This is a genomic window from Paraburkholderia flava (assembly GCF_004359985.1).
GTDB classification, from domain to species: domain Bacteria; phylum Pseudomonadota; class Gammaproteobacteria; order Burkholderiales; family Burkholderiaceae; genus Paraburkholderia; species Paraburkholderia flava.
Map to the genome: position 1 here is coordinate 54,329 of NZ_SMRO01000005.1, position 55,124 is coordinate 109,452.

At 64.2% G+C, this 55,124-nt stretch carries 61 protein-coding genes, 1 tRNA gene and 1 riboswitch (2 of these 63 running past the window's edge); of the genes, 49 read left to right on the forward strand and 13 right to left on the reverse strand.

The features are described 5' to 3' along the window. The 3 genes from E1748_RS31610 to E1748_RS30650 form a co-directional block, all read left to right on the forward strand. A protein-coding gene (locus tag E1748_RS31610; RefSeq protein ID WP_166653663.1) for a DUF6726 family protein crosses the window boundary here: on the forward strand, positions 1 to 91 show its 3' portion. 80 nt of this gene lie to the left of the window's left edge; the window shows 91 of its 171 coding nt (coding positions 81-171); its start codon lies off the left edge, out of view; its stop codon occupies positions 89 to 91. A gap of 4 nt (positions 92 to 95) precedes the next feature. Continuing rightward, positions 96 to 821: a hypothetical protein gene (locus E1748_RS30645; protein WP_133651061.1), complete on the forward strand. Its 726-nt coding sequence runs from the start codon at positions 96 to 98 to the stop codon at positions 819 to 821. Between the two features lie 110 nt (positions 822 to 931). Next, positions 932 to 1,567 (forward strand): flagellar basal body L-ring protein FlgH, encoded by a 636-nt coding sequence (locus E1748_RS30650; RefSeq protein ID WP_240766875.1) that lies wholly within the window; start codon positions 932 to 934, stop codon positions 1,565 to 1,567. Between the two features lie 61 nt (positions 1,568 to 1,628). Here E1748_RS30650 and E1748_RS30655 read toward each other — a convergent pair whose 3' ends face one another. The 4 genes from E1748_RS30655 to E1748_RS30670 form a co-directional block, all read right to left on the reverse strand. After that, positions 1,629 to 2,393, reverse strand: a complete 765-nt coding sequence (locus E1748_RS30655; protein ID WP_133651063.1) for a response regulator — start codon at positions 2,391 to 2,393, stop codon at positions 1,629 to 1,631. Positions 2,394 to 2,545: 152 nt separating this feature from the next. After that, positions 2,546 to 3,106, reverse strand: a complete 561-nt coding sequence (locus E1748_RS30660) for a hypothetical protein (protein WP_133651064.1) — start codon at positions 3,104 to 3,106, stop codon at positions 2,546 to 2,548. A 387-nt stretch (positions 3,107 to 3,493) separates the two neighbouring features. Further along, positions 3,494 to 4,276: an SDR family NAD(P)-dependent oxidoreductase gene (locus tag E1748_RS30665; RefSeq protein WP_133651065.1), complete on the reverse strand. Its 783-nt coding sequence runs from the start codon at positions 4,274 to 4,276 to the stop codon at positions 3,494 to 3,496. After that, the gene (locus tag E1748_RS30670) at positions 4,273 to 6,024 is read right to left on the reverse strand and encodes an ABC transporter ATP-binding protein/permease (protein WP_133651066.1); all 1,752 of its coding nucleotides are present in this window, start codon (positions 6,022 to 6,024) and stop codon (positions 4,273 to 4,275) included. Before E1748_RS30670 ends, E1748_RS30665 begins: the two co-directional genes overlap by 4 nt. 294 nt (positions 6,025 to 6,318) lie before the next feature. Next, positions 6,319 to 6,430, forward strand: a riboswitch (TPP riboswitch). A gap of 184 nt (positions 6,431 to 6,614) precedes the next feature. Here E1748_RS30670 and E1748_RS30675 point away from each other — a divergent pair. From E1748_RS30675 to tatC, 29 genes are all read left to right on the forward strand, one after another. Continuing rightward, complete coding sequence (locus E1748_RS30675; RefSeq protein WP_205965329.1) at positions 6,615 to 7,790, forward strand: FAD-dependent oxidoreductase; 1,176 nt, start codon at positions 6,615 to 6,617, stop codon at positions 7,788 to 7,790. A gap of 61 nt (positions 7,791 to 7,851) precedes the next feature. After that, on the forward strand, positions 7,852 to 8,049 hold the full coding sequence (gene thiS / locus E1748_RS30680; RefSeq protein ID WP_133651067.1) for a sulfur carrier protein ThiS: 198 nt from the start codon (positions 7,852 to 7,854) through the stop codon (positions 8,047 to 8,049). 35 nt (positions 8,050 to 8,084) lie between these two features. Continuing rightward, on the forward strand, positions 8,085 to 8,921 hold the full coding sequence (locus tag E1748_RS30685) for a thiazole synthase (protein ID WP_133651068.1): 837 nt from the start codon (positions 8,085 to 8,087) through the stop codon (positions 8,919 to 8,921). Further along, on the forward strand, positions 8,918 to 10,030 hold the full coding sequence (gene thiE, locus E1748_RS30690; RefSeq protein ID WP_133651069.1) for a thiamine phosphate synthase: 1,113 nt from the start codon (positions 8,918 to 8,920) through the stop codon (positions 10,028 to 10,030). Before E1748_RS30685 ends, thiE begins: the two co-directional genes overlap by 4 nt. Before the next feature lie 94 nt (positions 10,031 to 10,124). Further along, positions 10,125 to 10,946 carry an ABC transporter ATP-binding protein gene (locus E1748_RS30695; protein ID WP_133651070.1) on the forward strand — a complete coding sequence of 274 codons (822 nt, stop codon included), beginning with the start codon at positions 10,125 to 10,127 and terminating at the stop codon, positions 10,944 to 10,946. Continuing rightward, entirely contained in the window at positions 10,943 to 11,710 is a 768-nt protein-coding gene (gene mlaE, locus E1748_RS30700) for a lipid asymmetry maintenance ABC transporter permease subunit MlaE (RefSeq protein ID WP_133651071.1), read from the forward strand. Before E1748_RS30695 ends, mlaE begins: the two co-directional genes overlap by 4 nt. Before the next feature lie 87 nt (positions 11,711 to 11,797). Then, positions 11,798 to 12,334 (forward strand): outer membrane lipid asymmetry maintenance protein MlaD, encoded by a 537-nt coding sequence (mlaD, locus tag E1748_RS30705; RefSeq protein WP_133651072.1) that lies wholly within the window; start codon positions 11,798 to 11,800, stop codon positions 12,332 to 12,334. Positions 12,335 to 12,347: 13 nt separating this feature from the next. Then, positions 12,348 to 13,304, forward strand: a complete 957-nt coding sequence (locus tag E1748_RS30710; protein WP_133651073.1) for an MlaA family lipoprotein — start codon at positions 12,348 to 12,350, stop codon at positions 13,302 to 13,304. A 127-nt stretch (positions 13,305 to 13,431) separates the two neighbouring features. Beyond that, positions 13,432 to 14,061, forward strand: coding sequence for an MlaC/ttg2D family ABC transporter substrate-binding protein (locus tag E1748_RS30715; protein WP_133651074.1), 630 nt, complete (start codon positions 13,432 to 13,434; stop codon positions 14,059 to 14,061). A gap of 20 nt (positions 14,062 to 14,081) precedes the next feature. Beyond that, a complete protein-coding gene (locus E1748_RS30720; protein ID WP_420819364.1) occupies positions 14,082 to 14,351 on the forward strand; it encodes an STAS domain-containing protein in 270 nt (89 codons plus the stop codon). Between the two features lie 178 nt (positions 14,352 to 14,529). Further along, positions 14,530 to 15,456 (forward strand): ABC transporter ATP-binding protein, encoded by a 927-nt coding sequence (locus E1748_RS30725; protein WP_133651076.1) that lies wholly within the window; start codon positions 14,530 to 14,532, stop codon positions 15,454 to 15,456. After that, positions 15,453 to 16,217 (forward strand): ABC transporter permease, encoded by a 765-nt coding sequence (locus E1748_RS30730; protein WP_133651077.1) that lies wholly within the window; start codon positions 15,453 to 15,455, stop codon positions 16,215 to 16,217. The genes E1748_RS30725 and E1748_RS30730 overlap by 4 nt, the downstream gene beginning before the upstream one ends. Positions 16,218 to 16,231: 14 nt before the next feature. Further along, complete coding sequence (locus tag E1748_RS30735) at positions 16,232 to 16,471, forward strand: BolA family protein (protein ID WP_133651078.1); 240 nt, start codon at positions 16,232 to 16,234, stop codon at positions 16,469 to 16,471. Between the two features lie 12 nt (positions 16,472 to 16,483). Further along, on the forward strand, positions 16,484 to 17,860 hold the full coding sequence (gene murA, locus E1748_RS30740; RefSeq protein WP_420819365.1) for a UDP-N-acetylglucosamine 1-carboxyvinyltransferase: 1,377 nt from the start codon (positions 16,484 to 16,486) through the stop codon (positions 17,858 to 17,860). Further along, positions 17,857 to 18,564, forward strand: coding sequence for an ATP phosphoribosyltransferase (hisG, locus tag E1748_RS30745; protein WP_133651080.1), 708 nt, complete (start codon positions 17,857 to 17,859; stop codon positions 18,562 to 18,564). Before murA ends, hisG begins: the two co-directional genes overlap by 4 nt. Positions 18,565 to 18,590: 26 nt before the next feature. Continuing rightward, a complete protein-coding gene (gene hisD / locus E1748_RS30750) occupies positions 18,591 to 19,913 on the forward strand; it encodes a histidinol dehydrogenase (protein ID WP_133651081.1) in 1,323 nt (440 codons plus the stop codon). A gap of 151 nt (positions 19,914 to 20,064) precedes the next feature. Next, complete coding sequence (hisC, locus tag E1748_RS30755) at positions 20,065 to 21,135, forward strand: histidinol-phosphate transaminase (protein ID WP_133651082.1); 1,071 nt, start codon at positions 20,065 to 20,067, stop codon at positions 21,133 to 21,135. A 66-nt stretch (positions 21,136 to 21,201) separates the two neighbouring features. Further along, positions 21,202 to 21,789, forward strand: a complete 588-nt coding sequence (gene hisB, locus E1748_RS30760; RefSeq protein ID WP_133651083.1) for an imidazoleglycerol-phosphate dehydratase HisB — start codon at positions 21,202 to 21,204, stop codon at positions 21,787 to 21,789. A gap of 65 nt (positions 21,790 to 21,854) precedes the next feature. Then, the gene (locus E1748_RS30765) at positions 21,855 to 22,475 is read left to right on the forward strand and encodes a MarC family protein (RefSeq protein WP_133651084.1); all 621 of its coding nucleotides are present in this window, start codon (positions 21,855 to 21,857) and stop codon (positions 22,473 to 22,475) included. Further along, on the forward strand, positions 22,472 to 23,113 hold the full coding sequence (gene hisH, locus E1748_RS30770; protein WP_133651085.1) for an imidazole glycerol phosphate synthase subunit HisH: 642 nt from the start codon (positions 22,472 to 22,474) through the stop codon (positions 23,111 to 23,113). The genes E1748_RS30765 and hisH overlap by 4 nt, the downstream gene beginning before the upstream one ends. Before the next feature lie 155 nt (positions 23,114 to 23,268). Continuing rightward, on the forward strand, positions 23,269 to 24,021 hold the full coding sequence (gene hisA, locus E1748_RS30775; RefSeq protein ID WP_133651086.1) for a 1-(5-phosphoribosyl)-5-[(5-phosphoribosylamino)methylideneamino]imidazole-4-carboxamide isomerase: 753 nt from the start codon (positions 23,269 to 23,271) through the stop codon (positions 24,019 to 24,021). A gap of 175 nt (positions 24,022 to 24,196) precedes the next feature. After that, positions 24,197 to 24,970, forward strand: a complete 774-nt coding sequence (gene hisF, locus E1748_RS30780; RefSeq protein ID WP_133651087.1) for an imidazole glycerol phosphate synthase subunit HisF — start codon at positions 24,197 to 24,199, stop codon at positions 24,968 to 24,970. A 1-nt stretch (position 24,971) separates the two neighbouring features. After that, positions 24,972 to 25,379, forward strand: coding sequence for a phosphoribosyl-AMP cyclohydrolase (gene hisI, locus E1748_RS30785; RefSeq protein ID WP_133651088.1), 408 nt, complete (start codon positions 24,972 to 24,974; stop codon positions 25,377 to 25,379). Positions 25,380 to 25,384: 5 nt separating this feature from the next. Next, entirely contained in the window at positions 25,385 to 25,750 is a 366-nt protein-coding gene (locus E1748_RS30790) for a phosphoribosyl-ATP diphosphatase (RefSeq protein ID WP_133651176.1), read from the forward strand. 75 nt (positions 25,751 to 25,825) lie between these two features. Beyond that, positions 25,826 to 26,221, forward strand: coding sequence for a DUF4870 family protein (locus E1748_RS30795; protein ID WP_133651089.1), 396 nt, complete (start codon positions 25,826 to 25,828; stop codon positions 26,219 to 26,221). Positions 26,222 to 26,248: 27 nt separating this feature from the next. Next, complete coding sequence (locus tag E1748_RS30800) at positions 26,249 to 26,614, forward strand: histidine triad nucleotide-binding protein (protein WP_133651090.1); 366 nt, start codon at positions 26,249 to 26,251, stop codon at positions 26,612 to 26,614. A gap of 202 nt (positions 26,615 to 26,816) precedes the next feature. Next, positions 26,817 to 27,059 (forward strand): Sec-independent protein translocase subunit TatA, encoded by a 243-nt coding sequence (tatA, locus tag E1748_RS30805; protein WP_133651091.1) that lies wholly within the window; start codon positions 26,817 to 26,819, stop codon positions 27,057 to 27,059. Positions 27,060 to 27,096: 37 nt separating this feature from the next. Continuing rightward, positions 27,097 to 27,627, forward strand: a complete 531-nt coding sequence (gene tatB / locus E1748_RS30810; protein ID WP_133651092.1) for a Sec-independent protein translocase protein TatB — start codon at positions 27,097 to 27,099, stop codon at positions 27,625 to 27,627. 52 nt (positions 27,628 to 27,679) lie between these two features. Beyond that, entirely contained in the window at positions 27,680 to 28,465 is a 786-nt protein-coding gene (tatC, locus tag E1748_RS30815; RefSeq protein WP_133651093.1) for a twin-arginine translocase subunit TatC, read from the forward strand. A 108-nt stretch (positions 28,466 to 28,573) separates the two neighbouring features. Here tatC and E1748_RS30820 read toward each other — a convergent pair whose 3' ends face one another. Then, the gene (locus E1748_RS30820; RefSeq protein ID WP_133651094.1) at positions 28,574 to 29,800 is read right to left on the reverse strand and encodes a Do family serine endopeptidase; all 1,227 of its coding nucleotides are present in this window, start codon (positions 29,798 to 29,800) and stop codon (positions 28,574 to 28,576) included. A 19-nt stretch (positions 29,801 to 29,819) separates the two neighbouring features. Between E1748_RS30820 and E1748_RS30825 the strand changes: the two genes are divergently transcribed. The 12 genes from E1748_RS30825 to E1748_RS30880 all read left to right on the forward strand — a co-directional run bounded on the left by E1748_RS30825 (position 29,820) and on the right by E1748_RS30880 (position 41,082). Continuing rightward, the gene (locus E1748_RS30825) at positions 29,820 to 30,569 is read left to right on the forward strand and encodes a Nif3-like dinuclear metal center hexameric protein (RefSeq protein WP_133651095.1); all 750 of its coding nucleotides are present in this window, start codon (positions 29,820 to 29,822) and stop codon (positions 30,567 to 30,569) included. 208 nt (positions 30,570 to 30,777) lie between these two features. Continuing rightward, entirely contained in the window at positions 30,778 to 31,398 is a 621-nt protein-coding gene (petA, locus tag E1748_RS30830; protein WP_133651096.1) for a ubiquinol-cytochrome c reductase iron-sulfur subunit, read from the forward strand. Continuing rightward, on the forward strand, positions 31,399 to 32,778 hold the full coding sequence (locus E1748_RS30835; RefSeq protein WP_133651097.1) for a cytochrome b: 1,380 nt from the start codon (positions 31,399 to 31,401) through the stop codon (positions 32,776 to 32,778). A gap of 23 nt (positions 32,779 to 32,801) precedes the next feature. Further along, complete coding sequence (locus E1748_RS30840) at positions 32,802 to 33,569, forward strand: cytochrome c1 (RefSeq protein WP_133651098.1); 768 nt, start codon at positions 32,802 to 32,804, stop codon at positions 33,567 to 33,569. Positions 33,570 to 33,664: 95 nt separating this feature from the next. Further along, entirely contained in the window at positions 33,665 to 34,276 is a 612-nt protein-coding gene (locus E1748_RS30845; protein ID WP_133651099.1) for a glutathione S-transferase N-terminal domain-containing protein, read from the forward strand. 80 nt (positions 34,277 to 34,356) lie between these two features. After that, positions 34,357 to 34,863, forward strand: coding sequence for a ClpXP protease specificity-enhancing factor (locus E1748_RS30850; protein ID WP_133651100.1), 507 nt, complete (start codon positions 34,357 to 34,359; stop codon positions 34,861 to 34,863). A 19-nt stretch (positions 34,864 to 34,882) separates the two neighbouring features. Further along, a tRNA-Thr gene (locus E1748_RS30855) sits at positions 34,883 to 34,958 on the forward strand. A gap of 551 nt (positions 34,959 to 35,509) precedes the next feature. Next, positions 35,510 to 36,190, forward strand: a complete 681-nt coding sequence (locus tag E1748_RS30860; RefSeq protein ID WP_133651101.1) for a CsgG/HfaB family protein — start codon at positions 35,510 to 35,512, stop codon at positions 36,188 to 36,190. Between the two features lie 43 nt (positions 36,191 to 36,233). Beyond that, positions 36,234 to 36,605, forward strand: a complete 372-nt coding sequence (locus E1748_RS30865; protein WP_338119609.1) for a DUF4810 domain-containing protein — start codon at positions 36,234 to 36,236, stop codon at positions 36,603 to 36,605. Between the two features lie 9 nt (positions 36,606 to 36,614). Next, positions 36,615 to 37,289 carry a DUF799 domain-containing protein gene (locus E1748_RS30870; RefSeq protein WP_133651102.1) on the forward strand — a complete coding sequence of 225 codons (675 nt, stop codon included), beginning with the start codon at positions 36,615 to 36,617 and terminating at the stop codon, positions 37,287 to 37,289. 445 nt (positions 37,290 to 37,734) lie between these two features. Then, positions 37,735 to 39,738, forward strand: a complete 2,004-nt coding sequence (locus E1748_RS30875; protein WP_133651103.1) for a S53 family peptidase — start codon at positions 37,735 to 37,737, stop codon at positions 39,736 to 39,738. A 216-nt stretch (positions 39,739 to 39,954) separates the two neighbouring features. After that, complete coding sequence (locus E1748_RS30880; protein ID WP_133651104.1) at positions 39,955 to 41,082, forward strand: methyltransferase; 1,128 nt, start codon at positions 39,955 to 39,957, stop codon at positions 41,080 to 41,082. On the opposite strand, the gene E1748_RS30885 is transcribed toward E1748_RS30880, so the two are convergent. From E1748_RS30885 to E1748_RS30900, 4 genes are all read right to left on the reverse strand, one after another. Continuing rightward, a complete protein-coding gene (locus E1748_RS30885) occupies positions 41,079 to 42,383 on the reverse strand; it encodes a TIGR03862 family flavoprotein (protein ID WP_133651105.1) in 1,305 nt (434 codons plus the stop codon). The two genes, E1748_RS30880 and E1748_RS30885, sit on opposite strands and share 4 nt — an antisense overlap. A gap of 423 nt (positions 42,384 to 42,806) precedes the next feature. After that, complete coding sequence (locus tag E1748_RS30890) at positions 42,807 to 44,360, reverse strand: UxaA family hydrolase (RefSeq protein WP_133651106.1); 1,554 nt, start codon at positions 44,358 to 44,360, stop codon at positions 42,807 to 42,809. A gap of 71 nt (positions 44,361 to 44,431) precedes the next feature. After that, positions 44,432 to 45,715 carry an MFS transporter gene (locus E1748_RS30895; protein ID WP_133651107.1) on the reverse strand — a complete coding sequence of 428 codons (1,284 nt, stop codon included), beginning with the start codon at positions 45,713 to 45,715 and terminating at the stop codon, positions 44,432 to 44,434. A 136-nt stretch (positions 45,716 to 45,851) separates the two neighbouring features. Further along, positions 45,852 to 47,000, reverse strand: a complete 1,149-nt coding sequence (locus E1748_RS30900; RefSeq protein ID WP_133651108.1) for a mannitol dehydrogenase family protein — start codon at positions 46,998 to 47,000, stop codon at positions 45,852 to 45,854. A gap of 418 nt (positions 47,001 to 47,418) precedes the next feature. On the opposite strand from E1748_RS30900, the gene E1748_RS30905 reads away from it, so the two are divergent. Next, entirely contained in the window at positions 47,419 to 48,117 is a 699-nt protein-coding gene (locus E1748_RS30905) for a FadR/GntR family transcriptional regulator (protein WP_133651109.1), read from the forward strand. A gap of 33 nt (positions 48,118 to 48,150) precedes the next feature. Here E1748_RS30905 and E1748_RS30910 read toward each other — a convergent pair whose 3' ends face one another. Next, a complete protein-coding gene (locus E1748_RS30910) occupies positions 48,151 to 48,471 on the reverse strand; it encodes a type II toxin-antitoxin system HicA family toxin (RefSeq protein WP_133651110.1) in 321 nt (106 codons plus the stop codon). A 439-nt stretch (positions 48,472 to 48,910) separates the two neighbouring features. On the opposite strand from E1748_RS30910, the gene E1748_RS30915 reads away from it, so the two are divergent. Beyond that, complete coding sequence (locus tag E1748_RS30915; protein WP_133651111.1) at positions 48,911 to 49,741, forward strand: class I SAM-dependent methyltransferase; 831 nt, start codon at positions 48,911 to 48,913, stop codon at positions 49,739 to 49,741. 39 nt (positions 49,742 to 49,780) lie between these two features. Here E1748_RS30915 and E1748_RS30920 read toward each other — a convergent pair whose 3' ends face one another. Continuing rightward, positions 49,781 to 50,347 (reverse strand): DUF1415 domain-containing protein, encoded by a 567-nt coding sequence (locus E1748_RS30920; RefSeq protein WP_133651178.1) that lies wholly within the window; start codon positions 50,345 to 50,347, stop codon positions 49,781 to 49,783. Next, entirely contained in the window at positions 50,347 to 50,997 is a 651-nt protein-coding gene (locus tag E1748_RS30925; RefSeq protein WP_133651112.1) for a TetR/AcrR family transcriptional regulator, read from the reverse strand. The genes E1748_RS30920 and E1748_RS30925 overlap by 1 nt, the downstream gene beginning before the upstream one ends. 173 nt (positions 50,998 to 51,170) lie before the next feature. Between E1748_RS30925 and E1748_RS30930 the strand changes: the two genes are divergently transcribed. Both E1748_RS30930 and E1748_RS30935 read left to right on the forward strand, forming a co-directional pair. After that, the gene (locus E1748_RS30930; protein WP_133651113.1) at positions 51,171 to 52,454 is read left to right on the forward strand and encodes an MFS transporter; all 1,284 of its coding nucleotides are present in this window, start codon (positions 51,171 to 51,173) and stop codon (positions 52,452 to 52,454) included. A 158-nt stretch (positions 52,455 to 52,612) separates the two neighbouring features. Beyond that, a complete protein-coding gene (locus E1748_RS30935) occupies positions 52,613 to 53,206 on the forward strand; it encodes a nitroreductase family protein (RefSeq protein WP_133651114.1) in 594 nt (197 codons plus the stop codon). A gap of 88 nt (positions 53,207 to 53,294) precedes the next feature. On the opposite strand, the gene E1748_RS30940 is transcribed toward E1748_RS30935, so the two are convergent. After that, positions 53,295 to 54,767 carry an MFS transporter gene (locus E1748_RS30940; protein ID WP_133651115.1) on the reverse strand — a complete coding sequence of 491 codons (1,473 nt, stop codon included), beginning with the start codon at positions 54,765 to 54,767 and terminating at the stop codon, positions 53,295 to 53,297. 140 nt (positions 54,768 to 54,907) lie between these two features. Between E1748_RS30940 and E1748_RS30945 the strand changes: the two genes are divergently transcribed. Further along, on the forward strand, positions 54,908 to 55,124 hold the 5' end (the start) of the coding sequence (locus E1748_RS30945; RefSeq protein ID WP_133651116.1) for an Hsp70 family protein. It continues 1,034 nt past the right edge of the window; 217 of the gene's 1,251 nt are visible here — the first part of the coding sequence; the start codon lies at positions 54,908 to 54,910; its stop codon lies beyond the right edge, outside the window.

Sequence of the window (55,124 nt, forward strand, 5' to 3'; positions counted from 1 at the left end):
CCGGGTCGCATCGGCCACGCTGAAGATTATCCCTGTCGTCGGACATACGGCGGCCACGCCGTTCGACGCCTGTTCCTCCGCCATCGACTAATACGATGAAACGAGCGTTGCTTGCGGGCGTCGCTGCATGGGTTGCGTCGACGCTGCCGATTCCCGTCGACGCGCAGGGGCCGCACAGTCCCTCCGCGCATTTGAGCCATACCGCAGCGACCGCGCGCCGCGCGTCCGACGACGCGCGCACGCGCGCCGAGCCGACGCCGTTCGGGTTTCGCGGCATCCCGCTCGGCGTCACGCTCGACGCGTTGCGCGCAAGCCGGATCGTGCGCGCGACGCCGCCTGCCAGCGAGCTCGTCTGCGAAACCGACGTGAGCGCGGGGGCGCTCGGCATGCGTCTGAAGGCGGAGGACAGTCTGATCGTCGCGTGCCGCTGGGCGCATCGCGGCAACAACGGCTGGCATATGTCGCGCGCGGTCGTCGACGGCGCACCTGCCGATGAACACGTGCTGCGTTTCGCGCGCGCGTCCGGCGATGAGCCGCTACGGCTGTTCGAGATTTCATTCGTCGTCGACGGCGTGACCGCGGCGGATCTGCGCAGCGCGCTCGCCGTGCGCTACGGCACGCCGCGCATGCTGACCAGCACAGCCGACGCGAGTGCGCCCGCGTTACCCGTGTACGTGTGGGAGAACGCGGTCAGCTCGATCACGTTGTGTCTGCTGCCCGCGAGCGGCAACGGCACGCTGACGTATCTGCTGAAGGATCCCGATGCGCGGCTCAAGTCGGTCGAGCGGCTCTGGCAGGACGGTCTGCCTGAGACGGGTTGATCCGTGTTTCTGCTTGCCGCGATGTTTGAGCTTCACCACGTCACGCTTTTCTACGTCATGCTCGCCAGGGAGCAGCCATGAATATTTCACCCGCCTTCGCCGTTACCGCGATGGCCTTCTGCATTGCCGCGTGTTCGACCGGACCGCATTCGATCGTCGATACGCCGATGGTCGCGCCGGTTTCGTCAGCGCCGCTCAACGTTAACACGCAGGGCGCGATCTATCAGGCAGGCAGTTCGCTGCTGCTGTACGAGACGCCGCGCGCGCAGCATCTCGGCGACGTGCTGACGATCCGTCTCGCCGAGTCGTATAGCGGCAACAGCAACTCGAATGCGTCAGCGAGCCGGTCGAGCGACATCAGCGCGCAGGCCGCCGATCAATCGACGAACGCCGCAGCGAAGCTCGCGAAGCTGTTCAACATCGGCTCGGCGAGCACGACGTTCAAGGGGCAGGGCAGCGTCTCGGATACGACCGGCATGTCGGGCACGCTCGCCGTGACGGTGATCGGTACGATGCCGACCGGCAACCTCGTCGTGTCGGGCGAGAAGATCATCGCGATGAACGGCAATCACGATCGACTGCGGTTATCGGGTGTCGTGAATCCGAAGGATGTCGAGGCGGGCAACTTCGTCGATTCGAGCAAGGTCGCAAATGCGAAGATCGAGCAGGCGGGTGAGGGGATGCTCGCCGATTCGACGACGATGGGCTGGCTGCAGCGGCTGTTTCTTAGCGTGCTGACGTTCTAGGCGGCAAGCAAAAAGGGCGGCTGGTGCCGCCCCTCTTCTTTGTGCTTCTGCCAATGACGAGTTACGGTTGCGCAGCCTGCTGCGCAACTTCGGGCGCATCGACATAGCGTTCCGCGAATCCCACTTCACCTTGCGGGACGAACACGTACCCGTGCCCCCACACCGTCTGCACGTAACGCGGCTCCGACGGATCGGTTTCGATCAACCGCCGCAGACGCCAGATCGACACGTCGAGACTGCGGTTCCGATACGCGCCACCGTGGCCGTACAGCTTCTCGATGATCTGCGCGCGCGTGAGGATCGTCATCGCGTGATTGACGAACAGCTTGAGGATCGCGAACTCGCTTGAACGCAGCGGAATGCGTTCGTCGTCGCGACGCAGTTCGCGTGCGGGGAAATTCACTTCGTACGGACCGAAGCGATACGGCGCACGACTTTCCGGCGCGCTCGACACCGGGTTGCCGCGTCGTCGCAGTACCGTGCGGATGCGCGCGACCAGCTCGCTCGGATCGAATGGCTTGCCGAGATAATCGTCGGCGCCGAGTTCGAGGCCGATCACGCGATCGATCACGTCGTTACGCGCGGTGAGCAGGATCACCGGGATGTCGTCGCCGCTCGCACGCAATGCGCGCAGCGCACTGATGCCATCCAGCTCCGGCATCATGATGTCGAGCACGACGAGCGCGGGTCGCTCGATCTGCAGACGGCGCTGCAACGCGAGGCCATCGTGCAGCACCGACACCGCGTAGCCGCGCGCCTGCAGATATTCGCGCGTGACGTCGCGCACCACGGAATCGTCGTCGACAAGCAGGATATGTTGGCTCATGCAGGAAATCCTAAGTGATGAGGACGCGTGCCGGAAGCACGCAAATCTTTCGTTTTCTTTCCTCGGTGCGCGTTTGCCGAAGCAAAACGCACGACGTCAAGACTTCGCGAGCCGGCGCGAGGATCGCCGGTGCGCTGCGTTTCATGCGTGCTTCAATCGTTGCGCGACGCCTGCAGCGCGGGTTTGTCCTGCTCATGCCGGTCGACCACCATCTTCGAGATCAACCCGCCGAGCTTCACCGAGGCAGTCGAAAAACGATCGGTCGCAAGGCCGCGTGTCTCGTAACGCGCGGTCACAACAACATGACCGCGCTGGAGCAAGGTCAGGTCGATCGTCGACAGATAGGCGGTGGGTTGCTCGCTGAACGCGCGTTGTCCGTAATCGATCGCCGCCGCGTAGACCAGCAGCGCTTCGCAGCCGGGCGGCGACGTGCCGGGGTTGTACAGATCGGAGTGCACGCCGCGCTCGGTCAGCACCGTCTGCAGCGCAGGCACGAAGTCTCCGGTCGTGACGGTCTGGTTCAGTTCGATGCAGACGTGCGGCACGTCGAGCGGTTTGCCCGTGACGTAGGCCGGCGACGAGTAATGCGTCGCGGCCGCGTAGCCCGCCTGGATCACCGAGCCGGTCGCATCGACGATCGAGATCAGCGTCCAGGCGCAGCCGTTCAGCGTGAGCGTCGCGATGACGAGCACCAGCGCGGCCGAGAGGCGCACGCTGCACGACGAGCGACGACGGCGCGGTGACAACGCGGAACATGGCACGGAGTAAGAGACAGGGCGTATGGCGAGCCGCATCGGACGTCGCGGCTCAGCGTGCGATGCGACGCGCAGCCGACAAAGCGGAAGCCGCGAAAGGCGGCCGGCAGGCGAGGCGGTGGTTCGGCATGAGCGCGGAATCCGGTGGCGGTCAGTAGCGGTAATGAGCGGTCACTAGCATGACGTACCGAACGAAACGGCACGTGACGCATGACGCGGGCACATCGCTATCGTCGCCGGTCGACGCAAAATCAAAACGACGAACAGCCTGTCCGGAAGCCAAATGCTTTCCAGGTCTTGCCGTTTGTTTCGGAGGTTTTCTTGCGCGCGAGCGTTCGGTTGCGATTAACCGAGCGTCAGTCCGCCATCGATGTGAATCACCTGACCGGTGATGTGACGCGCTTCGTCGGAGAGGAGGAAGGCGATCAGCGCAGCGATGTCGTCGGGCTCGGCGATGTGGCCGAGCGGTGTCGCCTGCGCGGCGCGGGCCCATGCGGGCGCATTCTCTGCGCTGGGGCCGTGATCCTTGCGCGTGTAACCGGGTGCCACGCAATTCACCGTGACGCCGTGCGGCGCGAGTTCAGCTGCTGCGGTTTTTGCAAGCGACTCGATCGCCGCTTTCGCGGCAGCAGTGGCCGCGAACGGCGTGTCCCTACGATAGCGATGCGCGACGAACGAACTCAACGCGACGACCCGACCGCGCGACGATGTTTCGAGCGCGGGTGTCGCGCGCCGCACGAGCGCCGCGAAAGCTGCCGGCATCGCGGCGAATGCATCGGCGAACGTGTGTGCGTCGAGTGTGCCGAGGGTCTGCCGTTGAGCATGTCCTGCATTCGCGACGAGTTGATCGAGTGCGCCGAATGCAGCGAGCGTCTGATGGACGATGTGTTCGGCCGCGCCCGGTTCGGCGAGATCGCCGTAGACGGTCGAGCAGAGTGCGCCCCGCTCGATGCAGTCGACGGCAACCGCGTCGAGCCGGTGCCGCGCATCGGCATCCGCGCCGCGTGCGTGCAGCATCAGCGAGACGCCGGGTGCCGCGAGCCGTCGTGCGAGCGCCGCACCGATGCCGGAGCCCGCGCCGGTGATCAGCACCACGCGTTGTGCGGATCGCGGCGCGATGTCGCTCATGCGGCGACCGGCTCGTCGCTACGCTGGACCTCGAGCGTTTCTTCGTGGAACGAGGCCAGCGATTCGCGGTGTGCGACGCTGACGATCGCGGCCTTCGGCAGACGCTCGGTGAACAGATGATAGAGACGCGCTTCGTTGTCCGCGTCGAGCGCGCTCGTCGCTTCGTCGAGGAACAGATAGTCCGGCTTGTGCAGCAGCACGCGCGCAGCCGCGAGACGTTGCTGCTCGCCCGGCGACAGGATGCGCGTCCAGTGGCCGGATTCCTCGAGGCGGTCCGCGTACTCCGACAACCGGCAGACGCGCAGCGCCTCGGCGCATTCGTCGTCGCTGAAGGTGCTGGCCGGCGACGGGTAGGTGAGCGCGGCCTTCAGCGTGCCGATCGGCAGATAGCTCTGCTGCGGGATGAACATCATCCGCGCATCGACGGGCGCGTCGATCGAGCCGTCGCCGAACGGCCACAACCCGGCGAGCGCGCGCATCAGCGTGCTCTTGCCGGACCCGGACGGGCCGCGCACGAGCCAGCGCGAACCGGGCTTGATCGCGACGTTGCGGATCGTCGACAGCGCGTTGCCGTTCGGCAGCGCGAGCTTCAGGTCGCTGGTGGTGAGGCCGACGGAATCGATGTAGTGCAGCTTGATGCCGCCGTGTTCGGTGGCCGGCGACACCGATTCCTTCAGACGCGGTGCATGGACGATGCGCTTGAATTCGCGCAGCCGGTTCACAGTGGCGCGCCATTCGACCAACGTGCTGTAACTGTTGATGAACCACGAGAACGAATCGCTGACGGTGCCGAAGGCCTGCGAGATCTGCATCAGCACGCCGAAGCTGAACGCGCCGGCGAAGTAGCGCGGCGCGGCGACGACGAGCGGGAAGATGATCGCGATCTGGCCGTAGAACGCCAGCACGAACGTCAGCCGCTTCGTGTACTTCATCACGGCCCACCAGTTGTCGCGGATCCGGCTGAACAGTCCCTGCGCGCTGCTTTTCTCGGTTGCCATGCCGTCGTAGAACGCGATCTGTTCGGCGTTCTCGCGCAGCCGGATCAGGCCGAAACGGAAGTCCGCCTCGACGCGCTGCTGCTGGTAGTTGATCGACACCAGCGGATGACCGACCTTCTGGATGATCAGCGAACCGGCGACTGCATACAGCGCGGCGGCCCACACCATGTAGCCGGGAATCTGCAGCGGCATGCCACCGAGCGTGATCGACAGCGCGCCTGCGAGCGACCACAGGATCGTGATGAACGAGACGAGCGTGACGAGTGTCGAGAGCAGATCGAGCGTCAGCGACAGCGTCGTCGTTGCGAACGATTGCAGGTCGTCGCTGATCCGCTGGTCGGGGTTGTCCGCAAGGCGGTCGCGTTCGATCCGGTAGAACGCGGCATCGCCGAGCCATTCGTTCAGGTAGCGCGTGGTCAGCCACTGGCGCCAGCGGAAGCCGAGCATCTGGCGCAGATACCGGCCGTACACCGCGAGGATGATGAAGCCGAACGCGAGCGCAGTGAAGATGCCGAGCAGATGCGGGAAGTCGTGGACGTTCTTGCTCTGCAGCGCGTTGTAGAAGTCGGCGTTCCAGCGGTTGAGCCGCACGTTGATCCACACGACGAGCAGATTGATCACGATGATCGTGACGAGCAGCCCCCATGCAACCTTGCGTTCCTCGGACACCCAGTACGGCTTGATGAGGCTCCACGCGGACACGCGATCGTCTTTCGGCGGGATGCTGCTGGAAGGGAGTGTGGTGGTCATGAGCATCCTGATGATGTGCCGGCTCAGGGCGGGTTGCGGTGGCGCGTCGCAGGATGCAGCGATTGCCGCGACGCGCGTGACGTGGCGATTCTCACGCGACCCGCTTAAGCCAGTCTTAATGGTTACGCGGCCCGGCGATGCAACTGCGCCGGCCCGCGCGGCCTCGGTTCACGGCATTGTGCCAGAGCACCGTGACTCGCCGTATTTGCAGCGGCCGGTGACTAACACCGGGCTCCCCGCCGAGGGCGCCGCCCCCCGTTTGCGACCGTCCGGCGTTTTATGGTCTAATGACCTTCGACGAAACAGGGGTGCTTCGCGCGCTGGCCACACGCCGCAGCGAGGCTGAGAGAGACCCTTCGCACCCGATCCGGGTAATACCGGCGCGGGAAGTTTCCGGAAGTCCTGTTGTCTTCCTTCTCCGCCGGACCGGCACCTCCACAAGGGTGCAGTCCGGCCGGCCTCGCCCGCCGGTTTCGTCCTTGGGTACGTGCGCTTTCGCCGTACGGAAAGGAACCGATGAGCGCTTATTCTTCAGTCTTTTGTTTCGCCTGCGTGCCGCTGTCGCTGCGCTTTCGTCCGGCGGTCGCGCGATGAACGCTGCCTTGCACGTTTCCGCCAACCGGCCGGATTTCGCGGTGATCGGCGGGGGGCTGTGCGGACGGCTCGTCGCGTGGCATCTCGCGGGGGCGGGGCATCGCGTTGCGCTGTACGAGCGCGGCGATGCGTCGGGCTCGCAGGCGGCTGCGTGGGTCGCGGCGGCGATGCTCGCGCCGCTCGCCGAAGCCGCGAGCGCCGAACTGCTGATCACGCAACTCGGCGCCGCGTCGCTCGAAACCTGGCCGCGTCTGCTTGCCGAACTTCCGCAGCCGGTGTTTTTTCAGCGCAACGGCACGCTCGTCGTGTGGCATCACGCGGATCGCACCGAGGCTCCGCTGTTCGAACGTCGCGTGCGCGCGAATGCGCCGGCTGAGTGGTTCGATGGTGCTGACGGGAGTGGTTTCGTCGCGCTGTCCGGTACGCAACTCGGTGCGGCCGAACCGGCGCTCGCCGGGCGCTTCTCGCAAGGCTGGCTGCTGCCGCGCGAAGGACAACTCGACAACCGTCAGGTGCTCTCTGCGCTCGCGGCCGGACTCGCGGCACGCGGCGTCGAACTGCACTGGAACACGCCCGTCGACGATCGCGCGATGCCGGACGCGCACGTCACGATCGACTGTCGCGGCCTCGGCGCGAAACCCGTGCTGCCGACGCTGCGCGGTATTCGCGGCGAAGTCGCGCGGGTGCACGCGCCGGGCATTGGGCTCACGCGTCCGGTGCGGCTGCTGCATCCGCGCTATCCGCTCTATATCGCGCCGAAGCAGAACGACCTATACGTGATCGGCGCGACGGAAGTGGAAGGCGAGGACATGTCGCCGATGTCGGTGCGCTCCGCGCTCGAATTGCTGAGCGCTGCGTTCTCGGTGCATCCGGCGTTCGGCGAGGCACGCATTCTCGAACTGAACTCGCAGTGCCGGCCGACGCTGCCCGACCATCGTCCGGCGCTGGTGTGGAACGGCGCACGCACGTTGCGCGTGAACGGCCTGTACCGGCACGGCTACATGATCGCGCCGGAAGTCGCCGACGAGGCCGCGCGTTTCGCGGCGGCGCTGCTCGACGGACGTGTCGCCGACACCGACACGTTTGCGAACTGGCAACGCGACGCGCGCTGGAGCGAGCTGTTTCATCTCGATGCACTGAGCCAGCCGGACCCGGCACGCGAACCGGCATGACGCCGATGACCGCAAGCAATAACGAACGCAATAACGAAGACCCGCATTCGACCGACACACCATGAACATTCACATCAACCAGAAGCCGCTGACCTTGCCCGACGACGCGACCGTCGCCGATGCGCTCGCCGCGTGGGGCGCGCAGCCGCCGTTCGCGGTCGCGCTGAACGGCGACTTCGTCGCGCGCACGCAGCATGCGGCGCGCGCGCTGCAGCCGGGCGACCGGCTCGACGTCGTGCAACCCGTCGCGGGCGGCTAAGCCGCGCCCCGCACAGTCAGACGCAAGGATTCAACATGACTTCCCTCGCTTCCATTCCTGCTTCCCCGGCGCCCGTCGACGCGCTTCGTCTGTACGGCGAGACGTTCGCGAGTCGCGTGCTGCTCGGCACGTCGCGCTACCCGTCGCTGCAGTCGCTGTCCGATTCGATCGACGCCGCGCGGCCCGGCATGGTGACCGTCGCGCTGCGCCGGCAGATGAACGAGGGCGGCGCCGAAGCCGGCTTCTTCGATCTGCTGAAACGCCACGGCGTGCCGCTACTGCCGAACACGGCCGGCTGCCTGACGGTCGGCGAAGCGGTGACGACCGCGCAGATGGCGCGCGAAATTTTCGAAACGGACTGGATCAAGCTCGAACTGATCGGCGACGACTACACGCTGCAGCCCGACCCGATCGGCTTGATCGAAGCGGCAACGCTGCTCGTGAAAGACGGCTTCAAGGTGCTGCCGTATTGCACCGAGGATCTCGTGATCGGTCGTCGTCTGCTCGACGCGGGTTGCGAGGCGCTGATGCCGTGGGGCGCGCCGATCGGCACCGGCAAGGGCGTCGTGAATCCGTACGGATTGCGCGTGCTGCGCGAGCGTCTGCCGGACGTGCCGCTGATCGTCGATGCGGGGCTGGGTGTGCCGTCGCACGCGTGTCAGGTGATGGAGTGGGGCTTCGACGGCGTGCTGCTGAACACGGCGGTGTCGCAGGCCACACATCCTGCGGCGATGGCCAGCGCGTTCGCGCTCGCGACCGAAGCCGGACGTGCCGCGTGGGTCGCGGGTCCGATGGCCGAGCGCGAAACGGCGCATGCGAGCACGCCGGTAGTCGGCATGCCGTTCTGGCATCAAGACGGGAGCGCCGCATGACGCAGACTCTGCCGCTGTCCGGCCGCGACCTGTTCTGGCCGCCCGCCGACGAACTCACCGAAGCCGCCGAGCGCATCCGCGCGCGACTCGGCGACTGGCCGCCGACGCACGCGCCGTGGCGCATCTGCCTGACCCCGCCGGACGATGCGAACGGCGGCGACCTGATCGTCATCTCGGATGAGCAGCACCACGGCGACCACGTCGCGCGCTGGCTCGTGCATGGCGCGGGCGTGATCGAAGCGGCGGCCGGCACCGCGACGCTGCATCTCGGCGGCGAGCGCTATCAGCTTGAAGGCACGCTGCCGGAAGACTGGATCCCCGCGCTGGCCGCGTTCCTCGACTGCGGGTTCGTGCCGCACGATGCGCTGGTGCTGGCGCTTGCCTGGCGCGACGGCGACGAGCGCAAGACTGCCGATGCCTGGCCGACCGATCTCGCGCGCTTTCCGCGCGTGGTCGGGCTGCCGGCAGCGCCCGAGCAGCCGTTCGCGCGCTGCCCGGACCGGCTGGGTCTCTATCCGGTGCTGCCGGACGCGGGCTGGGTCGAGCGCGTGCTGTCGTTCGGCGTGAAGACGGTGCAGCTGCGTCGCAAGACGACGCGTGCAGGCGAACTCACCCCCGAACTCGCGGACGACATCGCCCGCTGCGTCGCGGCCGGCCGCCGTCACGACGCGCAGGTGTTCATCAACGATCACTGGCGCGGCGCGCTCGACGCAGGCGCCTACGGCGTCCATCTCGGCCAGGAAGATCTGCATACGGCCGATCTGCATGCGCTGGCCGCAGCCGGCATCCGCCTCGGCCTGTCGACGCACGGCTACTACGAAATTCTCGTCGCGCTGCATTTCCGGCCCAGCTACATTGCACTCGGCGCGGTCTTCCCGACCACGACGAAAACGATGCCCACTGCGCCGCAAGGGCTCGCCCGGCTCGCCCGCTACGTGAAGCTGCTGGACGGCGTCGTGCCGCTCGTTGCGATCGGTGGAATCGACGGCGGCGTGCTGCCGGACGTGCTCGCGACAGGCGTCGGATGCGCGGCCGTGGTCCGCGCGGTCACCGAGGCCACCGACCCGGCTGCTGCTGTTTCCGCACTGCAGCAGGCGTTTACGCAATAATCGTCCGACGTTGCGGTATCCGGGGGGCCTGTCACGACAGATTTTTCATGATGGCCCTATAATTCGGCCTTCGTGTAAATGGACTGTCAGCTACGTGCCTTCCACTTCTGAGCCCCTTCTCGAGCTGCGCGACGTCGACTTCGGTTATGGCGACCGCCTCGTCCTGTCGAACCTGAACCTGCGCTTCCCGCGCGGTCAGGTGGTGGCGGTCATGGGCGGCTCCGGATGCGGCAAGACGACCGTGCTGCGGCTGATCGGCGGCCTCGTCAAGGCGAAGCGCGGCCAGGTGCTGTTCCACGGCGAGGACATCGGCAGGCAGACGCGCGACGGCCTCTACGCGCTGCGCCGCAAGATGGGCATGCTGTTCCAGTTCGGCGCGCTGTTCACCGACATGTCGGTATTCGAGAACGTCGCGTTCGCATTGCGCGAACACACCGACCTCCCCGAAGAACTGCTCCGCGATCTCGTGCTGATGAAGCTCAACGCGGTCGGTCTGCGTGGCGCGCGCGATCTTGCGCCGTCCGAAATTTCCGGCGGCATGGCGCGGCGCGTGGCGCTTGCCCGTGCAATCGCGCTCGATCCCGAACTCATGATGTACGACGAACCGTTCGCCGGCCTCGATCCGATTTCGCTCGGCATCACGGCGAACCTGATCCGCGCGCTGAACCAGGCGCTCGGCGCGACATCGATCCTCGTTACGCACGACGTGCCCGAATCGTTCGCGATCGCCGACTACGTGTACTTCCTCGCGAACGGCGGCGTGCACGCGGAAGGCACGCCGGCTGAACTGCGCGCGTCGACGGACGAAACCGTGCGCCAGTTCATCGACGGCGCGCCGGACGGTCCGTTCAAATTCCACTACCCGGGCAGCGCATCGCTGGCCGCGGATTTCGGCATCGGCGGAGGCTCGGCATGATCAGCGCGATCGGACGTTCGGTGATCGGCGGCCTGAGCGGCGCGGGCTACGCGGCGCGGATGTTCGCGCGCCTTGTGCTCGAATTTTTCCCGCTGCTGCGCCGGCCGCGCCTTGTCACGAAGCAGATCCATTTCGTCGGCAACTATTCGCTGGTGATCATCGCGGTGTCGGGGCTGTTCGTCGGCTTCGTGCTCGGGCTGCAGGGCTACTACACGCTGAACCGCTACGGCTCCGAGCAGGCGCTCGGGCTGCTGGTCGCGCTGTCGCTGGTGCGCGAACTGGGGCCGGTCGTCACGGCGCTGCTGTTCGCGGGCCGCGCGGGTACGTCGCTCACCGCCGAGATCGGTCTGATGAAGGCCGGCGAGCAACTGACCGCGATGGAAATGATGGCGGTCGATCCGTTGAAGGTCGTCGTCGCGCCGCGCCTGTGGGCCGGCATCATCGCGATGCCGGTGCTGGCGGCGATTTTCAGCGCGGTCGGTGTGATCGGCGGCTATGTGGTCGGCGTGCTGATGATCGGCGTCGACTCGGGTGCGTTCTGGTCGCAGATGCAGGGCGGCGTCGATGTGTGGCGCGACGTCGGCAACGGTGTGATCAAAAGCATCGTGTTCGGTTTCGCGGTAACGTTCATTGCGCTGTTCCAGGGCTACGAAGCGAAGCCGACCCCGGAAGGCGTATCGCGGGCGACGACGAAGACTGTCGTGTATGCGTCGCTCGCCGTGCTCGGTCTGGACTTCCTCCTGACCGCGCTGATGTTCAGCTAAGATCCGTGCCCCGCGCACCCGCGTGACGGCGCCGAACGGCGCCATGCGGTGTGCCGGACGCAGCGGCGGTTTCTCTTTGGGATGACGATGAAAAAGACTGCTCTCGACTTCTGGGTCGGCCTGTTCGTGGTGCTGGGCTTCGTCGCGCTGCTGTTCCTGGCGCTGAAGGCCGGCAACATGAGTTCGCTGTCGTTTCAGGCCACGTACCCCGTGAAGCTGAAGTTCGACAACATCGGCGGGTTGAAGCCGCGCGCGCCGGTGAAGAGCGCGGGCGTGACGGTCGGCCGCGTGGAGTCGATCGGCTTTGACAGCAACGCGTATCAGGCGGTCGTCACGATCGATATCGACAAGCAGTACCAGTTTCCGAAGGACTCGTCGGCGAAGATCCTGACGTCCGGGCTGCTCGGCGAGCAGTACATCGGCCTCGAGCCGGGCGGCGACACCGAAATGCTGAAAGCGGGCGACACCATTGCAATGACGCAGTCCGCGATCGTCTTAGAAAATCTGATCGGACAATTCCTGTACAGCAAGGCGGCGGATTCGGGCGCCGCCAAAACCCCCGCGCCCGCGCCTGGCGCTGTTGCACCGGCGCAGCCCGCCTCAGGCGCGGCCGCCGGCCAATAAGGAGAACCAGAAAATGAAGACGTTGCGCGTCCGCAATGCGGCACTCGTGCTCGCGGTGGCGACGCTCGCCGCCTGCTCGACCGTCCAGACGCCGATCAAGGAAGATCCGCTCGAAGGCTTCAACCGCACGGTCTTCAAGTTGAACGACACGGTCGACGAATACGCACTGAAGCCGGTCGCGAAGGGTTACGTGTTCATTACGCCGCAGCCGGTACGCGACAGCGTGACGAACTTCTTCTCGAACATCGGCGACGTCTACACCGCAGCGAACAACCTGCTGCAGTTGAAGATCACCGACGGCGTCGAAGACATCATGCGGGTCGTGATCAACACGATCTTCGGTGTCGGCGGTCTGTTCGACGTCGCGACGCTCGCGAAGCTGCCGAAGCACAACAACGACTTCGGTCTGACGCTCGGTCACTACGGCGTGCCGGCCGGTCCGTACCTCGTGCTGCCGCTGTTCGGCCCGAGCACGGTGCGCGACACGGTGGGCCTCATCGGCAACTACTACATCAGCCCGTTGAGCTACGTCGATCCGGCGTGGCTGAGCTGGTCGCTGTACTTCCTGAACGTCGTCAACACGCGGGCGAATCTGCTCGGTGCAGGCGACGTGCTGAACGGCGCCGCGCTCGACAAGTATTCGTTCGTGCGTAACGCCTACCTGCAGCGCCGCAAGTATCAATTGACCGACGGTTCGAGCGCGGCGGGTCTGCCGGATTACGGCGACGGCGCGCCGCCGCCGAAGTATGAAGATGTCGACGACGCTGCGGCGGCAGGCACGGCAGGCACGGCAGGTGCGGCGGCGGGTGCATCGGCAACGGCGGCGCCTGCAGCGGCTGCGTCCGGCGCGGCGGCTCCGACGTCCGCATCGGGCGCCGAAGCTCCGAACCCCGCGTCGAACACGAATGTGCCGGCCGGCGACATGGTGCCGCCGGCGCGTTTCGGGTATCCGTCGCTGAAGCTGCGTTGATCATCGCCGGGGACGCAACCCCGGTAACACCTCGATACGACTGTCGCAGTTTCATCGCGGCAGTCGATGAACTCGCGCAACGTGGGTGGTTCAAAGAGTTGCGCTAATTCTCCCAGCAGAGTCCGATATGAAAAAACTCCTACTTATTCCGCTGTTCGCTGCGTTTCTCTCGTTTGCCGGCATCGCGTCCGCGCAAACCGTCGACAGCAACTCGCCTGATGGCCTCGTCAAGACGGTGACCCAGCAGGTCATCGACACCATCCGCAGCGACAAGTCGATCCAGCACGGCGACATCAACGCCGTGACGAAGCTCGTCAACGAAAAGATCCTGCCGTACACGGATTTCCGCCGCACGACGCAGCTCGCGATGGGCCGCAACTGGCGCACCGCGACGCCGGAGCAGCAGTCGCAGGTGGTCGAGCAGTTCAAGATGCTGCTGATCCGTACGTACTCGGGCGCGCTCGCGCAGGTGAAGGACCAGCAGATCCAGTGGCGTCCGTTCCGTTCGAATCCGGACGACACCGACGTCGTGGTCCGCTCGGTCGTGATGAACAACGGCTCGCCGATCGAACTCGACTACCGTCTGTACAAGACGCCGCAAGGCTGGCGCGTGTACGACATCAACGTGCTCGGCGCGTGGCTGATCCAGGCGTACCAGCAGCAGTTCAACGAGCAGATCCAGCAGCACGGCGTCGACGGGCTGATCCAGTTCCTCACGCAGCGCAACCAGCAGCTGGCTGCGGGCAAGCAGTCGTGAACAACGCGGCGAACAACCCGGTGAGCACCTTCGAAACCGGCGCCACGCTGACCCACGCGAGCGCGAAAGCCGCGCTCGCGGCGGGTCTCGATCGGATCGCGGGCGGCGCCACCGGCGTCGACTGCGCACCGCTCACGCAGTTCGATTCGTCCGCGCTCGCCGTGCTGCTCGCATGGCAGCGCGCCGCGCAGAAGCGCGGCGCCGCACTCGCTATCGTCAATCTTCCGGCCGGACTCGCCAGTCTCGCCCAGGCCTACGGCGTCGACACGCTGCTGTCGTCGCGACATTGACGCTCCACGCGTCGTCCTCAATTCCCCAGGGCGGAGTCGGGTAACCGACTTTGCCCTATAATCAAACGCTTTTTTGGGGTCTGCCGACGTCTGAAGACGTCTAACACCGGCCCCAATTTTCGTTTTTTCCCCGCAGTTTTGCTCCTAAAGGCGCCGCCGACGAAAGCGGCGCACCGTCATGCCAGCGATAGATATTCGTAACGTCAAAAAGCGCTACAAGGATTTGCAGGCGCTCAAGGGCGTCAGCCTCGCCATCGAAGAAGGCGAGTTCTTCGGGTTGCTCGGCCCGAACGGCGCCGGCAAGACGACGCTGATCAGCATCCTCGCAGGACTCGCGCGCGCCGATGAAGGCTCGATCGCCGTGCGCGGCCACGACGTCGTCGCGGATTTTCGCGATGCGCGCCGCGCGCTCGGCGTCGTGCCGCAGGAACTCGTGTTCGATCCGTTCTTCACCGTGCGCGAGACGCTGCGCATCCAGTCCGGCTATTTCGGTCTGCGCCGCAACGACGCGTGGATCGACGAGGTGATGGCGAATCTCGATCTCACCGATAAAGCCGACGTGAACATGCGCGCGCTGTCGGGCGGGATGAAGCGTCGCGTGCTGGTCGCGCAGGCGCTCGTGCACCGGCCGCCGGTGATCGTGCTCGACGAACCCACCGCGGGTGTCGATGTCGAGCTGCGCCAGACGCTGTGGAAATTCATTTCGCGGCTGAACCGCGAAGGTCACACGATCGTGCTGACCACCCACTACCTCGAAGAAGCCGAGTCGCTGTGCGATCGCATCGCGATGCTTCGTCGTGGCGAAGTGGTCGCGCTCGATCGCACGTCGGCGCTGCTGCAGCGCTTCGCGGGCACGCAGCTGTATCTGCGCTTTTCTCAAGGCGTGCTGCCCGCCGAACTGCGTTCGCTCGCGGTCGATCCGACCCAGACACAAGCGCCTCAGCAACTGCTGCGGCTCGCCAGTTACGACGACGTCGAGCGGATTCTTGCGCAATGTCGCGCGGCCGGTTGTACATTCGAAGAAATCGAAATCCGCAAGGCGGATCTCGAGGACGTGTTCGTTCAGGTGATGAACGGGCCGGAAGTGATCGAGGGGCTTGCATGAGCGGCTATAGCGGATTCGGTACGCTGTTCTACAAGGAAGTCCTGCGGTTCTGGAAGGTATCGTTCCAGACGGTGCTTGCGCCGATCATCACCGCGCTGCTGTATCTGACGATCTTCGGCCACGCGCTGCGCGATCACGTGCAGGTATACCCTGGCGTGCAGTACACGAGCTTCCTGATCCCCGGCCTCGTGATGATGAGCGTGCTGCAGAACGCGTTCGCGAACAGTTCGTCGTCGCTGATCCAGTCGAAGATCACCGGCAATCTCGTGTTCGTGCTGCTGCCGCCGCTCACGCCCTGGGAAATGTTCGGCGCGTATGTACTCGCTTCGGTGGTGCGCGGCCTCGCGGTCGGTCTCGGCGTGTTCGTCGTGACGGTCTGGTTCGTGCCGATGAGTTTCGCGGCGCCGTTCTTCATCGTCGCGTTCGCGATCCTCGGCTCGGCGATCCTCGGCACGCTCGGATTGATCGCCGGCATCGTCGCCGAGAAATTCGACCAGCTCGCCGCGTTCCAGAATTTTCTGATCATGCCGCTCACGTTCCTGTCGGGCGTGTTCTACTCGACGCATACGCTGCCGCCGGTATGGCGCGAAGTGTCGCGGCTGAATCCCTTTTTCTACATGATCGACGGCTTTCGCTTCGGGTTCTTCGGGATGTCGGACATTGCTCCGCTCACGAGCCTCGCGATCGTCACCGGTTTCTTCGTGGTGCTGGCCGTACTCGCGATGCGTCTGCTCGCGTCCGGCTACAAGCTGCGCCACTGACGAGGAGCACTTCCATGTTGCCCACTCCCGAACAGGTCAAGCAGTACATCGAGGCAGGCTTGCCCTGCCAGCATCTCGAAGTCGAAGGCGACGGCCAGCATTTTTTCGCGACCATCGTCTCGCCCGACTTCGAAGGCAAGCGGCTGATCCAGCGCCATCAGCTCGTGTACGCGGCGCTCGGCGACCGCATGCGCGAAGAGATTCACGCGCTCAGCATGAAAACGCTGACGCCCGCCGAATGGCAGAACGGATAATCTGGAACATCAGTGCGAACGACTCAAGACAATCACCGCGGTGCCGGTAGCGGCGCCGTAGCGGACACTCAACAGGAACAGGCCGCGCGCGACGGCGCGGATACTACCGCTCAGGAAAGCTCAGGCATGGACAAACTCGTTATCGTTGGGGGACAGCGGCTCGAGGGTGAGATCGCTGTGTCGGGCGCGAAGAACGCCGCGCTGCCGATTCTTTGCGCCGGTCTGCTGAGCGCCGAGCCGGTGCATCTGGACAACGTGCCCGACCTGCAGGACGTGCGCACGATCCTGAAGCTGCTCGGCCAGATGGGCGTGCGCACCGAAAGCAGCGACGGCCGGGTGTCGCTCGACGCGTCGAAGGTCGACAACCTGGTCGCGCCGTACGAACTCGTGAAGACGATGCGCGCGTCGATCCTCGTGCTCGGGCCGCTCGTTGCGCGCTTCGGCGAAGCGAAGGTGTCGCTGCCGGGCGGCTGCGCAATCGGCGCACGGCCGGTCGACCAGCACATCAAGGGTCTGCAGGCGATGGGCGCCGAGATCAACATCGAACACGGCTTTATCGAAGCGCGTGCGAAGCGTCTGAAGGGCGCGCGCATCGTCACCGACATGATCACGGTGACAGGCACCGAGAACCTGCTGATGGCCGCGGTTCTGGCCGACGGCGAGACGGTGATCGAAAACGCCGCGCGCGAGCCGGAAGTCGGCGATCTCGCGAATCTGCTCGTCGCGATGGGCGCGAAGATCGACGGCATCGGCACCGACCGTCTGGTGATCCAGGGCGTCGACAAGCTGCACGGCGCGCATCACACGGTGATTCCGGATCGTATCGAAGCCGGCACGTTCCTGTGCGCGGTCGCGGCTGCGGGCGGCGACGTCACGCTGCGCCGCGCGCGTCCGCAGATTCTCGAAGCGGTGATCGACAAGCTGCGCGAAGCACGCGTGACGATCGAGGAAGGTGACGACTGGATGCGCGTGCGGATGAACGGGCGCGCGCAGAGCGTGAACGTGCGCACATCTGAATACCCCGCGTTCCCGACCGACATGCAGGCGCAGTTCATGGCGCTCAACGCGGTCGCGAACGGCACCGCGCAGGTCGTCGAAACCATTTTCGAAAACCGCTTCATGCACGTGCAGGAGCTGAACCGGCTCGGCGCGAGCATCACGATCGACGGCAAGACTGCGCTCGTCACTGGCGTCGACAAGCTGTCGGGTGCGAAGGTGATGGCGACCGATCTGCGCGCATCGGCGAGCCTGGTGATCGCCGGGCTGTGTGCCGAAGGCGAGACGCTGATCGACCGCATCTATCACCTCGACCGCGGCTACGACCGGATGGAGAAGAAGCTCACCGCGCTCGGCGCAAAGGTGCGGCGGATTCCTGGGAGCGCTGCATGAGTACGGCGCCGCAAACGTCCCAGGCGTCCGCTTCGCCCGCCGCTAGCGCGCCGCTGACGCTTGCGCTGTCGAAGGGACGCATCTTCGAAGAGACACTGCCGCTACTCGCGGCGGCCGGCGTCGAAGTCACCGAAGATCCGGAGACGTCGCGCAAGCTGATCCTGCCGACCACCAGTCCGAACCTGCGCGTGATCATCGTGCGTGCGACCGACGTGCCGACCTACGTCGAGTACGGCGCCGCTGACTTCGGCGTCGCGGGCAAGGACGTGCTGCTCGAACATGGCGGCGGTGGTCTGTATCAGCCGGTCGATCTCGACATCGCGCGTTGCCGGATGTCGGTCGCGGTAGCGGCGGGCTTCGATTACGCGAACGCAGTGCGCCAGGGCGCGCGTCTGCGCGTCGCGACCAAGTACGTCGAAACCGCGCGCGAGCATTTCGCGGCGAAGGGCGTGCACGTCGATCTGATCAAGCTGTATGGATCGATGGAACTCGCGCCGCTCGTCGGCCTCGCGGATGCGATCGTCGACCTGGTCAGCTCGGGCGGCACGCTGCGCGCGAACAACCTGGTCGAGGTCGAGGAGATCATGCAGATCTCGTCGCGCCTCGTCGTGAATCAGGCGGCGCTGAAACTGAAGCGCGCGGCGCTGCGGCCGTTCCTCGACGCGTTCGAACGCGCGTCGCGGCGCGACGGCGCAACGGCCTGAGCGCGCTTACCGAAACGGATACCCGTATGTCTATCAAGATTCGCAAACTCGATTCCAGCGCCGCCGATTTTCAGCAGGCGCTGCACGCGGTGCTCGCGTTCGAGGCGAGCGAGGACGAAGCGATCGAACGCTCCGTCGCGCAGATTCTCGCCGACGTGAAGACGCGCGGCGACGCGGCCGTGCTCGACTACACGAATCGCTTCGATCGCCTGAACGCTGACAGCGTCGCGGCGCTCGAACTGCCGCAAGCCGAACTCGAAGAAGCGCTCGAAGGGCTCGCGCCGAAGCGCCGCGCAGCGCTCGAAGCGGCGGCGGCACGGGTGCGCGGGTATCACGAGAAACAGAAGATCGAATGCGGCAGCCATAGCTGGCAATACACCGAAGCTGACGGCACGGTGCTGGGCCAGAAGGTGACGCCGCTCGATCGCGCGGGCATTTACGTGCCGGGCGGCAAGGCGGCGTATCCGTCGTCGGTGCTGATGAACGCGATTCCGGCGCGCGTCGCCGGCGTGCGCGAGATCGTGATGGTCGTGCCGACGCCGGACGGTGTGAAGAATCCGCTCGTGCTCGCGGCGGCGCTGCTCGGCGGCGTCGACCGGGTGTTCACGATCGGCGGCGCGCAGGCCGTCGGCGCGCTCGCGTACGGCACGCAAAGCATCCCGGCCGTCGACAAGATCTGCGGGCCCGGCAATGCGTACGTCGCGTCGGCGAAGCGTCGCGTGTTCGGCACGGTCGGCATCGACATGATCGCGGGGCCGTCGGAAATTCTCGTGCTGTGCGACGGCACGACCGATCCGCGCTGGGTCGCGATGGACCTGTTCTCGCAGGCCGAACACGACGAACTCGCGCAGTCCATCTTGCTGTGCCCGGATAGCGCGTTCATCGCGCGCGTCGAAGACGCGATCGCCGAGCTGCTGCCGTCGATGCCGCGACGCGACGTGATCCAGGCGTCGCTCGAAGGGCGCGGCGCGCTGATCAAGGTGCGCGACATGGCCGAAGCGTGCGCGATCGCCAACGACATCGCACCGGAGCATCTCGAAATCTCCGCGCTGGAGCCGCATCAGTGGGGCCAGCTGATCCGCCACGCAGGCGCGATTTTCCTCGGACGTTATACGAGCGAAAGTCTCGGCGACTACTGCGCGGGACCGAATCATGTGCTGCCTACTTCGCGTACCGCACGGTTTTCGTCGCCGCTGGGCGTCTATGATTTCTTCAAGCGCTCGAGTGTGATCGAAGTCAGTGCCGAAGGGGCGCAGACGCTCGGCGAGATAGCAGCCGAACTCGCGTATGGCGAAGGTTTGCCGGCGCACGCGCGCAGCGCGGAATACCGGATGAAGCAGACCGGCTGATTCCGTGACTGAGCCGTCGCGCAAAACACGCGCGACGGAAAACTGCGCCGCAGTACGTATAAAACGAGAACATCGACCAACCTGAGGGCGCCCGCGCGTTGCGCGCGTCGCCCGTGCCGCGCCGGCGCGCAACGCGACCGGCGTCTTCGCCATGACGACACCTCAAGACATCATCCGCCGCGACGTACTCGCGATGACGAGCTATCCGGTCCCCGACGCGACCGGCTTCGTGAAGCTCGACGCGATGGAGAATCCGTTCACGCTGCCGCCGGCGCTCGCCGCGCAGCTGGGCGAGCATCTGGCCGGCGTCGCGCTGAACCGCTATCCGGCGCCGCGACCGGAAGCGCTGATCGAGAAGATCAAGCGGACGATGAACGTGCCGCCCGCATGCGATGTGCTGCTCGGTAACGGCTCGGACGAGATCATCAGCATCATTTCGCTCGCGTGTGCGAATCCGGGCGCGAAAGTGCTCGCGCCGGTGCCGGGTTTCGTGATGTATCAGCTGTCGGCGAAGTTCGCGCATCTCGAATTTATCGGTGTGCCGTTGAACGCCGACTTCACGCTCGATACCGACGCGATGATCGCCGCGATCGCCGAGCATGCGCCGGCCGTCGTCTATCTCGCGTATCCGAACAACCCGACCGGCACGCTGTTCGATCCGGCCGACATGGAACGCATCATCGCCGCTGCGGGGCGCAGCCTCGTCGTGATCGACGAGGCGTACCAGCCGTTCGCGCAGCACAGCTGGATGCCGCGCGCCGACCAGTTCAACAACGTCGTCGTGATGCGCACCGTGTCGAAGCTCGGCCTCGCTGGTATCCGACTCGGCTATCTCGCCGGCCGGCCCGCGTGGCTGACCGAATTCGATAAGGTGCGGCCGCCGTACAACGTGAACGTGCTGACCCAGGCGACAGTCGATTTCCTGCTCGATCACGTCGACGTGCTCGACGCGCAGGCCGCGCAACTGCGCGACGAGCGCACGAAACTCGCGCACGCGGTGGGGCAACTGCCGGGCACCGAAGTGTTCCCGAGCGCGGGCAATTTCCTGCTGGTGCGGGTGCCGGATGCGTCGATGGCATTCGAAACGCTTCTTACTGCGCGGATTCTGGTGAAAAACGTGAGTAAAATGCACCCATTGCTGGCCAATTGCGTGCGTCTGACGGTGGGTTCGCCCGAGCAGAACGCGCAGATGCTTGCCGCGCTGAAACTCGTGCTGCACTGATCTGAACGCCAGCCGCATTCCACTATTTCGCGTCACCCACTTTCAAGTTCGATTCGAGGATTCACCATGCGCCTTGCGGAAGTCGTTCGCAATACCAGCGAAACGCAGATCCGTGTCAAGATCGACCTCGACGGCACCGGCCAGCAGAAGCTTGCGACCGGCGTGCCGTTCCTCGATCACATGCTCGACCAGATCGCCCGCCACGGGCTGATCGATCTCGACATCGAGGCGCATGGCGACCTGCAGATCGACGACCATCACACGGTGGAAGATGTCGGCATCACGCTCGGGCAGGCGGTCGCGAAAGCGATCGGCGACCGCAAGGGCATCCGCCGCTACGGCCACGCATACGTGCCGCTCGACGAAGCGCTGTCGCGCGTCGTGATCGATTTCTCGGGGCGGCCTGGGCTCGAATTCCACGTGCCGTTCACGCGGGCGCGCATCGGGACGTTCGACGTCGACCTGTCCATCGAATTTTTCCGCGGCTTCGTCAATCACGCCGGCGTGACACTGCACATCGATAATCTGCGCGGCCTGAATGCGCATCACCAGATGGAAACGGTGTTCAAGGCATTCGGCCGGGCACTGCGGATGGCAGTCGAGCTGGACGAGCGCGCGGCGGGGCAGATTCCGTCGACCAAGGGCAGCCTCTAGGCCGCCACGACCCCTGACCCCCTGACGAGCGGACCGGCTCGCGCCTGAGGCGCGTCCGGCGTGCGATGGATATCACCAAGTCGTTTATTTCGCTGCTCGCGCTGATCAACCCGGTCGGCGCGGTGCCGTTCTTTCTGAGCCTCACGTCGCAGCAGTCCGAACCGGAGCGCAAGCGGACCATCCGCATTGCCGCGATCTCGGTGTTCTGCGTGATCGCGGTGACGGCGGTGCTCGGACAGCAGATCATCAGTTTCTTCGGCATTTCGGTCGGCTCGCTTGAAGTGGGCGGCGGCATCATCATGTTGTTGATGGCGATCAACATGCTGAACGCGCAGATCGGCAATTCGCGCTCGACGGCCGAGGAGCGGGACGAAGCCGAGCAGAAGAACAACATTGCGGTCGTGCCGCTCGCAATCCCGCTCTTGACCGGGCCCGGCGCGATCAGCACGGTGATCGTCTATGCGGCCGGCGCGGCGCACTGGTACGACCGTCTCACGCTCGTCGCGATCGGTGCGGTGCTCGCGGCGATCTGCTTTTTTTCGCTGCGGCTCGCCGAGCCGATCGCCCGCTGGGTTGGACAGACGGGCATCAATATCGGGACGCGGCTCATGGGTTTGATGTTGTCGGCGCTGGCGGTGGAGTTCATCGTCGACGGATTGAAGGCGTTGCTGCCTAACTTGAGATGAAGACTTCGATAGCGATTGTGGATTACGGAATGGGCAACCTGCGTTCGGTCGCCCAGGCACTCAGAAAGGCTGCGCCTGAAGCCGACGTGGCGATCGTCGACCAGCCGGACGCGATCCGCTCGGCGGACCGCGTCGTGCTGCCGGGCCAGGGCGCGATGCCGGACTGCATGCGCTGCCTCGGCGAATCGGGGCTGCAGGAAGCGGTGCTCGAAGCGTCGCGCAGCAAGCCGCTGATGGGCGTGTGCGTCGGCGAGCAAATGCTGTTCGACTGGAGCGCCGAGGGCGACACGCGCGGCCTCGGGCTGCTGCCCGGCAAGGTGCTGCGCTTCGAACTCGACGGCCAGGTGCAGGACGACGGTTCGCGTTTCAAGGTGCCGCAGATGGGCTGGAACCGCGTGCGTCAGACGCAGCCGCATCCGCTGTGGGACGGCGTCGCTGACGGCAGCTTCTTCTACTTCGTGCACAGCTACTACGTCGATCCGGCCGATGCCGCGCATACGTCCGGCGAGACCGTGTATGGCGTGACCTTTACCTCGGCAGTGGCGCGAGATAACATTTTCGCGACCCAGTTCCACCCCGAAAAGAGTGCCGACGCGGGCTTGCGCGTGTACCGCAATTTCGTCCACTGGAACCCATGAACGCGCCGCGCCCGCCGCAGCATACTTCCGCTGGCCATTCGTACAGGCGGGGCGCCGAAAGAGTTGTACTAAACTAGCGGAACGGCGCACCGCCGTGCCGCGCCGGTCAATGCCGGCGCCGATACCCAACCTCTTCCCAGACACCACCGATTGCTATGCTGCTGATCCCCGCCATCGACCTCAAAGACGGTCAGTGTGTACGCCTCAAACAAGGCGATATGGACCAGGCGACAATTTTCTCCGAGGAGCCGGCGGCGATGGCCCGCCATTGGGTCGAGCGCGGTGCGCGACGGCTGCACCTCGTCGACCTGAACGGCGCGTTCGCCGGCAAGCCGAAGAACGAGGAGGCGATCCGCGCGATCATCGCGGAAGTCGGCGGCGAGATTCCCGTGCAGCTAGGCGGCGGTATCCGCGACCTCGACACGATCGAACGCTATCTCGACGACGGCCTGTCGTACATCATCATCGGCACGGCTGCGGTGAAGAATCCGGGCTTTCTGCAGGAAGCGTGCACGGCGTTCGGCGGTCACATCATCGTCGGGCTCGATGCGAAGGACGGCAAGGTCGCGACCGACGGCTGGAGCAAGCTGACCGGCCACGAAGTCGTCGACCTCGGACGCAAGTTCGAGGACTACGGCTGCGAATCGATCATCTATACCGATATCGGTCGCGACGGGATGCTCCAGGGCATCAACATCGATGCGACGGTGCGGCTCGCGCGCGCGGTGAAGATTCCGGTGATCGCGAGCGGCGGCCTGTCGAACCTCAACGACATCGAATCGCTGTGCGAGGTCGAGGGCGAAGGGATCGAAGGCGTGATCTGCGGCCGCGCGATCTACTCGGGCGATCTCGATTTCGCCGCCGCGCAGACGCATGCCGACCGGCTGCGCGAATCGGACGACGCCTGAGGGTCGGCGCCGCTTCTGCGCGGCGCGCGGCGTCCCGTTCATAAGCGGCTAACCAGGCGGCCCGGTGCCGCCTCCGCCCGTCTCCCTCGCGGCGCACGAGCGCCGTCGACGGACCGCCTCATCGGCGATATCGATGAAATTCGATCGGTGAAATTCGCAACGTATTGGCAAGATCATGGCTCTAGCTAAACGCATCATCCCCTGTCTCGACGTCACGGCCGGTCGCGTGGTGAAGGGCGTCAACTTCGTCGAGCTGCGCGATGCGGGCGACCCGGTCGAGATCGCGCGCCGTTACGACGATCAGGGCGCCGACGAACTCACCTTTCTCGACATCACCGCGACCTCCGACCAGCGCGACCTGATCTTGCCGATCATCGAAGCGGTTGCGTCGCAGGTGTTTATTCCGCTGACGGTCGGCGGCGGCGTGCGCGCGGTCGAAGACGTGCGGCGTCTGCTGAACGCGGGCGCGGACAAGATCAGCATGAATTCGTCGGCGGTCGCGAATCCGCAGCTCGTGCGCGATGCGACCGACAAATACGGCTCGCAGTGCATCGTCGTCGCGATCGACGCGAAGCGCGTATCCGCCGACGGCGAAACGCCGCGCTGGGAAGTGTTCACGCACGGTGGCCGCAAGGCGACCGGGCTCGACGCCGTCGAATGGGCGCGCAAGATGGCCGAACTCGGCGCGGGCGAAATCCTGCTCACGAGCATGGACCGCGACGGCACGAAGAGCGGCTTTGACCTTGCGTTGACGCGCGCGGTGTCGGATGCGGTGCCGGTATCGGTGATCGCGTCGGGCGGCGTCGGCTCGCTGCAGCATCTCGCGGACGGCATCAAGGACGGCCATGCGGACGCGGTACTCGCCGCGAGCATCTTCCACTACGGCGAGCACACCGTCGGCGAGGCCAAGCGCTTCATGGCCGGTCAGGGCATTTCAGTGAGGATGTGACGTGACGAATTCTTCAGGCGGTTGGCTCGACAAGGTGCAGTGGGACGCGAATGGCCTCGTGCCGGTGATCGCGCAGGAAGCGTCGACGAACGACGTGCTGATGTTCGCGTGGATGAACCGCGAGGCGCTCGCGAAAACCATCGAGACCGGCCGCGCGGTGTATTTCTCGCGCTCGCGGCAGCGGCTGTGGTTCAAGGGCGAAGAGTCGGGCCACGTGCAGCATGTGCACGAAGTGCGGCTCGACTGCGACGAAGATGTCGTGCTGCTGAAGGTCGAGCAGGTGTCGGGCATTGCGTGCCATACGGGCCGCCACTCCTGCTTCTTCCAGAAATTCGAAGGCACCGTCGACGACGGCGACTGGGCAACCGTCGAGCCGGTATTGAAAGACCCCCAGCACATCTACAAATGACGCAAATCTCGCAATCGACGAACGACACGCTGCTCCGTCTTGCAGCGATCATCGACAGCCGCAAGGGCGGCGATCCGGACGCTTCGTATGTCGCGCGCCTGTTTCACAAGGGCGACGACGCGGTACTCAAGAAGATCGGCGAAGAAGCGACCGAGGTCGTGCTCGCCGCGAAGGACGTGCGCCAGGGCGGCGCGCCGACGGCGCTCGTCGGCGAAGTCGCCGATCTGTGGTTTCATTGTCTCGTGATGCTGTCGCATTTCGACCTGAGCCCCGCTGATGTGCTTGCGGAACTCGAGCGTCGCGAAGGCACGTCGGGCATCGAGGAAAAGGCGCTGCGCAAGAGCCGGGAGCGCGAGCAGAGCGGCGATTGAGCGGACGCGGACCGCGCAGCTGCGTTTGCGGCTGCGGTCCCGCGCGAAAGAGTGCACCGCAAGGAGGAAGCAGTCATGGAACAGTCGCAGGGCGGCTATCCGCCGCCGTCTTACAGGAACGCCTCTGAATCCGACCGCGAGCGTAGCCTGCGCACGCTGACGCATGTGCTCTACGGGCTGTACGCGGTGCATTACCTGACGGGCGGCGTGTCCGGCATCATCGCGATCATCATCAACTACGTGAAGCGGCCGGATGCGATCGGCACGCCGTACGAAGCGCATTTCGACTGGCAGATCCGCACGTTCTGGTTTGCGCTGCTCGGCTATCTGATCGGCGTTGCACTGTTCCTGCTGCTGATCGGTATTCCGATCCTCTGGGCTGTCGGAATCTGGACGTTGTACCGTATCATCAAAGGCTGGTTGTACCTGTACGACAACAAGCCGCTGCAGAATTCGCGCGCGCTGCTCTGACGCCGCGCGCCGTGCACCTGGAAAACCATGAGCCACGATCCGAACTGCCTCTTTTGCAAGATCGCCGCGGGCGACATTCCGTCCACCCGGGTTCACGAAGACGACGATTTCGTCGCGTTCCGCGACATCCATCCGGCGGCCGAAACCCATGTGCTCGTGATTCCGCGCAAGCACATCGCGACGCTGTCGGACTGCACCGAAAGCGACGCGCCGCTGATTGGTAAAATGATGATTCTGGTGGCGCATCTCGCGAAGCAGCTGGGCGTTGCGTATACGGGCGGCGAGACCGGTTTCCGCACCGTGATCAACACGGGTCCGGGCGGCGGGCAAGAGGTTTATCACCTGCACGCGCATCTGCTCGCGGGCCCGCGCCCGTGGCAGCGGATGGGCTGACGCTGAGGCGAGTAACGGATCGTGTGCAGTTACATTGCTGTAATGCCACCGACCCGATCGCACGCGATAATGGCGCGCCGCCGGCCATCGCTGCAACCGCGAGGCGGCAACAGACACATGGAGCCCCGGCTTCGAATGGGCCGCAAGGCAGTTGGGTTTTTCGTCGCGGTGATCCGCGACAGCAGGGTTAAGGAGAGTTTTCATGGGTTCGTTTAGCATTTGGCACTGGTTGATCGTCCTGGTGATCGTCGCGCTCGTGTTCGGCACGAAGAAGCTGCGCAATATCGGCAGCGATCTGGGTGGCGCGGTGAAGGGCTTCAAGGAAGGCATGAAGGAAAGCGAAGCAGGCGATGCGCCGGGCGTACAGCAGCGCGAATTGCCGCGCAGCGGTGCCGTCGATGTCGACGCGAAGGAAAAGACGCCGCATTCCGGCGATTACCGCTAAGCCGCGGTTGCGCGTGCACTGACGGAACCTGCGACTCATGCTGGATCTCGGTTTAACCAAGATGGCGCTGATCGGCGTCGTCGCACTGGTCGTGCTCGGGCCCGAACGTCTGCCGCGCGTTGCACGGACGGCCGGCGCGCTGTTCGGGCGCGCGCAGCGCTACATCAACGACGTGAAGGCCGAAGTCACGCGCGAAATCGAGCTCGACGAACTGCGGCGCATGAAGACCGAGTTCGAAGCGGCAGCGCAAAACGTCAACACGACGATTCACGACAATCTGCGCAAGCACGAAACCGAGATCAACGACGCATGGAACTCGGGGACGTCGGTGTCGGAGAGCGTCGTCGGTGGTGCGGCGATGCAGGCCGGTGATGGCGCGACGGACAGCACCTCGTGGCGCAGCAGCTACGCGGCCGCGCCGAAGCGCAAGAACTGGCGCGTGAAGCAGACGGCAACACCGACGTGGTACAAGCGCGCCACCACACGCCGCACGCGTGTGCAGTCGGGCGCGGCGCGCGTTGCGCGCCACACGCCGGCAAGCCTGCGCCGTCCGACCCGCTTCCTCTGATGCTCCGCGCGTCCGCTGTCTCCCTCTCCCCTATTTCCTACCGAGGGCCGTCGTGAGCGACCCGCAGCAAACCCAGACTGAAAGCAACGAAGAGACCTTCATCTCGCATCTCGTCGAATTGCGCGACCGCATCATCCGCGCCGGCATCTCCGTCATCATCGTGTTCGTCGGGCTCGTGTACTGGGCACCGGACATCTTCAAGCTGCTCGCGCGGCCGCTGATGATGAACCTGCCGAAGGACGGCAAGATGATCGTCACGGACATCACCGGCTCGTTCTTCGTGCCGATGAAGGTGACGATGCTCGTCGCGTTCGTGATCGCGCTGCCGTTCGTGCTGTACCAGATCTGGGCGTTCGTTGCGCCTGGGCTGTATCAGCACGAGAAGAAACTGGTCATGCCGCTGGTCGCGAGCAGCTATTCGCTGTTCCTCTGCGGAATGGCGTTCGCGTACTTCGTCGTGTTCCCGACGATCTTCCGCGTGATGGCGCACTACAACGCGCCGCTCGGCGCGGAGATGAACACCGACATCGACAACTATCTGAGCTTCGTGCTGACGATGTTCGTTGCGTTCGGCGTGACGTTCGAAGTGCCGATCGTTGTCGTGCTGCTGGTGCGCACGGGCCTGCTGACAGTCAAGAAGCTGAAGGAGATCCGGCCGTATGTGATCGTCGGCGCGTTCATCGTGTCGGCCGTGGTGACGCCGCCGGACGTGTTCTCGCAGCTGATCCTCGCGGTGCCGCTGATCGTGCTGTACGAGGCCGGGATCATCGCCGCGCGGCTCTTCGTCAGCAAGCCGGCGCCTGCAGCCGCCGACGACGAAGAGAAGGCAGCGGATTGAGGGTGACGCGAAGTTACTGAATGACTGAATGAAAAAGGGCAGCCACTGGCTGCCCTTTTTCATTGGTGCGACGGTTCACGCGTCGTTGCGGAGCTGCAGAGTGGCGGATCAACCGCCGTCGTCGTTGTTGTCGTCGCCACCGCCGTTATCGTCGGTGGCCTGCTTCGGTGGCGGCGGGCGCTTGCCGATCGTCACGTTGACGTCGAGCTCGCGGTTCTTGCGCACGACGTGCACCTTCGCGTCGGTGCCCGGCTTGATCTGCGCGATCACGTTCAGCAGGCGCGTGGTGTCGGTGATGTCCTGGCCGTTCACGCTGACGAGGATATCGCCCGGCTTGATGCCGGCCTTGTCGGCAGGGCCGCCCTTCAGCACGCCCGCGACGATCGCACCCGACTTCTGGTCGAGCCCGAACGACTCGGCGATTTCCGGCGTCACGTCCTGCGGCTCGACGCCGATCCAGCCGCGCGTAACCGAGCCGGTCGTGATGATGCTCTCGAGCACGCTGCGCGCGGTCGATACGGGGATCGCGAAGCCGATGCCGAGCGAGCCGCCCGAGCGCGAGTAGATTGCAGTGTTGATGCCGAGCAGGTTGCCGTTCACGTCGACGAGCGCGCCGCCCGAATTGCCGGGGTTGATCGCCGCGTCGGTCTGGATGAAGTTCTCGAACGTGTTGATGCCGAGGTGATTGCGCCCCAGCGCGCTGACGATGCCCATCGTCACCGTCTGCCCGACGCCGAACGGATTGCCGATCGCGAGCACGACGTCGCCGACGCGCGTCTGGTCCATGCGGCCCAGCGTGATGGTGGGCAGGTTCGTCATGTTGATTTTCAGCACCGCGAGATCGGTCTCCGGATCGACGCCGATGACCTTCGCATTCGTGGTGCGGCCGTCGGACAGCGCGATTTCGATCTGGTCCGCGCCGTCGACGACGTGCTGGTTCGTTAGAATGTAACCTTCCGAACTCACGATGACACCCGAGCCCAGGTTGGCTGCGGGCTGTTCCTGCTGCTTGCGGTTGTTGTTCCTGTCGCCGAAGAAATAGCGAAACAGCGGATCCTTCGCCCGCGGGTCGGGCGGCAACGATCCGTCCTTGCTGGAGAAGACGTTGACGACCGCGGGCATCGCCTTATTGGCTGCATCCGCATACGACGCCTGCGCTGGGCCGCCGCCGATGCCTGGCGCCACCTCCCGCAGGGCGACGATCGGTTCGGCGAGCTGCTTGCCGAACTGCCCCTGGCGCTGCAACCACTGCGGCTTGAGGGTCGCAATGATGAACATCAACGCCAACAGCACGGTCACCGCTTGGGCGAAAAACAGCCAGAAGCGTCTAAGCATTTGAAGATTAGAGGTTTATATGGATCGGATCGAACTGGAATTGTACTTGAACAACGTCCTCGAAACCGCGCGCTTCAAGGACTACTGCCCGAATGGACTGCAGGTGGAAGGGCGTCGGCGGGTCACGAAGATCGCGACCGGAGTGACCGCTTCGCTGGCATTTCTCGAAGCGGCGCTCGAGTGGGGCGCGGATGCCGTGCTGGTCCATCACGGTTATTTCTGGCGCAACGAGGCGCCGCAGATCACCGGGCGCAAGTACCGTCGTCTGAAGCTGCTGCTCGCCAACGACCTCAATCTGTTCGCGTTCCATCTGCCGCTCGACGACCACCCGCTGTACGGCAACAACGCACAGCTCGGCGCGCGGCTCGGCCTGATCCCCGATGAGGCCCGCTTCGGCGAAAACCGGCTCGGCTGGCTCAGCACGCTGCCGATGCCGCTCACGCTCGGACACTTCGCCGCCGAAGTCGAGCAGACGCTCGGCCGCACGCCGCTCGTGTTCGGCGATCCGGAGCGCGAGCTGCGACGCATCGGCTGGTGCACCGGCGGCGCGCAGGGCTATTTCGACGCCGCGATCGACGCCGGTGCGGACGTCTACCTGACCGGCGAAGTCTCCGAGCCGGTCGCGCATGCGGCGGCCGAAAGCGGCGTCGCATTCATTTCGGCCGGGCATCATGCGACCGAGCGTTATGGCGTTCAGGCACTCGGTACGCATATTTCCCAGACATTCGATATTGAACACCTGTTTATCGATATCGATAATCCAGTGTGAATTACTTGAAGAAAAGGATCGAAATACCCAGAGAACGCTTAAAAGGAGGTGACAAACAGTTTGCGATCCGTGCGGGGAAACCCTGACATATCAATGACTTCGCACGGTTTTTGGCAATGGCCCCTTGTAAATGCCGACTCCATTCGCGCAAACTAGCGGCGGTAGAACGACGTGACGGAAAAATCCAACTCAGAAGTGGGGCGATGTGATGCGAGACAAAGAAAGTGAACGCGTCGACGGCAGCCGCCGTACCTGGCTGATTGCGACGACCGTAGTAGGTGGCGTAGGAGGTGTTGCCACTGTCGTACCCTTTGTTAGTTCGTTTGCACCATCTGAAAAAGCCAAGGCGGCCGGCGCACCGGTCGAAGTCGATATCAGCGGTCTGAAGCCCGGCGATATGTTGACCGTCGCATGGCGCGGCAAGCCGGTCTGGATCATCAACCGCACCGACGAGATGCTCGCCGATGTCGTGAAAGCCGATAGCGAAGTCGCCGATCCCAAGTCCCTCAAGCCTTTTACGATGCCGGAGCCGGATTACTGCAAGAACGAATACCGCGCCCGTGCCGACCGCAAGAACATCCTGGTCGCCGTCGCCGTGTGCACCCATCTGGGCTGCACGCCAACGCCGCGCTTCACTGAGGGCCCGCAGCCCAATCTTCCCGACAACTGGCCCGGCGGCTTCCTGTGCCCGTGCCACGGCTCGACCTACGACATGGCCGGCCGCGTCTTCAAGAACAAACCTGCGCCCCAGAACCTCGATATCCCGCCCTACATGTTCACGTCGGCGAATACGCTCGTGATCGGCAAGGACGAGAAAGGAGAAGCGTAAATGGCGATCGAAAAAGAGGTGGAAACGACCGGACTGGTCGGATGGATCGACCGGCGCTTTCCGTTGACGTCGACGTGGAAGGCCCACGTCTCCGAGTACTACGCACCGAAGAACTTCAACTTCTGGTACTTCTTCGGCTCGCTCGCGTTGATGGTGCTGGTGCTGCAGATCGTCACCGGTATCTTCCTCGTGATGAACTATAAGCCCGATGCAACGCTCGCGTTCGCGTCGGTCGAGTACATCATGCGCGAAGTGCCGTGGGGCTGGCTGATCCGCTATCTGCACTCCACGGGCGCGTCGATGTTCTTCGTCGTCGTGTACCTGCATATGTTCCGCGGACTGCTGTACGGCTCGTATCGCAAGCCGCGCGAGCTCGTGTGGGTCTTCGGCTGCGCGATCTTCCTGTGCCTGATGGCCGAGGCGTTCTTCGGCTACCTGCTGCCGTGGGGGCAGATGTCGTTCTGGGGCGCGCAGGTGATCGTGAACCTGTTCTCGGCGATTCCGTTCATCGGACCGGACCTGTCGCTGTGGATTCGCGGCGACTATGTCGTATCGGACGTCACGCTGAACCGCTTCTTCGCATTCCATGTGATCGCGATCCCGCTCGTGCTGATCGGTCTCGTCGCGGCTCACCTGGTGGCGTTGCATGAGGTCGGCTCGAACAACCCGGACGGTATCGAGATCAAGGCGAAGAAGGACGCGAACGGCGTGCCGCTCGACGGCATTCCGTTCCACCCGTACTACTCGGTGCATGACCTGATGGGCGTGTCGGTGTTCCTGCTGATCTTCGCGGCGATCGTCTTCTTCGCGCCGGAGATGGGCGGCTACTTCCTCGAGTCGAACAACTTCATCCCCGCGAACCCGCTGCAGACGCCGCAGGAAATCGCGCCGGTGTGGTACTTCACCGCGTTCTACGCGATGCTGCGTGCGACCACCGACCCGTTCAAGATCGTGCTGATGATCGTGATCGCGCTGCTCGGCATCGTCGCGCTGGTGCGCGCACGCGGCAAGTTCAAGATCGGTCTGCCGGTGCTCGCCGTGCTGGTGATCCTCGCGATGTACTTCACCGAGTCGAAGTTCTGGGGCGTGGTCGTGATGGGCGGCGCGGTGATCTCGCTGTTCTTCCTGCCATGGCTCGATCAGTCGCCGGTGAAGTCGATCCGCTACCGGCCGTTCTTCCACAAGGTGTTTTACGGGATCTTCGTTTTCGCGTTCCTGACGCTCGGGTTTCTGGGCACGAAGCCGCCTTCGCCGGCGGCCACGCTGATCGCACAGATCTGCGCGGTGATCTACTTCGCGTTCTTCCTCGGCATGCCGTTCTGGACGAGGCTTGGCAAGTTCAAGCAGCCACCCGAACGCGTGCGGTTCAAGCCCCATTAATAGCGAGCGAGGAGAACACGAAGATGAAAAAATTACTGTCGACGCTCGTACGGGCCGGCGCCGCTTCGCTGGCGGTTGCCTGTGCGCTGCTCGGTACGCCGGTTCATGCGGATGAAAATTTTCCGCTCGACCGCGCCCCCGATAACACCGAAAATCTCGTCTCCCTGCAGCACGGTGCGCAATTGTTTGTAAACTATTGCCTGAATTGCCACAGTGCGAACCTGATGCGTTATAGCCGCCTGACGGACATCGGCATTTCGCAGAAGGAGATCGAGGCGAACCTGTTGTTCACGACGGACAAGGTCGGCAATACGATGTCCGTCGCGATGCGCCCTGAGGATGCGAAAGCGTTTTTCGGCGCGACGCCGCCGGATCTGTCGGTGGAAGCGCGAGCACGTAATCGCGACTGGCTGTACACGTATCTGCGCAGCTTCTATCGCGACAATACGCGGCCGACCGGCTGGAACAACATGGTGTACGAGAACGTGAGCATGCCTCACGTGCTGTGGCAGCTGCAGGGGCAGCGCACGGCAAAATTCGAGGATACGGTCGACTCGGAGAACGGCGAGAAGATCCACAAGTTCCTGGGCTTCCAGCAGGTCTCGCAAGGGACGCTGTCGCCGGTAGATTATGATTCGTCTGTGGCCGACCTCGTGGCTTACCTCTCGTGGATGTCCGAACCCACGCAGAAAACCCGCAAGCAGCTCGGCGTCTGGGTGCTTCTGTTCCTTGGCGTCCTGTGCTTTTTGACATGGCGATTGAACGCCGCCTACTGGAAAGATATCAAATAGTCACGCTCTGACGGGCGTGGGGCCGGCGCCAGGAAAAACCTGCGGTACGGTTTTTCCACCCGCTGGCCCTTCAGTTTTTTGAGGAAACGCAAATTATGATGGTTCTGTATTCCGGCACAACTTGCCCGTTCTCCCAGCGTTGCCGGCTGGTGTTGTTCGAAAAGGGCATGGACTTCGAGATTCGCGACGTCGACCTGTTCAATAAACCGGAAGACATCGCGGTGATGAATCCGTATGGTCAGGTGCCAATTCTCGTTGAACGGGACCTCATTCTGTACGAGTCGAACATCATCAACGAGTACATCGACGAGCGCTTCCCGCATCCGCAGCTGATGCCCGCCGATCCGGTGCAACGCGCACGCGCGCGACTGTTCCTGCTGAACTTCGAGAAAGAGCTGTTCGTGCATGTCGGCACGCTCGAGAACGAGAAGGGTAAGGCAGCGGAGAAGAATCACGAGAAGGCGCGCGTCGCCATCCGCGATCGTCTGACGCAGCTCGCGCCAATCTTCCTGAAGAACAAGTACATGCTCGGCGAAGAGTTCTCGATGCTCGACGTCGCGATCGCACCGCTGCTGTGGCGCCTGGATCATTACGGCATCGAGCTGTCGAAGAACGCCGCGCCGCTGATGAAGTACGCCGAGCGCATTTTCAGCCGTCCGGCGTATATCGAAGCACTGACGCCGTCGGAAAAGGTGATGCGCCGCTGAGCCGGCTTTGAGGGTGTGCGTACCGTGGGGTTGATGCACGTGGTTGATACACGATACGCCGCCCGGGAAGAGGATCGTTGATGCAAGAGATTTCCACCAAGCCGTATCTGCTTCGCGCGTTGTACGAGTGGTGCACGGATAACGGTTACACGCCGCACATCGCGGTGCGGGTCGACAACCAGACTCGCGTGCCGCGGCAGTTCGTGCGCGACAACGAGATCGTGCTGAACATCAGCTTCGAGGCGACGAGCCAGTTGCAGATGGGCAATGAATGGATCGAGTTCAGCGCACGCTTCTCCGGCAAGTCGCACAAGATCGAGGTACCGGTCGCGAACGTGCTGGCAATCTATGCGCGCGAGAATGGTCAGGGGATGGCGTTCCCGGTCGATTCGGCGGGCGGCGAAGCAGCGGATTCCGGTGCCGACGATCTGCCGGAAGACAGCGCAGCTCCGGCTGTCGACAGCGGTTTGCACGTTGCGGAAGCCGAGCACGATGCCCCGGCGGCTGCGGATGAGAACGACGATCCGCGTCCCGACGACGATGGTTCAAAGGGTAGTGGAAGAGGGCACCTCAAGGTCGTGAAATGAAGTAAAATCACGGCCTCATGCCGGCTTAGCTCATCAGGTAGAGCGCTTGACTTGTAATCATGAGGTGGCGGGTTCGAGTCCTGCAGCCGGCACCAAATACATCAAGTAGTACATCATCTAGCAGAGTGAATTTTTCGGGCACGCGGCATACGCGGACGTGTCCGGAAAAATCACTCTGTTTTTATTTGCGGATCAAGAAGCGTGCAATGCGCTTTGCAATTTCACGCTGGATTATCTGCTCCAGCGACTCCTCCAGAAAGCACCCTCCGCATTCGTGCAGGTTTCATCGCCGCGCGCGTCACGTTATATTCGTGACGCGTCGCTTCTGCTTGATGAGATTTGCATCGCACTACGAGATATCGAGATTTGTTAATCCTTAACCCTCAAGGTTTAGCAAGATTGGTACGTTATAGGCATCACACTCTTTTCGATCAACACAAAAATTAACAACAACACATAGCAGCGCATGTACAACATGGACTAGCGCTCAAGAGCTTAAAAAACCACACGCGTTCCTGTCGCCCACATCGCGATCGGTATTCACGCAACGGGGAAATTTTTTGGTGAATCGCAGGATCGCGGCGTCGGTATCGATCGACGTCGCTAGCCTGCGTTTGCCTGGCCGCAACTTTACGAGGAGAGTCATTTGAGAACACACAGCAGTCATCGCATCGCGATTGTCGCAGCAGCCGTCGTGGTTGCGTTGAGCGGTTGCGCGACCGAGTCGTCGCAGTCTTTGCCGGTGCCCGTCGTCAGCAGTGCGCAAGTACCGTTTACAGGCAAGCCGACCGAAATCGCAGTCGGCAAATTCGATAACCGGTCGAGCTACATGCGCGGCATTTTCTCGGACGGTATCGATCGCCTCGGCGGCCAGGCCAAGACGATCCTGATCACGAGCCTGCAGCAGAGCCGGCGCTTCAACGTGCTGGATCGCGACAACCTCGAAGAAATCAAACAGGAAGCCGGGTTCCTGAAAAAAGCCCAGGCCGTGAAGGGTGCGAATTTCGTCGTGACGGGTGACGTCACCGAGTTCGGGCGCAAGGAAGTAGGCGACCAGCAACTGTTCGGCATTCTCGGCCGTGGCAAGCAGCAGGTGGCCTATGCGAAGGTCAACCTCAACATCGTCAACACGACGACGTCCGAGGTCGTGCTGTCGAGCCAGGGCGCGGGCGAATACAGCCTGTCGAATCGCGAGATCATCGGCTTCGGCGGAACCGCGAGCTACGACTCCACGCTGAACGGCAAGGTCCTCGAACTGGCCATCCAGGAAGCCGTCAATCATCTCGCCCAGCAGGTCGACGCAGGCGCGCTCAACGCCGCGAAATAAAACGGCCGGACACGCTCATTCATTCGCTTAAAAAACAGACCATATGAAGATCGGGATTTCAATGAAAGGCGCCGCGCTGTCGCTCGCCGCTACGGGGATTTTATTGACTGGCTGCGCAGCAAACCATGCGACGCCGCCGCTGTATCAGTGGGACGGGTATCAGCCGCAGGTCTACGAATACTTCAAGGCGCAAACGGCACCGCAGGAGCAGATCGACGCGCTCGAGAAATCGCTGCAACAGATCCGCGCGAAGGGCAACCGGCCGCCGCCGGGGTTCCATGCGCATCTCGGCATGCTGTACGCGAGTGTCGGGAAGGATCAGCAGGCGGTGCAGGAATTCGAGGCTGAAAAGCAGTCGTTCCCGGAATCGTCGACCTATATGGACTTCCTGTTGAAGAAGTCCAAAACACAATAAGAGGCCGCCATGTTCAAACACATCTCACTGAAGCTTCTATCCGCCCTCTCTGCGCTGTCGCTGCTGGCCGCGTGCGCTCATCCTGTCCAGCGTCCCGACTACACCGCGTTCAAGAAGAGTCAGCCGCGTTCCATTCTGGTGTTGCCGCCGGTGAATGACACGTCGGATGTGAAGGCGACCTTCGGTCTGCTCTCGCAGGAAACGCTGCCGCTCGCCGAGGCCGGCTATTACGTGATTCCCGTCGCGCCAATGGAAGAGACGTTCAAGTACAACGGCCTCACCGATGCGACGGATATTCAGGCGGTCTCGCCCGCGAAGCTGCAGGACATCTTCGGTGTCGATGCTGCGCTCTATACGAAGGTGAGTCAGTACGGTTCCGTCTATCAGGTGATCGACAGTACGACGGTCGTGACCGCATCGGCGAAACTCGTTGATCTGAAAACAGGCGACGTCCTTTGGCAAGGTTCCGCACGCGCAACGGGCAAGGAGCTGGGCGGCAACGTCAATGTCAACGCGTTCGGATTGATCGGTGTGCTGGCGCAAGCGGCGATCAAGCAGATCGCGCACTCGCTGTCTGATGATAGCGTCGCGGTTGCGGGGTTGACGAGCAGACGTCTGTTGTCCGCTGGTCCGCCGAACGGTTTGCTGTACGGTCCGCATTCGCCGAAATTCGGCACGGACTGATTTCGGTTGTCGGTTGTATCGAGAAGACCACGAGCAGCGATGCTCGTGGTCTTTTTTCATTGGTGACAAGAATTCGGGGTCACCGGTGAGCGACACACATCGCTCACGCATTTTCATTTTTCTTCATCAGAGTCATGCATCGCGCGCCACATTGTGATGGCCTTAACGCAGCTCTCCTCGCGATGCGATTCACGTCGCGAACTCGCATCGCACGCCAGTTATCCGATAGCGAAAAGCCTTAGAGAAATCGTTAAAAAAGTCTGAGAAAGGTTAAGGATTGCCTGCTTGTAAAGCGATCTCGATCACCTATTATTCGGATCACTAAAAATTACGAAGCGCTCGATAAATGTCGATGAGCAACGCACACATTGTGCTGCGCATCGCGTTTTAACAGCCCGGCACCACCGTGCCGGTCAAATGACCGTCGATCTCTCGAGGGGGCATCATGCCCATCCATGCACCGTCGCGCATTGTGCAGGTTCTTTGCACGACACGTCGTTTGTCCGTTCTGTCGTTAATCGGTTTATCGTCGACCGGCTTGCTGGTCTCCGCTGCTCACGCGCAAGCGAGTTCAGGCAATTGGGTATCGACCCACACGCATGCGTTCAATATTCCCGCAGCTGCATCGGGCGCGCAGGCGATGACCAGTGCGGCATCCGCTGCAAGCGCCTACGCGGAGCTTGGCGCGAACGACAAGGTTCATGTCGTCGTCGCACTGAAGCTGCGCGATCAGAAGGGACTCGAGTCGTTCGTCGATCAGGTCAACCGGCCGGGTAGTCCGAACTATCGGCAATACCTGACGCCCGATCAGGTGCTGTCGACGTACGCGCCGACCGAAGCGCAGGCGAATGCGGTGGTTCAGTATCTGACGCGCGCCGGCTTCACGAACGTACGCGTCGCGAAGAATCGCCTGCTCGTGACGGCAGACGGCAACGCCGCGACGGTGAAGGCCGCGTTCAACACGAGCCTGCGACGCTTTACGCAAGATGGCCGATCGGTGTTCGCGAACACAAGCGATGCGCAGGTGCCGGCCGCGCTCGGCGATATCGTCGACTCCGTGCAGGGTCTGCAGAACGCGGTCACCGCGCACACGAACTACGTGTTGAGCAGGCCCGGTGCAAGTGCCAGCACGCAGACGCCCGCGTCCAGCCGAACCGCGGCTGCAGCGACGCCGGTGCTGACCGGACACAATCCGGTCGAGTTCTCGACTCTCTATGCGGCTGGTTCGACGCCGACTGCATCCGCGACGACAGTCGGCATTATTTCGGAGGGCGATCTTTCGCCGACACTGTCCGATCTGCAGACGTTCACGACGAACAACGGGCTGGCACCGGTGACGACCCAGGTCGTACAGACCGGGCAGCCCGGCAGTGACTACAGCGACTTGAAGCACAACGTCGAGTGGAATCTGGACAGCCAGGCGGTCGTCGGTGCTGCCGGTGGCGCGGTGAACAAGCTGGTGTTCTACGATGCACCGTCGTTGTATCTCAGCGACCTGACCGCCGCGTACAACCAGGCAGTATCGGATAACGTCGCGAAGGTGATCAATGTATCGCTCGGCGTCTGCGAAGCGAGTGCGCAAGGTGATGGCTCGCAGTCCACCGACGATTCGATCTTCAAGATCGCGATGGCGCAGGGGCAGACGTTCTCCGTATCGACTGGTGATTTCGGTGTGTACGAATGCCAGCACGGGATCGTGCCGTCGAACCTGCGCGCCGATAACGTCGTCGAACCTTCGACCTCGCCGTACGTAATCGCGGTCGGCGGTACGTCGCTCTACACGGCGAATGGTCAGTACGACCACGAGACGGCCTGGAACGAAGGGCTCAACGCGGACGGGGTGCTGGAGGCGACCGGCGGCGGTGTGAGCCAGTACGAGACAGCGCCGTCGTGGCAATCGCCGGTGACAGGAAACCGGGCGCGCGTGGTGCCGGACATCGCTTTCGAGGCAGACACGCGCAGCGGTGCGATTCTGGTCTATCAAGGACAGACCTTTGGCACGATCACCGCAGGATTACCGAACCTCGTCGGCGGCACGAGTCTCGCAGCGCCGACCTTCGCCGGCATCTGGGCGCGCGTGCAGTCGGCGAACAACAACACGCTCGCGTTTCCCGGCGCGAACATCTACAGCAAGGTGAGCGCGAATCCGGCGCTGGTTCATCCGGTGGTGTCGGGCAACAATGGTGTCGTGCGCAACGGCGTGACGTATGGCTACAGCGCGACGCCGGGCTTCGACTTCGTCACCGGCTGGGGCAGCTTCGACATTGCGCAACTGAATGCTGCATTCAGTTCGTCGCCGCCGCTCGCATCCGGTGGCAATAAAGGCGGCAGCAACGGCAACAGCAACAGCGGTAGCAGCGCCGCCCAGGACGGCACCGATCTCTTCGGCCTGCTCACGAGCATGTTCGGCGGATGGCTGCAGATCTTCTCCGGCCACCCCGGCACCTGACCTGCAATCAATAAAAGTAAATCCGATGCGTGCGCCGCTCCGGCGAGGCGCGGCACACGCTTTCGCATCGAACGTTCGACGGCTGCGGCGCACGCCGTACTACAATTCGTACCCTGTGCCGGCCGATGCATGCATGCATGCAAGCAGGCGTCGGATCCTCCGACGCCCTGTCGCAAGCGAAATGTCGCAGCTGTCGCCCCACCTTCCTCGCCACTCATGACCACACCCTATCCCACGATCACCTGGCCTGCTGCAACGGGCCCCGAAACGGCTCGCTGGCATTCGGAGGCCGGCACACCGCCGCCGAAGCGCGTCGTCACCGCGGACGACCGTACGACCGCCGACGCCGCATTCCGCCTCGCGAGCGAAGGCACCGCATTGCTGTGGATGGGCGATTACCAGAACGCCCGCCAACTGCTGCAGGCGATCGCGCGACGCATCGAACGCAAGCCGCGCAAAGCACCGGCCGATCCGAAAGACGCGTTCAACATGCATCGGCAGGCGCAATCGCAACGCGCACGCACGCTCGGCATGCTGCTGATTCCGCTCACCGGCGACTACACGGTGCCGCTGCGGCGCGCACCCGTCGTGAACCTGGCCTGTGAAGAAGCGTGGGGCGCACCGACCGGCGAAGCGTCGGTCGTGTCGTTGCGCGAACTGCTCGGGCTGGTCGGCGCGCACGAATGGCGCAAGAAGGGCGTCGAGGTCGCGGTACTCGGTGACCGCATTCATCCGTACTACGGCGTGTTCTCGCCGGTGCGCGGCGAATATCTCGATCTGGTCGCGCGCGCGCCGCTGCCGTCGCTCGAACTCGCCTTCGACATCGGCACGGGCACCGGCGTGATCGCGGCGCTACTCGCGAAGCGCGGCGTGAAGCGCATCGTCGCAACCGATCAGGATCCGCGCGCGCTCGCCTGCGCGCGTGAAAATCTCGACCGGCTCGGCTATGGCGCGCAGGTGAAGGTCGTCGAAGCCGATCTGTTTCCGCCGGGCCGCGCACCGCTGATCGTGTGCAATCCGCCGTGGGTGCCGGCGCGGCCCGCGTCGCCGGTCGAGCACGCGGTGTTCGATCCGGACAGCCGCATGCTGCTCGGCTTTCTGAACGGTCTCGCCGCGCATCTGGAGCCGGGCGGCGAGGGCTGGCTGATCCTGTCGGACTTCGCCGAACATCTCGGGCTGCGTACGCGCGCCGAGTTGCTCGAGGCGATCGCGGCGGCCGGGCTCGTGGAGATCGCGCGCGAGATCATTCGTCCGCGCCATCCGAAGGCGGCGGATGCGAGCGATCTGCTGCATGCGGCGCGTGCCGCCGAGATCACGTTCCTGTGGCGCTTGAAGGCGCGCTAGTCGCGCGGCGCGTGATCGGCTGCAGTTGAGCCGTCACGCCGCGCGAGATACGCGGCCGCACCTTCGCCCGCCGTGCGGCCGGTCGCGAAACAGGCGGTGAGCAGATAGCCGCCGGTCGGCGCTTCCCAGTCGAGCATCTCGCCCGCGCAGAACGCGCCGGGCGTGCGGCGGATCATCAGATCGGCGTCGAGCGCGTCGAACGGGATGCCGCCCGCGCTGCTGATCGCTTCTTCGATCGGCCGTGCGGCGGTCAAACGCAACGGCAGCGCCTTGATCGCACGTGCGAGCAGCGCCGTGTCGGTGAACGCTTCCTTCGACAGACACTCCCGCAGCAACCCGAACTTCGCGCCGGCGATGCCGACGCGTCCCTGCAGATGCGTCGACAGCGAACGCGAGCCGCGCGGTCGCCCGACTTCCTGCTCGACCCGTGCGACCGTCAATCCAGGCGCGAGATCCAGGTGAACGGTGACCTCGCCGTCGGCCAGCAGCCGCTCGCGGATCGGTGAGGAAAATGCGTAAATTAAACTCCCCTCAACGCCGGTCGCCGTCAAAACGAACTCACCTTTTCGATAATGGACTTTTTTGTCTACGTCGGTGACGGTGAGTGCGACGGGCTTGAGCGGCTGTCCGGCAAAGCGCTCGCGGAAATAGTCGCTCCACGGTGCGTCGAAACCGCAGTTGGCGGGCTGCAGCGGCGCGACCGGCACGCCGTGCGCAGCGACGAGCGGCACCCACGCCGCATCCGAGCCGAGGCGCGGCCAGCTTGCACCGCCGGTTGCGAGGACGAATGTGTTTGCGTCGATGTGCTTTTCGCCGTCGGGTGTTGCGAAGCGCAGTGTGTGGCTAGTTGCGTTGTCCTTCGTGGCGACGTCCCAGCCGGTCCAGCGATGCCGCATATGGAAGCGCACGCCGCTTTCCTTCAACCGGTGAAGCCACGCGCGCAGCATCGGCGCGGCTTTCATGTCTGTCGGAAAGACGCGGCCCGAGCTGCCGACGAACGTTTCGACGCCGAGCGCGCGCAGCCAGTCGCGCAGCGCATCGGGACCGAAGCTATCGAGCAGCGGCGCGATCTGCGCGCGGCGCGCACCGTAGCGCTCGACGAACTGTTCGAGCGGTTCGGAATGCGTGATGTTCATCCCGCCTTTGCCGGCCATCAGGAATTTGCGTCCGGCGGAGGGCATCGCGTCATAGACGTCGACGGCGATGCCGCGTTGGCTCAGCGCTTCGGCGGCCATGAGCCCGGCGGGGCCCGCGCCGATCACGGCGGCGGAAGCGGAGGACGGTGTGCTGATCGATGACATCGGGGAACGGGGAATGGGGCAGGCGTCGAGAGCGGCGAAGGCGCCAACGCGGCGCCGCGACGTCGCAGCGCCCGTTCAATGCCGGGGGGCGTGCGAGGTCGCCATTGTCCCATCGGTGCGCGACAGCGGCAAACGGCGTGCGTGGGTCGGGGCTGCGCTGTGCAGAGTACGAGTCACGCAGGCGACGGCCGCTGTGCGTGAGCCGCCTGCATCGGAGCGATCTGCGTCAGGGTCATCTGCATCACGGGCGGACGGCGCCAAGGCCGGCGCATCCGGGCTGCTCGCATCTAAGCGATCTGCGTCAAGGTCATCCGCATCACGGGTAAGGGGCGCCAGCGCCGGCGCGTCCGAGCCGTTTGCATCGGAGCCATCTGCGTAAAGAACACCTCTGTGGCGGCCGTTAAAGCCACCGCCACCCCACACTCACGTAATCACACCCACCTGCCAGGGCACGAATTCACTCTGCCCATAGCCATGCAGTTCGCTCTTGGAGCGTGTCCCCGACGCGCAGTCGAGCATCATCCGGAAGATCGCTTCGCCGAGTTCGTCGATGTTCGCGGTGCCGTCGATCACACCGCCGCAGTTGATGTCGATGTCGTCCTGCTGACGGTCCCACAGCGCGGTGTTGGTCGCGAGCTTCAGTGAAGGCGACGGCGCGCAGCCGTATGCCGACCCACGGCCGGTGGTGAAGCAGATCAGGTTCGCGCCGGACGCGACCTGGCCTGTCGCCGACATCGGATCGTAGCCAGGGGAATCCATGAACACGAAGCCCTTCGCATCGATCGGTTGCGCGTATTCGTAGACGCCGACGAGGTTCGTCGTGCCGCCCTTCGCCACCGCGCCGAGCGATTTCTCGAGGATCGTCGTGAGGCCACCGACCTTGTTCCCCGCCGACGGATTGTTGTCGAGCGCCGCGCCGTTACGCGAGCAGTAGTCCTGCCACCACGCGATCCGCGCGAGCAGCCGGTCGCCGACTTCCTGGTTCACCGCGCGGCGCGTCAGCAGATGTTCGGCACCGTAGATTTCCGGCGTTTCGGAGAGAATCGCGGTGCCTCCATGTTGTACCAGCCGGTCGACCGCCGCGCCGAGCGCCGGGTTCGCCGAGATGCCCGAGTAACCGTCGGAGCCACCGCATTGCAGACCGACCATCAGATGCGATGCACTCACCGGCTCGCGGCGCACGCGGTTTGCGTCGGCGAGCATTTCACGGACGGTCGCGATGCCGTGCTCGATCGTCTTGCGCGTGCCGCCGCTGTCCTGAATCGTGAAGCTGCGCAGGCGGCGCGCGTCGCCGGACAGACCACCGGCTTCGAGCACGCCGCCGATCTGGTTGGTTTCGCAGCCGAGTCCGACGAACAGCACCGACGCGAAATTCGGATGCGCCGCGTAGCCCGCGAGCGTGCGGCGCAGGATCGCGATGCCTTCGCCCTGCAGATCGATACCGCAACCGAGGCCGTGCGTGAGCGCGATCACGCCGTCGACGTTCGGGTAGTCCGCGAGCGCTTCGGGATGCACGTCGCGGCGGAAGTGATCGGCGATCGCGCGCGCGACGGTCGCCGAGCAGTTGACGCTCGTCAGCACGCCGATGAAGTTGCGTGTCGCGACTACGCCTTCGCCACCGCTCAGGCCGTCGCGGCGAATGCCCATGAAATGCGCGGGCTCGGTTGCATACGCGGTCGGATGCAGATCGGCGCCGAACGCATGCTCGCGTGCGAACTCGGCCATGCCGAGGTTGTGGACGTGCACGTGCTGCCCACGCGCGATCGCCTCACGCGCGACGCCGATGATCTGGTTGTAGCGCTTGACTGGTTCGCCCTGCGCGATCGCGCGCGTCGCGATCTTGTGACCCGGCGGCACGAGTCCGGAGACGACGAGATTTTCCGCGTCGATTCGCGTGCCCGATACGAGCTGGCGCGTGGCGATCACGACGTCGTCGTTGGGATGCAGCCGGATCACGGCGTGTGGTGTGGTCGACATGATGAATTTCGCAATGGCGTTCAGATGAATCGGTTACACGACGTGCGCGTTCAACGTGCTCTAAGCCTCGATCAAACCGGCGACCGCGCCGGCTCCGGCTCGTCGCGCTGGCCCGGATGCGCGGGCAGCGGCTCGATTTTCCCGACGATCACAAGATAGCTGAACGCGCCGAGAAAACAGAAGCCGCCCGCGACGACCAGCGGAATCGTGAACGAGCCCTTCGTCATCGAGACCATGATGCCGGTGAACGTCGTGATCACGATGCCCGCAAGGTTCGACGCGAAGTTCTGGATGCCGCCGATCGACGCGACGTGCCGGGGTGTCGGCGCGACGTCGGCGGGCAGCGACCAGATGCTGGCCGCGGCGAACGCGAGGCTGCCGTACGCGATGCCGAAGAACGCGAGCATCAGGTACACGTCCGACGTGAACGCGGACAGCGTGATCACCGACGACATCAGCATCCCGCCGACCATGCACGTCTTGCGCGACGCGGTGAGGCTCCAGCCGCGCCGGTAGAGCGCATCGGACACGTAGCCGCCGAGCCAGCCGCCGGGAATCGAGATCAGCGCGGGCACCATGCCGAGCGTGCCGAGCGACTTCAGCGAGAAACCGCGCGTCTGCACCAGGTAGCTCGGGAACCACGTGATGAAAAAGTAGATGACGAAGTTCAGGCAGAAGAAGCCGAGCATCATTCCCCACATCGTCCGGTGGCGGAACAGCGATGCCCAAGTCGCGTCGCCGGCCTGGCGCGTGCGCGGCTCGGGCACGACGTCGCGTTCGCCAGTCATGTCGCCGTGCGCGGGGCTGCGATAGATCACGAACCAGCCGACGATCCAGACGAGACCGAGCAGCCCGGTCGCGACGAACGACGCCTTCCAGCCGAGCGTGCCGATGATCAGCGCGACGACCGGAATCGACAGCGCCGAGCCGACCCGCGAGCCGCTATCGAAGATGCTGGTCGCGAGTGCGCGCTGCGCGGGCTTGAACCATTGACTGACGAGTTTCGCGCACGACGGGTACGCACCCGCCTCGCCGATGCCGAGCATCAGCCGGCAGCCGAACATCGACATCACGCTCGACGCGCCCCCGGTTGCCGCCGTGAACAGCGACCACCAGCCCACCGCGAGCGGCAGCGCGATACGCGCGCCGACGCGATCGACGAACCAGCCGAACGGCATCTGCATCAGCGCGTAAGTCCAGAAGAAGCCGCTCAGCACGAGGCCCATTTCGGCGGGCCCGATGCCGAGCGCTTTCTCGATCTGCGGAGCCGCGACCGCGAGGTTCGCGCGATCGATGTAATTCACCGCGATCGCAAGGAAGCAGAACAGGATCACCACCCAGCGCATTTTCCGCATGACAACGTCTCCTCCAAGATCGGCATCCGTCGTGTGAATGGCGCGGTCCGCTGCGATGCCGGGCTGGCGGGCCGTTTGTTGCGTGCGTTCCGCTCTGTTGGCGGAACTGCGGGTTTTTACAGCGTGTTCTGCGTGACTAAACAGTGAGCGGCTCGCGTGCGAGCGCTGCGCGCAACCGTGACTGTGCGAGTTCGAGTTTCAGTTCATGAGCGAGGTCGAGCACCGGTTGAAAGCGGCGCTGCTTCTTCTGCGCGTGATTGCGCGCAATGTCCGCGAGCCGGTGATCGAGAAACGGATTCTCGAAGCGCTCGCGCACGTCGTCGAGATAGCGGCGCGCGTCGTCGCCTTTGCCCCGCGCATCGAAGACCGGCAGTACTTCGTCATGCCATAGCGCTTCGAGATCGGCGCGCAGTATCGGGTCGCGCATCGCGTGCAGCGTGTTTTCGTCGGCGGGACGCGCGTCGGCCTGCCAGCGTTCCGCGAGGTACGTGTGGCCTAGATTGAGCAGCAGCAGCTTCAGGCGTTCGTAGTGCGGCAGGTCGTCGGTGACGATCATCGCTGCGTGTTCGCATGGCAGTACCATGCCCGGCTGCCGCTCGATCGCCCATAACGCGTACGGCTCGGCAACCGCGCCGATCGGCAGGATCGGTTCCGACACGATGCGGTCCACCAGCGAGTTCACCCAGATGCACGTGTGCTCGATGTAGCGGACGAACGCGTCGTCCGCGTGCCAGTCGCGCGCAATACTCGCGACCAGCGCACGCAGCGTGTCGCCGTTGTTCGTGATCAGCTCGCACGGCAGCAGCGTGAGCGGCGCGGCGCCCGCTTCGTAACGCGCGTGCAGCAGCACGACGAGCTTCGCGGCGAAACCACGCGGTACCGCGTGTGGATCGCGCAGCAGCGCGGCGGTGTCGTCGGGGAAGCAGGCGAAGCCGCTGTCGGCGGTATTCGACAGCACGACGCGCGCATCGTTGGCGAAGCGTTCACGCACGAGTGGCCAGTCGACGTTCGCGTCGAGCGCTTCGCTGATCGCATCGCATTCGATCGTCTCGTCGATATCGGCGTTGTCGCGGCGGCCGCGAATTCGCACCGGATAGCGCGGTGTTTCGCGCAGCGCGTCGATACGCGCACGGCTGTCGGGATTCGACGTGGTCTGCACGACCGTGACGTGGCCGAGCGCCTGGCCCGTCGCGAGCGCCTGCGCGATGAAGAAATCGGCGTGTGCCTGCAGGAAGCGGCTCGTGCCGAACTGGAGGATCGGGTTGTTCGTGTTCGTCGGGTTCATCGATGCGGGGATCGTGGCTGCAGTGACAGCGGAGACTGCGCGAGCGACGCCGCACGGCATGTGCCCGCAACGCCAACCGACGACCGACGCGCACGCGCGGACGACGAAGCGAAACGGCAGCACGCTTGACCGGCAGAATTCATCGCAGGGTCGCAGTAGAGTGGGGGCGGCGGGGCCGACGGTCACGGATCGAAGCGGATATGACCCGCTGTCGATCGATCTATTTCGGCCTGACCAGTTGCCGATAGTAGGTGCGATTTGCTAATCTGGTCAAGCCAGTTTGTGAGTGACCTTTAGCGCGAGAACAGGTCGTTTCCCGGTTCGCCTGTCCGGACGCGGGCCCGGCTGATTACAATTCACGCTTTCCCGGGGCTGTTCCGGTCGTTCGTATTTTTCCTGGTTGTTGTCTGGAGGCGCTGTGCCCGCCAAACCCGTCGAAACGCGTCGTCTCTATCTGCAGATTGCCGACAAGCTGCGCGCACTGATCGAGCAGCAAGGCTTCGCACCGAGCGGACGCCTGCCATCCGAACGCGAACTCGCGCAGACGCTCGGCGTGTCGCGGCCGTCGGTGCGTGAAGCGCTGGTGGCGCTGGAACTGGAAGGGCGCGTGGAGATCCGGATGGGCTCGGGCGTCTACGTGACCGACACGTCGCGCGTGATCGCCACGCCCGATCCGGAGAAGCTCGGCGAAAGTCCGCGCGAGAACATGGAAGCGCGCGCGCTGATCGAAGGCGCGATCGCGGCGGCGGTCGCACCGTTCGCGCGGCCGAAGGCATTGAAGGCGCTACGTGCGCTGTTCGAGCGGATGGCGCAGGAGGTCGAGGCGGGACAGGTGCCGATCGCAGCCGACCGGCAGTTTCATCTGGCGATCGCGCAGATGACGGACAACGACGTGGTGGTGCGGACGGTCGGCGATCTGTTCGACGAGCGGCATCGTCCGCTGTCGTCGAAGCTGCGCGTGCATTTCGAAGGCGAGGATACGTGGGCTACGGCGCTCGACGAGCATCGCGCGATTCTCGAAGCGCTCGAGGCACGCGACGCCGTGCAGGCGCACGCGGCGATGCAGCGGCACCTCAAGCTGTCGTATGCACGGCTGATGACACGCCTCGGCCGGTAATCGCACCGGCGCTGAGGCGTGAGATAGATCCGGCTAGCCCGGATAAGCTTCGTCGACCTTGAGTCCGGCGAGCTTGAAGATGACCCGCAGCGTTTGCGGCTTGATGTCGCGTCGCGACGCGAGCGTCGTCATCACGAAGTCGAGCACCTTCGCGTATTTGAGCATCGTCAGGCAGGTTTCCAGATCGACGCTGCCGTCGCGCATCGCTTCGGCGAGTCGAAGCATCTCGACCGAAATGTCACGCGCCATTTCGAGTTCGATCTGCTGTTTTTCCGACCACGCCGGCGTCGCCATCAGCTTCGCAAGCAGCTCCTGAAACTTCTGCTCGGCGCTTCCTTGGGGTATCGCGTCCATTGCCGCCTCTTGATCTTCTGAGCGCGCTCTCTGTTGAGGTCGCGGCGCGCTGCAGGTTACGTAACGTTCGAACCCGTGTTCCGGGTCCGACCTCCCCACATGCCCGGCGGTCCGGCCGTCCGAAAACGACGGCCGCCGGCTTTCCTTGTTGTTCTGCGGGCCCCGACAGGCGGGCCGGCTTACGGCATCGTGTCGTGGCGTTCACCCCGCGCCACGCACGTCCACAACAGAGCACGAAGTATTCCAGGTGAGGGTGCAGCTAAGTGATCACTGAGTGACCACATGAGTGTCCACAGGAGTGGACTGCAAACGGGTCGCGCGGCTGCCCGAACGGTCGATCCGTATCGGGTTGCCGCGCTTTGGGTAAACTGGCAGCAACTTTTCTCTTTTTCCGTCGCCTGTCGCACGTTCGCGATGCAATGGGCGGCGGTTTCGATCGATGTCCGGCAAAACTCACGAAATCCGTCCCAACCAGTCCGTCGAACTGCTGAAGGAGCTGCACATCCTGACGCGCGACGGCAAGATGAATCAGGACAGCCGCCGCAAGCTGAAGCAGGTGTATCACCTGTTCCAGTTCATCGAGCCGCTGCTGACCGAGCTGAAGGCCGCGCAGCCCGAGATCACGCTGGTCGATCACGGCGCGGGCAAGTCGTACCTCGGCTTCATCCTGTACGACCTGTTCTTCAAGGAGCAGCACGACGCGTCGCGGATCTACGGGATCGAGACGCGCGAAGAACTGGTGACGAAGTCCGAAGAGCTGGCGGCGCGGCTCGGCTTTGGCGGGATGTCGTTTCTCAATCTGTCGGTGGCGGACTCGATCGTGTCCGATCGCCTGCCGCCCACCGTCGACATCGTCACCGCGCTGCACGCATGCGACACCGCCACCGACGACGCGATCCGCTTCGCGTTACGCAAACAGGCGAAGTACATCGTCGTGGTGCCGTGCTGTCAGGCGGAAGTGGCGGGCGTGCTGCGGCGGAACAAGAACCGCTCGCTCGGTCATGCGCTGACGGAAATCTGGCGCCATCCGCTGCATACGCGCGAGTTCGGCAGCCAGATCACCAACGTGCTGCGGTGTCTGCAGCTTGAGGCGCATGGCTATCAGGTCAGCGTGACCGAACTGGTCGGCTGGGAACACTCGATGAAAAACGAGCTGATCATCGCGCAGTACAAGGACTTGCCGCGTGGGCGTCCGACGGAACGGCTCGCGGAGGTGATGGAGACGCTGGGAATCGCCGAGTTGCAGGAGCGGTTTTTTGTTGCGGCTTGAGGTGGCTTGCGGGAGTGGTCGCGTGGGCGTCGTAGCGGCTCAGTCCGCTTCCGGCGCGCTCATCCACTCGGCCCAGCCCGCGTGGCCCAGACGACGCAGTGTTTCGATGTTGCGCTCGTAGATATCGGCGGCATCGGGAAACGCGTCGACCGCGCGCTCGATGCTCGCTTCGCGCAGCAGATGCAGGATCGGCCACGGCGCGCGATTCGTGTAGTTCTCGATGTCGTCGGGTTCGTTGCCTTCGAACTGATACTGCGGATGGAAGCTCGCAATCTGCAGCTCGCCTTCGAGGCGCAACTGCTTCAGCAACCGGTCGGCGAAGAACAGGCAGTCGTTGTAGTCGGCGAAATCGGCGAGTGCGTGCGGCACGATCAGCAGGGTCGTGTCGATCGTGGCCGGGTCGGCGTCGACGAGTGCACGTAATTCCGCTTCGAGATCGGTCAGCACGCCTTCCATGTCGGTCGCTTCGCTGATTGCGTAGCGGATCTGCTGCTTCACGTGAACGGCCTTCGCGAACGGGCACAGGTTCAGGCCGATTACCGCGCGCGTGAGCCAGTGACGTGTCTCGCTGAGGATCGTCGCGTGGGTGGTGTCGTCGAGCGGCATCACGGTTGCTCCGGCGCGGTCTGTGGGCATGATGCAGAGACGAGTTGCGCGGCGACGCGCGCGGCAACGGCAACTGGTCCGCTGGTCGGGCCGTAGGTCTGGCTCGCGGCGTAGATTCCTTCGATCAGCAATGCCAGCGCGTTAGCGAGCGCGACCGGATCGTCGGCGCGGGCTTCGGTCGCGAGTTCGGTCAGGCGGGCCATCAGCTTCGTCTTGTTGCGCGCGACGCACTGACGCGCCGGATGCGCCGGGTCCGGAAATTCCGCCGACACGTTGACGAACGGACAGCCGCGATAGTCGGGCACCGACGCACGCGACAACAGATCCTCGAAATACTGCGCGATCTGCTTCACCGGTTCGCCGGGATGCTTCGCGACGCTGCGTTCGAAGCGTCGGAAAAAGCCTTCGTCCGAACGCTCAAGATAAGCGACCACCAGATCGTCTTTCGACGAGAACTGCCGGTACAGGCTCATCTTGTTGACGCCCGCGCGCTCGACCACCGCGTCGACGCCGACGGCCCGCACGCCTTCGCGATAGAAGAGTTCGGCTGCGGCATCCAGCAGATGCGTCTGCGCTTCATGGCCGGCCATCTGCGTACGAGGACGACGGGCGGCTCGCGGTTTGGCGTTCGCGTCGATGTTGGCGTTCATGGCACATCACCTTCAGGGTTATTGCTTCGATGGCTTGACATGTTACCGATCGGTAACTAACATCGCAACTCTCTTTGTGACAGATCTGTCACAAGTCCCTTACCGGATCGGCAACAATCCGGCAGGCAACGAGAATCGGCGCTGTCCGCAACGGGCGGCCAACAGGAGAACCGATGAACTGGGCAGCAAGAAGAATCGGCGCACGTTTCCACTACGGCTGGCTCACGGTGGCCGTCGTGTTTCTGGTGTTGCTCGCGGCCGCCGGCACGCGTGCGACGCCGAGCGTGATGATGGTGCCGCTCGAACATCAATTCGGCTGGAGCCGCGCGACGATCTCGCTCGCGATCTCCGTGAACATCGCGCTGTACGGTCTGATGGGACCGTTCGCGGCCGCAGCGATGCAACGCTTCGGCGTGCGGCCCACGGTGCTGATCGCGCTGGGGACGATGGCGGCCGGCGTCGCGTTGTCGTCGCTGATGACGCACCCGTGGCAGATGATCCTGATCTGGGGCGTGATGGTCGGTGGTGCGACGGGCGTTGCTGCGCTGTCGCTGTCGGCGACGGTCGTGAATCGCTGGTTCACCACGCATCGCGGTCTCGTGATGGGCATTCTCACCGCGAGTTCGGCGACTGGCCAACTGGTGTTCCTGCCGTTGCTTGCCGCTGTCGCCGAGCATCAGGGCTGGCGTCAGGTGGTGTGGATCGTCGCGGGTGCGGCTGCGGTCGTGTTGCCGCTGGTCGCGTTCCTGCTGCCCGAGCGTCCCGCCGACGTGATGCTGCGTCCGTTTGGCGAAGCGCCCGGTGCGCCGCTCGCGACCGCCGTGCAGACGAAGAATCCGCTGCAGATCGCATTCGGCACGCTCGCATCGGCGAGCCGCACGCGCGACTTCTGGCTGCTGTTCTTCAGCTTCTTTATCTGCGGCGCGAGTACTAACGGCTATATCGGCACGCATTTGATCGCGATGTGCGGCGACTACGGGATGACCGAAGTGCAGGGCGCGTCGCTGCTCGCCGCGATGGGCATCTTCGATCTGTTCGGCACGACGCTGTCGGGTTGGCTGTCGGACCGCTTCAATAGTCGCGTGCTGCTGTTCTGGTACTACGGGCTGCGCGGACTGTCGCTGATGTATCTGCCGCACGCATTCGGTATCGACTTCTACGGCCTGCCGATCTTCGCGATCTTCTACGGTCTCGACTGGATCGCCACCGTGCCGCCGACCGTGCGTCTCGCCACCGACGTCTACGGCAAGGACGCCGCGCCGGTCGTGTTCGGCTGGGTGGTCGCGGGGCATCAGCTAGGTGCCGCGTTCGCTGCGCTCGGCGCCGGCATGCTGCGCTCGAGCCTCGGCACGTACACGGTTGCATCGATGATCTCGGGCGGCCTGTGCCTCGTCGCGTCGGTGCTGGTGCTGCGTATCAATCGACGCGACCGGCCGGTTGCTGCGCAGCCGGTCTGATCGCCGCTCGCCGCTGCTTTCGACGCGGCGGCGAGCGACAGATCTCCACACACAGTGGATGGGTCTCCACGCACGATGAAGCGCGTTTCACGAAGCCCGGGTTATGCTACGTCTCCCGGGCGTTCGCCCGTCGACCAAACCTCGACTGAGAGAAACGCATGACCACCAAACCCGCAGCGACCGATGTTTCCATTCACGATCTGCTTGCCGGCCGTTGGAGCCCGCGAGCCTTCTCGAATGAACCGGTGACTCGCGAGCAACTGCATTCGATCCTCGAGGCGGCCCGCTGGGCGCCTTCTTCATACAACGCGCAGCCGTGGCGCTTCGTCGTGTTCGACCGCAGCACCGATGAAGCCGCGTACAAGCGCGCGTTCGCGACGCTCGTGCCGTTCAACCAGGGCTGGAATGGTCCGGTGCCGGTGCTGATCGCGGTCACGACGCAGACGTTGACGAGCAAGGGCGACGTCAATCGCTGCGCGCCGTACGATGCGGGCGCGGCAGCGATGTCGCTGGTGTTGCAGGCGCATGCGCTGGGTCTTGCCGCGCATCAGATGGCCGGCGTCGACGTGAACGCGTTTCGCAAGGAGTTCAGCATCCCCGACGACATCGAAGTGATCGCGATGATCGCGGTCGGTCACTACGGCGATCCGGCGAAACTCGATCCGGCGTTGCGCGATCGCGAACGCGCTGCGCGTACGCGTGTGCCGCTCGGCGAAGTTGCGTTTGCAGGGGCGTGGAAGAAGCCGTTCTGAATTTGAGTGGCTGTTGTTGTTTGATCGATGTGAAAACGCGTGGTGTGTACCGCGCGTTTTTTTTATGGGCGCGTGCGTTCAGTGCCAATCAATCGTCCGTGACTGCGGACAGCGGCGCCGCGACGCTCTCCAGCGATTTCCTCTCTGCATCGACACCCCAGATCGACACGATGATCGCTGCAGCGATCATCAGCGCCGAGCCGACCAGATAGCCGGTGTACACCTCACTGCGCTGATGCGAGTCGATCAGCCGCCCAAAAAACGCCGGACCCGCGATGCCACCGAGCGCCGTGCCGAACGCATAAAAGACGGCGATCGCGAGCGCACGGATTTCGAGCGGAAACGATTCGCTGACGGTCAGATACGCCGAACTCGCCGCCGCCGACGCGAAGAAAAAAATTATCATCCACGCGATCGTCTGCGTCGTCACGGTGAGCCACTGCTGCTCGAACAGATAGCCACTGCCGGCGAGCAGAATCCCCGACAGCGCGTAAGTCGTCGCGATCATCTTGCGTCGGCCGATCACGTCGAACAGTCTGCCAAGCAACAGCGGTCCGAGAAAATTGCCGAGCGCGAACGGCAGCAGATACCAGCCGATGTGATCGCCCGGCACGCGATAAAAATCCGTGAGCACGAGCGCGTACGTGAAGAAGATCGCGTTGTAGAAGAACGCCTGCGCGGTCATCAGCGAGAGGCCGACCAGCGAGCGTCGCCGGTGCAGCGTGAAGAGCGCATGGAACACTTCGCGCAGCGCGGTGTGCGAGCGTGCGCGTAACCGCAGCAGCGGCGCATGGTCGATCGTCGGCAGTGTGTGGCCTTGTGCGCGAAAGCGCGTCTCGATGTTTTCGACGATCGTGCGCGCTTCGTCAGGCTGACCGTGCGTCAGCAGCCAGCGCGGGCTTTCGGGCACCCATGCGCGCATCGGCAGGATCGCGAGCGCGAGCGCCGCGCCGATGAAGAAGCACGCACGCCAGCCCCAGTCGCCTGGCAGCAGGCCGGGGTCGAGCAATACCAATGAGCCCGCTGCGCCGATCCCCGCACCGATCCAGAACGTCCCGTTGATCGCGAGGTCGGTCCAGCCGCGCACGCGCGCCGGCGTGAACTCCTGGATCGTCGAGTTGATCGCGGTGTATTCGCCGCCGATCCCCGCACCGGTCAGAAAGCGGAACACGATGAAGCTCGCGAGATTCCACGACAGCGCGGTCGCGGCGGTTGCTGCGAGATACAGCGCGAGCGTGATGAAGAACAGCTTGCGCCGGCCGAGCCGGTCGGTCAGCCAGCCGAAGCCGAGCGCGCCGAGCACGGCACCCGCGATGTACGCGCTGCCGGTCAGCCCGACATCCGCATTCGAAAAGTGCAGCGCGGGGCTCGTCTTCAGCGCGCTCGCGACCGCGCCTGCCAGCGTCACCTCGAGTCCGTCGAGCAGCCACGTGATGCCGAGCGCCGCGACGATCAGCGAATGAAAGCGGCCCCACGGCAGGCGGTCGAGCCGCGCGGGCAGGTCGGTCTCGACGATCGCGGGCGATGTCTCGCGCGCGGCGACGGTGGACGGCTCGGTCATTTCCGCTTGTCTCCCGGATCGGTGGAATTGGACGGTTATCCGGCGGAAGCGAGCAATTTCCGTTCCGCGGGCCGGTTGCCGGGCGTCGCGGTTTCGTGATAAAAAGCCCGTCCTCTTTCTGTCGGCGGCGGCTTTTCGCGATGACTTACTGTGCGATTGACTTCGGCACGTCGAATTCGGCGGTCGCGTTGCCCGATGCCGGCGTGCTGCGGCTCGCGCCTGTCGAAGGCGACTTCACGACGCTGCCGACCGCTGTCTTCTTCAACACCGACGAGAATACGCGCGCATTCGGTCGTGCCGCGATCGACGCGTATGTCGACGGCTTCGACGGCCGGCTGATGCGCTCGATGAAGAGCA

Bases quoted from the DNA above. Each gene is read 5' to 3' on its own strand.
- mlaD (WP_133651072.1), top strand. From the start codon at position 11,798: ATGAAAAAGACTGCTCTCGACTTCTGGGTCGGCCTGTTCGTGGTGCTG.
- E1748_RS30870 (WP_133651102.1), top strand. From the start codon at position 36,615: ATGTTCAAACACATCTCACTGAAGCTTCTATCCGCCCTCTCTGCGCTG.
- E1748_RS30650 (WP_240766875.1), top strand. From the start codon at position 932: ATGGCCTTCTGCATTGCCGCGTGTTCGACCGGACCGCATTCGATCGTC.
- hisH (WP_133651085.1), top strand. From the start codon at position 22,472: ATGAAGACTTCGATAGCGATTGTGGATTACGGAATGGGCAACCTGCGT.
- E1748_RS30730 (WP_133651077.1), top strand. From the start codon at position 15,453: ATGAGCGGCTATAGCGGATTCGGTACGCTGTTCTACAAGGAAGTCCTG.
- E1748_RS30850 (WP_133651100.1), top strand. From the start codon at position 34,357: ATGCAAGAGATTTCCACCAAGCCGTATCTGCTTCGCGCGTTGTACGAG.
- E1748_RS30835 (WP_133651097.1), top strand. From the start codon at position 31,399: ATGGCGATCGAAAAAGAGGTGGAAACGACCGGACTGGTCGGATGGATC.
- E1748_RS30675 (WP_205965329.1), top strand. From the start codon at position 6,615: ATGAACGCTGCCTTGCACGTTTCCGCCAACCGGCCGGATTTCGCGGTG.
- E1748_RS30895 (WP_133651107.1), bottom strand. From the start codon at position 45,715: ATGCGGAAAATGCGCTGGGTGGTGATCCTGTTCTGCTTCCTTGCGATC.
- E1748_RS30845 (WP_133651099.1), top strand. From the start codon at position 33,665: ATGATGGTTCTGTATTCCGGCACAACTTGCCCGTTCTCCCAGCGTTGC.
- E1748_RS30715 (WP_133651074.1), top strand. From the start codon at position 13,432: ATGAAAAAACTCCTACTTATTCCGCTGTTCGCTGCGTTTCTCTCGTTT.
- E1748_RS30665 (WP_133651065.1), bottom strand. From the start codon at position 4,276: ATGAGCGACATCGCGCCGCGATCCGCACAACGCGTGGTGCTGATCACC.
- E1748_RS30710 (WP_133651073.1), top strand. From the start codon at position 12,348: ATGAAGACGTTGCGCGTCCGCAATGCGGCACTCGTGCTCGCGGTGGCG.
- mlaE (WP_133651071.1), top strand. From the start codon at position 10,943: ATGATCAGCGCGATCGGACGTTCGGTGATCGGCGGCCTGAGCGGCGCG.
- E1748_RS30940 (WP_133651115.1), bottom strand. From the start codon at position 54,767: ATGACCGAGCCGTCCACCGTCGCCGCGCGCGAGACATCGCCCGCGATC.
- hisD (WP_133651081.1), top strand. From the start codon at position 18,591: ATGTCTATCAAGATTCGCAAACTCGATTCCAGCGCCGCCGATTTTCAG.
- petA (WP_133651096.1), top strand. From the start codon at position 30,778: ATGCGAGACAAAGAAAGTGAACGCGTCGACGGCAGCCGCCGTACCTGG.
- E1748_RS30725 (WP_133651076.1), top strand. From the start codon at position 14,530: ATGCCAGCGATAGATATTCGTAACGTCAAAAAGCGCTACAAGGATTTG.
- hisA (WP_133651086.1), top strand. From the start codon at position 23,269: ATGCTGCTGATCCCCGCCATCGACCTCAAAGACGGTCAGTGTGTACGC.
- E1748_RS30795 (WP_133651089.1), top strand. From the start codon at position 25,826: ATGGAACAGTCGCAGGGCGGCTATCCGCCGCCGTCTTACAGGAACGCC.
- hisF (WP_133651087.1), top strand. From the start codon at position 24,197: ATGGCTCTAGCTAAACGCATCATCCCCTGTCTCGACGTCACGGCCGGT.
- tatA (WP_133651091.1), top strand. From the start codon at position 26,817: ATGGGTTCGTTTAGCATTTGGCACTGGTTGATCGTCCTGGTGATCGTC.
- E1748_RS30925 (WP_133651112.1), bottom strand. From the start codon at position 50,997: ATGAACGCCAACATCGACGCGAACGCCAAACCGCGAGCCGCCCGTCGT.
- E1748_RS30920 (WP_133651178.1), bottom strand. From the start codon at position 50,347: ATGCCGCTCGACGACACCACCCACGCGACGATCCTCAGCGAGACACGT.
- E1748_RS30820 (WP_133651094.1), bottom strand. From the start codon at position 29,800: ATGCTTAGACGCTTCTGGCTGTTTTTCGCCCAAGCGGTGACCGTGCTG.
- E1748_RS30910 (WP_133651110.1), bottom strand. From the start codon at position 48,471: ATGGACGCGATACCCCAAGGAAGCGCCGAGCAGAAGTTTCAGGAGCTG.
- E1748_RS30735 (WP_133651078.1), top strand. From the start codon at position 16,232: ATGTTGCCCACTCCCGAACAGGTCAAGCAGTACATCGAGGCAGGCTTG.
- thiS (WP_133651067.1), top strand. From the start codon at position 7,852: ATGAACATTCACATCAACCAGAAGCCGCTGACCTTGCCCGACGACGCG.
- E1748_RS30670 (WP_133651066.1), bottom strand. From the start codon at position 6,024: ATGACCACCACACTCCCTTCCAGCAGCATCCCGCCGAAAGACGATCGC.
- hisG (WP_133651080.1), top strand. From the start codon at position 17,857: ATGAGTACGGCGCCGCAAACGTCCCAGGCGTCCGCTTCGCCCGCCGCT.
- E1748_RS30825 (WP_133651095.1), top strand. From the start codon at position 29,820: ATGGATCGGATCGAACTGGAATTGTACTTGAACAACGTCCTCGAAACC.
- E1748_RS30900 (WP_133651108.1), bottom strand. From the start codon at position 47,000: ATGAACCCGACGAACACGAACAACCCGATCCTCCAGTTCGGCACGAGC.
- E1748_RS30840 (WP_133651098.1), top strand. From the start codon at position 32,802: ATGAAAAAATTACTGTCGACGCTCGTACGGGCCGGCGCCGCTTCGCTG.
- hisB (WP_133651083.1), top strand. From the start codon at position 21,202: ATGCGCCTTGCGGAAGTCGTTCGCAATACCAGCGAAACGCAGATCCGT.
- E1748_RS30885 (WP_133651105.1), bottom strand. From the start codon at position 42,383: ATGTCATCGATCAGCACACCGTCCTCCGCTTCCGCCGCCGTGATCGGC.
- E1748_RS30890 (WP_133651106.1), bottom strand. From the start codon at position 44,360: ATGTCGACCACACCACACGCCGTGATCCGGCTGCATCCCAACGACGAC.
- E1748_RS30655 (WP_133651063.1), bottom strand. From the start codon at position 2,393: ATGAGCCAACATATCCTGCTTGTCGACGACGATTCCGTGGTGCGCGAC.
- E1748_RS30935 (WP_133651114.1), top strand. From the start codon at position 52,613: ATGACCACCAAACCCGCAGCGACCGATGTTTCCATTCACGATCTGCTT.
- E1748_RS30915 (WP_133651111.1), top strand. From the start codon at position 48,911: ATGTCCGGCAAAACTCACGAAATCCGTCCCAACCAGTCCGTCGAACTG.
- E1748_RS30765 (WP_133651084.1), top strand. From the start codon at position 21,855: ATGGATATCACCAAGTCGTTTATTTCGCTGCTCGCGCTGATCAACCCG.
- E1748_RS30645 (WP_133651061.1), top strand. From the start codon at position 96: ATGAAACGAGCGTTGCTTGCGGGCGTCGCTGCATGGGTTGCGTCGACG.
- tatB (WP_133651092.1), top strand. From the start codon at position 27,097: ATGCTGGATCTCGGTTTAACCAAGATGGCGCTGATCGGCGTCGTCGCA.
- E1748_RS30685 (WP_133651068.1), top strand. From the start codon at position 8,085: ATGACTTCCCTCGCTTCCATTCCTGCTTCCCCGGCGCCCGTCGACGCG.
- thiE (WP_133651069.1), top strand. From the start codon at position 8,918: ATGACGCAGACTCTGCCGCTGTCCGGCCGCGACCTGTTCTGGCCGCCC.
- E1748_RS30875 (WP_133651103.1), top strand. From the start codon at position 37,735: ATGCCCATCCATGCACCGTCGCGCATTGTGCAGGTTCTTTGCACGACA.
- hisC (WP_133651082.1), top strand. From the start codon at position 20,065: ATGACGACACCTCAAGACATCATCCGCCGCGACGTACTCGCGATGACG.
- E1748_RS30865 (WP_338119609.1), top strand. From the start codon at position 36,234: ATGAAGATCGGGATTTCAATGAAAGGCGCCGCGCTGTCGCTCGCCGCT.
- E1748_RS30800 (WP_133651090.1), top strand. From the start codon at position 26,249: ATGAGCCACGATCCGAACTGCCTCTTTTGCAAGATCGCCGCGGGCGAC.
- E1748_RS30930 (WP_133651113.1), top strand. From the start codon at position 51,171: ATGAACTGGGCAGCAAGAAGAATCGGCGCACGTTTCCACTACGGCTGG.
- E1748_RS30880 (WP_133651104.1), top strand. From the start codon at position 39,955: ATGACCACACCCTATCCCACGATCACCTGGCCTGCTGCAACGGGCCCC.